Source organism: Comamonas sp. w2-DMI (assembly GCF_040187735.1).
Lineage (GTDB): Bacteria > Pseudomonadota > Gammaproteobacteria > Burkholderiales > Burkholderiaceae_C > Comamonas > Comamonas terrae.
On sequence record NZ_JBANEL010000030.1, the window covers coordinates 1 to 41,499 of the forward strand.

The 41,499-nt window shown below is 66.5% G+C and carries 38 protein-coding genes, 1 tRNA gene and 4 pseudogenes; 24 read left to right on the forward strand and 19 right to left on the reverse strand.

Going from position 1 to position 41,499, the window contains the following annotated elements; all coding sequences use genetic code 11:
• The 5 genes and pseudogenes from V8Z74_RS22415 to V8Z74_RS22435 form a co-directional block, all read left to right on the forward strand.
• Positions 1 to 493: pseudogene (locus V8Z74_RS22415) on the forward strand (P-type conjugative transfer protein TrbL); the annotation flags it as partial.
• An 11-nt stretch (positions 494 to 504) separates the two neighbouring features.
• Complete coding sequence (trbF, locus tag V8Z74_RS22420; RefSeq protein ID WP_019726309.1) at positions 505 to 1,209, forward strand: conjugal transfer protein TrbF; 705 nt, start codon at positions 505 to 507, stop codon at positions 1,207 to 1,209.
• Entirely contained in the window at positions 1,206 to 2,198 is a 993-nt protein-coding gene (trbG, locus tag V8Z74_RS22425) for a P-type conjugative transfer protein TrbG (protein WP_019726310.1), read from the forward strand. Before trbF ends, trbG begins: the two co-directional genes overlap by 4 nt.
• A gap of 2 nt (positions 2,199 to 2,200) precedes the next feature.
• On the forward strand, positions 2,201 to 3,484 hold the full coding sequence (locus V8Z74_RS22430) for a TraB/TrbI/VirB10 family type IV secretion system protein (protein ID WP_019726311.1): 1,284 nt from the start codon (positions 2,201 to 2,203) through the stop codon (positions 3,482 to 3,484).
• Positions 3,481 to 3,726, forward strand: coding sequence for a DUF2274 domain-containing protein (locus V8Z74_RS22435; protein ID WP_019726312.1), 246 nt, complete (start codon positions 3,481 to 3,483; stop codon positions 3,724 to 3,726). Before V8Z74_RS22430 ends, V8Z74_RS22435 begins: the two co-directional genes overlap by 4 nt.
• Before the next feature lie 404 nt (positions 3,727 to 4,130).
• On the opposite strand, the gene V8Z74_RS22440 is transcribed toward V8Z74_RS22435, so the two are convergent.
• Positions 4,131 to 4,934, reverse strand: coding sequence for an exodeoxyribonuclease III (locus V8Z74_RS22440; protein ID WP_066475212.1), 804 nt, complete (start codon positions 4,932 to 4,934; stop codon positions 4,131 to 4,133).
• A 10-nt stretch (positions 4,935 to 4,944) separates the two neighbouring features.
• On the opposite strand from V8Z74_RS22440, the gene pyrE reads away from it, so the two are divergent.
• A complete protein-coding gene (gene pyrE / locus V8Z74_RS22445; RefSeq protein WP_066475426.1) occupies positions 4,945 to 5,643 on the forward strand; it encodes an orotate phosphoribosyltransferase in 699 nt (232 codons plus the stop codon).
• A 63-nt stretch (positions 5,644 to 5,706) separates the two neighbouring features.
• Positions 5,707 to 6,375, forward strand: a complete 669-nt coding sequence (locus tag V8Z74_RS22450) for a DUF4124 domain-containing protein (RefSeq protein WP_349711310.1) — start codon at positions 5,707 to 5,709, stop codon at positions 6,373 to 6,375.
• 42 nt (positions 6,376 to 6,417) lie between these two features.
• On the opposite strand, the gene V8Z74_RS22455 is transcribed toward V8Z74_RS22450, so the two are convergent.
• From V8Z74_RS22455 to V8Z74_RS22470, 4 genes are all read right to left on the reverse strand, one after another.
• Positions 6,418 to 6,753, reverse strand: coding sequence for a hypothetical protein (locus V8Z74_RS22455; protein WP_349711312.1), 336 nt, complete (start codon positions 6,751 to 6,753; stop codon positions 6,418 to 6,420).
• Positions 6,754 to 6,847: 94 nt separating this feature from the next.
• The gene (locus V8Z74_RS22460) at positions 6,848 to 7,066 is read right to left on the reverse strand and encodes a hypothetical protein (RefSeq protein WP_066475225.1); all 219 of its coding nucleotides are present in this window, start codon (positions 7,064 to 7,066) and stop codon (positions 6,848 to 6,850) included.
• 135 nt (positions 7,067 to 7,201) lie between these two features.
• The gene (locus V8Z74_RS22465; protein WP_349711315.1) at positions 7,202 to 8,320 is read right to left on the reverse strand and encodes an HPP family protein; all 1,119 of its coding nucleotides are present in this window, start codon (positions 8,318 to 8,320) and stop codon (positions 7,202 to 7,204) included.
• A complete protein-coding gene (locus V8Z74_RS22470; protein WP_349711317.1) occupies positions 8,317 to 8,739 on the reverse strand; it encodes a MarR family winged helix-turn-helix transcriptional regulator in 423 nt (140 codons plus the stop codon). Before V8Z74_RS22470 ends, V8Z74_RS22465 begins: the two co-directional genes overlap by 4 nt.
• Before the next feature lie 68 nt (positions 8,740 to 8,807).
• On the opposite strand from V8Z74_RS22470, the pseudogene V8Z74_RS22475 reads away from it, so the two are divergent.
• Positions 8,808 to 9,785 (forward strand): annotated as a pseudogene (locus V8Z74_RS22475) (chloride channel protein); the annotation flags it as partial.
• A gap of 47 nt (positions 9,786 to 9,832) precedes the next feature.
• Here V8Z74_RS22475 and V8Z74_RS22480 read toward each other — a convergent pair.
• Together V8Z74_RS22480 and V8Z74_RS22485 are read right to left on the reverse strand one after the other, a co-directional pair.
• Positions 9,833 to 10,402: a nitroreductase family protein gene (locus V8Z74_RS22480; RefSeq protein WP_349711319.1), complete on the reverse strand. Its 570-nt coding sequence runs from the start codon at positions 10,400 to 10,402 to the stop codon at positions 9,833 to 9,835.
• Positions 10,403 to 10,522: 120 nt separating this feature from the next.
• A complete protein-coding gene (locus tag V8Z74_RS22485) occupies positions 10,523 to 11,554 on the reverse strand; it encodes a hypothetical protein (RefSeq protein ID WP_349711322.1) in 1,032 nt (343 codons plus the stop codon).
• Between the two features lie 314 nt (positions 11,555 to 11,868).
• Here V8Z74_RS22485 and serA point away from each other — a divergent pair, with 314 nt between their 5' ends.
• Positions 11,869 to 13,098, forward strand: a complete 1,230-nt coding sequence (gene serA / locus V8Z74_RS22490; protein WP_066475237.1) for a phosphoglycerate dehydrogenase — start codon at positions 11,869 to 11,871, stop codon at positions 13,096 to 13,098.
• A 100-nt stretch (positions 13,099 to 13,198) separates the two neighbouring features.
• On the opposite strand, the gene V8Z74_RS22495 is transcribed toward serA, so the two are convergent.
• Positions 13,199 to 13,696 carry a YcxB family protein gene (locus V8Z74_RS22495; RefSeq protein WP_349711324.1) on the reverse strand — a complete coding sequence of 166 codons (498 nt, stop codon included), beginning with the start codon at positions 13,694 to 13,696 and terminating at the stop codon, positions 13,199 to 13,201.
• Between the two features lie 129 nt (positions 13,697 to 13,825).
• Here V8Z74_RS22495 and V8Z74_RS22500 point away from each other — a divergent pair, with 129 nt between their 5' ends.
• Genes V8Z74_RS22500 through V8Z74_RS22510 form a run of 3 tightly spaced genes read left to right on the forward strand, consistent with a single transcriptional unit; the run spans position 13,826 to position 17,127 of the window.
• On the forward strand, positions 13,826 to 15,829 hold the full coding sequence (locus V8Z74_RS22500; RefSeq protein ID WP_349711326.1) for an OPT family oligopeptide transporter: 2,004 nt from the start codon (positions 13,826 to 13,828) through the stop codon (positions 15,827 to 15,829).
• Positions 15,826 to 16,644, forward strand: a complete 819-nt coding sequence (locus V8Z74_RS22505; RefSeq protein ID WP_349711329.1) for a hypothetical protein — start codon at positions 15,826 to 15,828, stop codon at positions 16,642 to 16,644. Before V8Z74_RS22500 ends, V8Z74_RS22505 begins: the two co-directional genes overlap by 4 nt.
• Positions 16,645 to 16,698: 54 nt before the next feature.
• Positions 16,699 to 17,127, forward strand: coding sequence for an acyl-CoA thioesterase (locus V8Z74_RS22510; protein WP_066475244.1), 429 nt, complete (start codon positions 16,699 to 16,701; stop codon positions 17,125 to 17,127).
• Positions 17,128 to 17,261: 134 nt separating this feature from the next.
• On the opposite strand, the gene sorB is transcribed toward V8Z74_RS22510, so the two are convergent.
• The 7 genes from sorB to gatC form a co-directional block, all read right to left on the reverse strand.
• Entirely contained in the window at positions 17,262 to 17,594 is a 333-nt protein-coding gene (gene sorB, locus V8Z74_RS22515) for a SorB family sulfite dehydrogenase c-type cytochrome subunit (RefSeq protein WP_349711333.1), read from the reverse strand.
• 11 nt (positions 17,595 to 17,605) lie between these two features.
• Positions 17,606 to 18,856, reverse strand: coding sequence for a SorA family sulfite dehydrogenase catalytic subunit (sorA, locus tag V8Z74_RS22520; RefSeq protein WP_349711335.1), 1,251 nt, complete (start codon positions 18,854 to 18,856; stop codon positions 17,606 to 17,608).
• 186 nt (positions 18,857 to 19,042) lie between these two features.
• Entirely contained in the window at positions 19,043 to 19,606 is a 564-nt protein-coding gene (locus tag V8Z74_RS22525; protein ID WP_349711338.1) for a GNAT family N-acetyltransferase, read from the reverse strand.
• Between the two features lie 113 nt (positions 19,607 to 19,719).
• Entirely contained in the window at positions 19,720 to 20,535 is an 816-nt protein-coding gene (locus V8Z74_RS22530; RefSeq protein ID WP_349711341.1) for an alpha/beta hydrolase, read from the reverse strand.
• Between the two features lie 504 nt (positions 20,536 to 21,039).
• Complete coding sequence (gene gatB / locus V8Z74_RS22535) at positions 21,040 to 22,485, reverse strand: Asp-tRNA(Asn)/Glu-tRNA(Gln) amidotransferase subunit GatB (RefSeq protein WP_349711344.1); 1,446 nt, start codon at positions 22,483 to 22,485, stop codon at positions 21,040 to 21,042.
• A 27-nt stretch (positions 22,486 to 22,512) separates the two neighbouring features.
• Positions 22,513 to 24,003, reverse strand: coding sequence for an Asp-tRNA(Asn)/Glu-tRNA(Gln) amidotransferase subunit GatA (gatA, locus tag V8Z74_RS22540; RefSeq protein WP_349711347.1), 1,491 nt, complete (start codon positions 24,001 to 24,003; stop codon positions 22,513 to 22,515).
• A gap of 22 nt (positions 24,004 to 24,025) precedes the next feature.
• Positions 24,026 to 24,325, reverse strand: a complete 300-nt coding sequence (gatC, locus tag V8Z74_RS22545) for an Asp-tRNA(Asn)/Glu-tRNA(Gln) amidotransferase subunit GatC (protein WP_066475263.1) — start codon at positions 24,323 to 24,325, stop codon at positions 24,026 to 24,028.
• Between the two features lie 212 nt (positions 24,326 to 24,537).
• Between gatC and V8Z74_RS22550 the strand changes: the two genes are divergently transcribed.
• From V8Z74_RS22550 to mrdA, 4 genes are read left to right on the forward strand one after another with little or no spacing between them, the layout of a single operon-like run.
• Complete coding sequence (locus V8Z74_RS22550) at positions 24,538 to 25,581, forward strand: rod shape-determining protein (protein ID WP_066475265.1); 1,044 nt, start codon at positions 24,538 to 24,540, stop codon at positions 25,579 to 25,581.
• 37 nt (positions 25,582 to 25,618) lie between these two features.
• The gene (gene mreC, locus V8Z74_RS22555; RefSeq protein WP_349711351.1) at positions 25,619 to 26,638 is read left to right on the forward strand and encodes a rod shape-determining protein MreC; all 1,020 of its coding nucleotides are present in this window, start codon (positions 25,619 to 25,621) and stop codon (positions 26,636 to 26,638) included.
• Positions 26,635 to 27,153 (forward strand): rod shape-determining protein MreD, encoded by a 519-nt coding sequence (gene mreD / locus V8Z74_RS22560; RefSeq protein WP_066475268.1) that lies wholly within the window; start codon positions 26,635 to 26,637, stop codon positions 27,151 to 27,153. The genes mreC and mreD overlap by 4 nt, the downstream gene beginning before the upstream one ends.
• Positions 27,154 to 27,183: 30 nt before the next feature.
• Positions 27,184 to 29,133, forward strand: a complete 1,950-nt coding sequence (mrdA, locus tag V8Z74_RS22565) for a penicillin-binding protein 2 (protein ID WP_066475270.1) — start codon at positions 27,184 to 27,186, stop codon at positions 29,131 to 29,133.
• Between the two features lie 18 nt (positions 29,134 to 29,151).
• Here mrdA and V8Z74_RS22570 read toward each other — a convergent pair whose 3' ends face one another.
• The gene (locus tag V8Z74_RS22570) at positions 29,152 to 29,910 is read right to left on the reverse strand and encodes a sulfite exporter TauE/SafE family protein (protein WP_066475272.1); all 759 of its coding nucleotides are present in this window, start codon (positions 29,908 to 29,910) and stop codon (positions 29,152 to 29,154) included.
• Positions 29,911 to 30,492: 582 nt separating this feature from the next.
• Entirely contained in the window at positions 30,493 to 32,223 is a 1,731-nt protein-coding gene (locus tag V8Z74_RS22575) for a GMC family oxidoreductase (protein WP_349711356.1), read from the reverse strand.
• A 448-nt stretch (positions 32,224 to 32,671) separates the two neighbouring features.
• Here V8Z74_RS22575 and V8Z74_RS22580 point away from each other — a divergent pair, with 448 nt between their 5' ends.
• The 6 genes from V8Z74_RS22580 to V8Z74_RS22605 all read left to right on the forward strand — a co-directional run bounded on the left by V8Z74_RS22580 (position 32,672) and on the right by V8Z74_RS22605 (position 37,376).
• Positions 32,672 to 33,799: an MlaE family ABC transporter permease gene (locus tag V8Z74_RS22580; protein WP_349711359.1), complete on the forward strand. Its 1,128-nt coding sequence runs from the start codon at positions 32,672 to 32,674 to the stop codon at positions 33,797 to 33,799.
• A gap of 135 nt (positions 33,800 to 33,934) precedes the next feature.
• Positions 33,935 to 34,783 carry an ABC transporter ATP-binding protein gene (locus V8Z74_RS22585; protein ID WP_066475427.1) on the forward strand — a complete coding sequence of 283 codons (849 nt, stop codon included), beginning with the start codon at positions 33,935 to 33,937 and terminating at the stop codon, positions 34,781 to 34,783.
• Positions 34,783 to 35,733 carry an MlaD family protein gene (locus V8Z74_RS22590; RefSeq protein ID WP_066475279.1) on the forward strand — a complete coding sequence of 317 codons (951 nt, stop codon included), beginning with the start codon at positions 34,783 to 34,785 and terminating at the stop codon, positions 35,731 to 35,733. The genes V8Z74_RS22585 and V8Z74_RS22590 overlap by 1 nt, the downstream gene beginning before the upstream one ends.
• A 24-nt stretch (positions 35,734 to 35,757) precedes the next feature.
• Positions 35,758 to 36,453, forward strand: a complete 696-nt coding sequence (locus V8Z74_RS22595; protein WP_245633324.1) for an ABC-type transport auxiliary lipoprotein family protein — start codon at positions 35,758 to 35,760, stop codon at positions 36,451 to 36,453.
• Positions 36,454 to 36,558: 105 nt separating this feature from the next.
• Positions 36,559 to 36,635: transfer RNA gene (locus V8Z74_RS22600), tRNA-Pro, on the forward strand.
• 387 nt (positions 36,636 to 37,022) lie between these two features.
• Positions 37,023 to 37,376 carry a DUF2200 domain-containing protein gene (locus V8Z74_RS22605; RefSeq protein ID WP_349711364.1) on the forward strand — a complete coding sequence of 118 codons (354 nt, stop codon included), beginning with the start codon at positions 37,023 to 37,025 and terminating at the stop codon, positions 37,374 to 37,376.
• A gap of 390 nt (positions 37,377 to 37,766) precedes the next feature.
• Here V8Z74_RS22605 and V8Z74_RS22610 read toward each other — a convergent pair whose 3' ends face one another.
• A complete protein-coding gene (locus tag V8Z74_RS22610) occupies positions 37,767 to 39,896 on the reverse strand; it encodes a hypothetical protein (RefSeq protein WP_349711367.1) in 2,130 nt (709 codons plus the stop codon).
• 38 nt (positions 39,897 to 39,934) lie between these two features.
• On the opposite strand from V8Z74_RS22610, the gene V8Z74_RS22615 reads away from it, so the two are divergent.
• On the forward strand, positions 39,935 to 40,228 hold the full coding sequence (locus tag V8Z74_RS22615) for a LysE family translocator (protein ID WP_349711370.1): 294 nt from the start codon (positions 39,935 to 39,937) through the stop codon (positions 40,226 to 40,228).
• Positions 40,229 to 40,265: 37 nt separating this feature from the next.
• Here the strand turns inward: V8Z74_RS22615 and V8Z74_RS22620 are convergent.
• Positions 40,266 to 40,526: pseudogene (locus V8Z74_RS22620) on the reverse strand (IS3 family transposase); the annotation flags it as partial.
• 80 nt (positions 40,527 to 40,606) lie between these two features.
• On the opposite strand from V8Z74_RS22620, the pseudogene V8Z74_RS22625 reads away from it, so the two are divergent.
• Positions 40,607 to 41,256, forward strand: a pseudogene (locus tag V8Z74_RS22625) (integrase core domain-containing protein); the annotation flags it as partial.
• Positions 41,257 to 41,499: the final 243 nt, after the last annotated feature.

Below are 41,499 nucleotides of genomic sequence, written 5' to 3' on the forward strand. Positions count from 1 at the left end.
TGCGGTTGCCGTGGGTGCAGCGGCCACGGGCGTCGGCGGTGCTGTCGCAGCCGGCGCGCGCATGGCTCCGGCTGCGGCCAAGCTGGCCGGCAGCGGTGCACGTGCCGCCGTCGGGGCCGCCAGCAGCGCGAAGTCGGCGTTTCAGGCCGGCTCCGCGTCCGCTGGCGGTGGCTTCAAAGGCGCAGCCGCCGGCGTGGGCAATGTCGCCAAGACCGGCGCGCAGGCCGCCGGGCAGAAGGTGGCCGATGGCGCGCGCTCGATGAAGGAGCGTGTCGCCGCTGCCTTCCGGCCGGATGACGCCCCTGCATCCAGTGGCCCGCAGAGCGCAGCCGATTCGGCAGCGCCTACCGCTGCCGAACAGCCCGCCTGGGCCAAGCGCCTGCATCGCAGGCAGCAACTGACCCATGCCGCGACGACTGCCGCCCACACGCTGCGCGGTGGCGATGGCGGCAGCTCCAGCCAAGGCCCCAGCCTGCGCGATTCCGACTCATAAGGAGATAGACCATGCGATTCAAAAGACCCCAGGTGCGCTACGCCGACACGTCGCAGCCCGCCACGCCGTACCAAGCCGCAGGCCAGGTCTGGGACGAGCGCATCGGCTCGCCGCGCGTGCAGGCGAAGAACTGGCGCCTGATGGCCTTCGGCTGCCTCGCTCTCGCATTGCTGATGGCCGGTGGCCTGGTCTGGCGCTCGGCGCAGTCCATCGTGACGCCCTATGTGATCGAGGTCGATCAGGCTGGGCAGGTGCGTACCGTGGGCGAAGCCGCCACGCCGTACCGGCCCAGCGATGCGCAGGTGGCCTACCACCTGGGCCGCTTCATCGGCCTGGTGCGCTCGCTGTCCATCGACCCCATCGTGGTTCGGCAGAACTGGCTCGATGCCTACAACTACACCACCGACAAGGGCGCCGTGGTGCTAAACGACTACGCCCGCGTGAACGATCCGTTCGCGCGCATCGGCAAGGAGTCGGTGACGGTGCAGATCACCAGCGTGACCCGCGCCAGCGACACGTCTTTCAACGTGCGCTGGACGGAGACGCGCTACGTCAACGGCGCCCTGGATCGCACCGAGCGCTGGAACGCGGTGATTTCCATCGTGCAGCAGACCCCGCGCACCGAGCAGCGCCTGCGTAAGAACCCCTTAGGCATCTACGTCAACGGACTGTCGTGGAGCCGCGAACTGGAAGGAAACGAAGGAGCAAAACCATGAATGCGATTTTCCGTAAATCCGCCTTGCCGCTGATCTTGCTGGCATCCAGCGTCTTGTTCTCGGGCTGCGCCACGCAGGGCAAGCCGCCGCCGGTCATCTCGCTCGACGAGCCGGTGCAAGCCCAGCCGCTGCCCGAGGCGCCGAAGCCGGTGGAGGTCGTGACCGTGCCCGAGGTGTTGCCGATGCCGGCGCAGATGAAGCCCGTACCGGATGCCAAGTCTGCGGTGGAACCCGCCGATGAAACCGTGCGCGTGGCCCGCGCCAATGCCGAGGCGCGCATCGCGCCCACGCGCGAGGGCTACGTCAATGCGATTCAGGTGTGGCCCTTCACTGATGGCGCGCTGTACCAGGTCTATGCGGCCGTGGGCCGTGTGACGGTGATCGCGCTCCAGCCCGGCGAGGAACTGGTGACGGTCGCCGCTGGCGACACGGTGCGCTGGATCGTGGGCGACACATCGAGCGGCAGCGGTGAGGCGTTGCGCGTCAACGTGATGGTCAAGCCGATCCGCTCGGGCCTGAAGACGAATCTCGTCATCACCACAAGCCGACGCACCTACCTGCTGGAGCTGACCTCGACCGAGAAGACGTGGATGGCGTCGGTGTCCTGGGAGTACCCCAAGGACAAGATGCTGGCCCTGCAGCGCCAGGCGCAGGCGGCCAGCGCCGCTGCGCCGGTCGATGCGGGCCTGTCGCTGGAGAAGATCCGTTTCCGCTACGCGGTCAGCGGCAGCAATCCGCCGTGGAAGCCCCTGCGTGCCTTCGATGACGGTGAGAAGGTCTACATCCAGTTTCCGCCGGGCATTGCCCAAGGCGAGCTGCCGCCGCTGTTCGTGATCGGCGCGCAGGGCGACGGCCAGCTCGTCAACTACCGATTCCGCTCACCGTACTACATCGTGGATCGGCTGTTTGGCGCGGCCGAACTGCGCCTGGGCGGGGACAAGGGCGACGTGGTGCGGATCGAGCGCACGGATGGCACGCGGAGGAACTGACCATGAGCCAGGACGACATTCCCGACCATGCCGCGCCGCAGACCGGCAAGGTGGCGCCCGAGGCAATGGCGCTGCGCGCGCAGCCGCGTCCGGTGACTCGGTTGAATCGGCGCACGCTAGCCATCCTCACCGGCGGCCTGTCGGTCGCCGTGCTTGGGGCCACGATCTGGTCGTTGCAGCCGCATCGGCGCGGCGCGGGCGAGCAAACCGAGCTGTACAACGTGGATCGCGTCTCGAAGTCCGAAGGGCTGGACGGCCTGCCTTCCGACTATTCCAAGCTGCCGGCGAAGGTGCCGGAGCTGGGGCCACCGCTGCCGGGCGACCTCGGCCCGGCCATCGTGAAGTCACAGCAGCCGGTGACACCGGCCTATGCGCCGCCAGGCCACGACCCGGAGGATGCTCGGCGCAAGGAAGCCGATGCCGCTGCGGCCTCGACGGTGTTCTTCCGCTCGGGCAATCCAGGCAAGACCGCTGCACCGGCGACTGCGCAAGCCGCTGCGGCGGGCCCGGCATCGGCCTTGGCGGGCTTTGATCCGCTCGCCGCCGGGCCGGCCTCGACGGCGGCACAAACTCAACAATCCGCGTCCGACCCGACCGCCGTGCAGAACCGACAAGACCAGAAAGAGGCTTTCCTGAAAGGCGCTTCTACGGAAACCCGCAATTCCGGCCAACTGACCCTGCCGGCTTCGCCGTACCAGGTCATGGCCGGAACGGTGATCGCTGGCGCGCTGGTGACGGGTATCAAGTCCGACCTGCCGGGCGACGTGATCGGCACGGTGACGGAGCCTGTCTACGACTCGGCCACGGGTAAGTTCCTGCTGATCCCGCAGGGTTCGCGCCTCATGGGCAAGTACAACAGCCAGGTGAGCTACGGGCAGAGCCGCGTGCAGGTGGTGTGGAACCGCATCATCCTGCCGGACACGTCTTCGCTGACGCTCGACAACCTGGCGGGTACCGACCCGGCCGGCTATGCCGGCCTGGAGGATGGGGTCGATTGGCATTGGGATCGCGTTTTTGCCGGCGCGGCTCTGACCACGCTGCTGGGCGTGGGCGCCGAGCTGGCCGCGCCGCAGAACCGGCAGGACGGCAACCGCGTCATCATCGCCGGACAGGGCAGTTTGCAGGACAGCGTGAACCAGGTAGGCCAGGAGATGACCCGGCGCAACATGAACATCCAGCCGACGTTGACCGAGCGGCCGGGCCTGCCGGTTCGCATCATCGTGAACCGCGATCTCGTGCTTCGGCCGTACCAACCGTTGTTCTTCAACCGGGGAGCGATGCGATGAGCACGACCAAGAAGCTGCGGCTGGGGCCGCTGCCGAAGACCGAGAGTGTCAAGCTGACCTTCGCATGTCCCGCTGGCTTGAAGACAGACCTTGACCGCTATGCCGCGCTACATGCGCAGACCTACGGCGAAACGGTCGATGCGGCGACGCTGATCCCGCACATGCTGGAGGCATTCATGGCGGGGGATCGTGGATTCAGGAAAGGAACGACCGCCAAGGTCGTTCCGCAGAAACAGACCTGACGACCTTGCCGCCACTTCAACGACAAAGCGCAGCCTGAGGCTGCGCTTTGTCGTTCCGGGGGCAGTTGGGCTACTATAGAGAAAGGAGAAAGGCAAGTCGGCCTGCTGTTGGGAAACGTCCCCCGATGCAACGCGCTCCGGCTTTCTTCCTCATCGCTCTTATGTGGCACCTAGCCCACAACGCAGCAGTCAATCCAAACTGCCCGAAACAGAGCTAACCTCGCGTCCCATATAGAGTTTCAAGCCCTGGGCGATTTGCGCTCAGGGCTTGACACGAGCAGTTTTTTATTCTGCTCTCCATTGAGGAGCTGTCAGCGCTTGCTGTTCAAGCAATCCTAATGCATAAGCATCTGAAGATGAATGGTGGCTGGCGCTGACAGCTTCTTTTTCAATAGCGCATCAGGCTACAGGCGCATCTCGTAGCCGATGGTGATGGGCGCGTGGTCCGAGAACTTCTCGCCCTTGTAGATGGACTCGGTGCGCGCCAGCGCGGCCGTGGCCGGCGTGGCCAGGTGGTAGTCCAGGCGCCAGCCCACGTTGTTCGCATAGGCCTGGCCGCGGTTGCTCCACCATGTGTAGCAGGCATCGGTGGTCTCGGGCTGCAGCAGCCGGTAGACGTCCACGATGCCGCCCGTGGGCTCGGTCTTGTGCAGCAGCTTCGTCATCCAGGCGCGCTCCTCGGGCGTGAAGCCGCTGTTCTTCTGGTTGCCGCGCCAGTTCTTGAGGTCGATGTTCTGGTGGGCGATGTTGATGTCGCCGCAGAGGATGAACTCGCGCTCGCCCTTCATCTTCATGAGGTGGGCATGCATCTCGGCGAGGAAGCGGAACTTGGCCTCCTGGCGCATCTCGCCCGAGCTGCCGCTGGGGAAGTAGGCGCTGATGATGGACAGCTTGCGCGCGGGCGTGTCGAAGCGCGTCTCCACATAGCGGCCCTCGGCATCGAACTCGTGGGAGCCGAAGCCGATCACCACGTCGCTGGGCTCGTGGCGCGCATACACGCCCACGCCCGAGTAGCCCTTTTTCTCGGCGAAATGGAAATAGCCCTTCATGCCCGCCAACACCTCGAAGCGCCCGGCCATGTCGGGCGCCTGGGCCTTGATTTCCTGTACGCAAATACAATCTGGCGCAGTCGCCGCGATCCAGGCCTCCACGCCCTTGGTCGTGGCGGAGCGGATGCCGTTGAGGTTGAGGCTGGTTAATTTGAACAAGGATGAATCCATGGTGGTGAGTGAGAAACCGGCAGACGGCATGGGCCGTCTGGCGCAGGAATTTGTGCAGTTTGCCGTCGACGCAGGCGTGCTGCGCTTTGGCGAATTCAAGACCAAGGCCGGGCGCATGAGCCCGTATTTCTTCAATGCCGGCCTGTTCGACGACGGCGCCAAGATGGCGCGGCTGGCTGAATTCTATGCAAAAGCCATTCTGGCCAGCGGCATCGAGTTCGACATGGTTTTCGGCCCCGCCTACAAGGGCATCCCGCTGGCGGCCACGGTGGCCGTGGAGCTGGCGCGCCAGGGCAAGAACGTGCCGTTTGCCTACAACCGCAAGGAAGCCAAGGACCACGGCGAAGGCGGCACCCTGGTGGGCGCGCCACTGGCGGGCCGCGTGCTCATCGTCGACGACGTGATGTCGGCCGGCACGGCCGCGCGCGAATCCATCGCCATCATCCAGGCCGCGGGCGCCACGCCGCATGCCGTGGCGATTGCGCTGGACCGCCAGGAAATGGCCACCGAAAACGGCCAGGACGTACCCCACAGCGCCGTGCAATACGTGCGCAACCAGCTGGGCATGCAGGTCTGCACCATCGCCAAGCTGGCGGACTTGCTGCTGTACCTGCAGGCGCAGGGCGGCGACGCCGGCCGCGGCCATCACGAACGCGTGCTGGCCTACCGCCAGCGCTATGGTGTGCAAGACAAATAGGCAAAACCGCCTGTGCAGGTCGGAACCGGAGGACTGCACAGGCCCCAAGGGAGCAAGTCACTCATGAAGCAGGCGCTGCAGGCAGCCATCCTTGTATGTGTTCTGGGAGGACTCTGGGCCGGCGCCGCGCTGGCCCAGCCTGCCCCCGCCACCGGCATCTACGCCTGCACGGACGCCAAGGGCCGGCGCCTCACGGCCGACCGCCCGATTGCCGACTGCGTGGACCGCGACCAGCGCGTGCTGGGCACCACGGGCGTCGAGCTGCGCCGCGTGGGCCCCACGCTGACCGAGAACGAACGCGCCGAGATGGATGCCCGGCGCCGCCAGCAACTGGCCGAGCAGCAGCGGCTGCGCGAGGAGCGTGCGCGCGACAAGGCCCTGCTGTTGCGCTACCCCGAACCGGCCGCCCACGATGCGGCGCGCGCCGAGGCGCTGGCGCAGGTGGACAGCGTGATGGCCGTGGCCCAGCAGCGCCTGCAGGAGCTGGGCGCGCGGCAGAAAAAGCTCGACACCGAGCTGGAGTTCTACCAGAACGACCCGCGCAAGGCGCCGCCCGGCTTGCGCCGCCAGCTGCAGGAGAACACGGACTCCCAGCAGGAGCAGCGGCGCTTCCTGCAGCACCAGGCGCAGGAAAGGCAGCGCATCAACCAGCGCTTCGACGCGCAGCTGGCCGAGCTGCGCCGGCTGTGGGCCGGCGAAGCAGGTGCCGCCGCCGTCACCGCGCGCGAATAGGCAAATAGGCCCATAGGCAAATAGGCCAATAGGCGGCAGGGGCTACGTCGGGTTGCGCAGGCGCAGCACGCGCCCGACCAGCAGCGCCGCCATCCAGGCTATTGCACCGATGAGCAGCGGCAGCTGCACGAAGGCCGGTGCCTGCGCCATGTGCACGAACGCATCGCCGCGCCACAGCGGGCCGTAGCCCTTGGCGAGCCCGTAGGCCAGCCACAGCAGCAGCCCCAGGCTGGCCAGCAGCGCCATGCGGCGCGCGGCCCGGGCATCGGTGTCGGCCCGCAGGGCCTGGCGCCACAGCCAGGCTCCCGCCGCAGCGACCAGCAGCACGCAGGCGCCCAGGGACAGCGGCAGCCACCAGGCAAGAGGAATCGTATTCATGACCGCGCTACTGTAGCGGCAGGTGGCAGGGCGGAACGAAAAAACGCCCGCCGGAGCGGGCGTCTGGGAATATGAAGAACAGTCCGGTGCGGGCTCATGCCAGTTGCCAGACCGAATGCTCGCCGGGCACGGGCTGTATGCCCAGCACCGTGGCATGGCGGGCCAGCAGTTCGTCGAACTGCCTGGCGGTTTCGCTGCTGGCGGGACTGTCGTCGTATTCGCTGGCCACCTGTGCGGTGGTGAACGACGTGGCGCCGAACCTTTGCACGATGTTGCGCAGCTTGTCGAGGTTGGGAGGGGTCTGGACGTTCATGGCAACTCCTTTCTGGAAACCGGGCAGGGCTTGCAGCCAAGTGTAGTCCGTGGCTTGTGCAGGGCAAGAGTGCAATGCTGGATGGCCGTTTCGGCAGCGCAGCCGCCACGCAGGGCTGCGCTGCCGCAGTGCGGCCTACTGCGGCTGGGCGGCCTGGTAGAGCACGCGCACCAGGTCGGACTGGGTGAGTATGCCCACCAGTTGCCCGTTGTCCCGCACGATGGGAATATGGTGGTGGCCGTCCTCGCTGAACAGCGGCACCAGCTCGGCCACGCGCTGGCTGGCACGCGCGGTGCGGACCTCGCGCGTCATGATCTGGCCGATCTGCCGGGGCTGGCCGGCGCCCCCCGTCAGCAGGGTGCGCAGGCGCCTGCCCAGGCCCAGCGGCTGGGCGTCCGGCTCCGCATGGCGCATGAAGTCGGCGCGCGTCACGATGCCCACCACGCGCTGCGCGGCATCCACCACGGGCAGCGCCTTGATGCGGCGCTCGCGCATGGTGGCCCAGGCGTCGGCCAGGGAGGTGTCGGTGCGCGCCGTCACCGGGTCCGCCGACATGGCATCCTCGCAGCGCAGCTCGCCCCACTGGCGCTGCCAGGCGGCGAGTTCGGCCGCCTGCAGCAGGGCTTCCAGGTCGTCGCGCGGCACGTCCAGCACTTGGTTGTAGTGGGCCAGCGCGACGTCGAAGTCCGCCGCGGTGAAGTGCGAGGACCGCGGTGGCGCCGCCTGCTGCGTGTGGGGATAGCGTCGCCCCGTGAGGCGGTTGTAGGCCATGCCGGCCAGCGCCATCAGCACGGCGTTCGCCAGCACGGGAAACAGCACGAAGCGCGGCTCCACGGCATGGCTGAGCACGGCGAACAGCGCCGTGGCGCCGCCCGGCGGGTGCAGGCATCGCAGCGCGAACATGGCGGCAATCGCCAGGCCCACGGCCGCCGCGCCTGCCCAGGCGGTGTCGGGAATCCAGGCCGCGCAGGCCACGCCCACCAGAGCGGCCACGCAGTGGCTGCCGACCACGGACCATGGCTGTGCCAGCGGGCTCGCGGGCAGCGCAAAGATCAGCACGGCCGAGGCGCCCATGGGCGCGATCAGCCACGCCGACAGGCCGTTGTCCTGCGCAAGGGCCCGGCACACGAGCGCCGTCAGCGCGATGCCCAGGGCTCCGCCCAGCGAGGCGCGCAGCCGCTCGCGCCCGTTGACGCGCATGCGCGCCGGCCGCAAAGCCAGCCAGAGGGCCTTCAGATGATGGGGGATGCTCATTGCCATTGTTCGGCGAATGCGGAGATATGGGCGACCTGGAACACCTCCTTGAGCGAGCGCAGCTCGCGCCGGTGCAGCGCTGCCAGCCGAAGCAGCCGCGCCTCGCCCTCGGCGCTCAGATGCACCAGCACCTGGCGCCGGTCGGCCGTGCCGCTTTCGCGGCGCACCAGCCCCAGGGCCTCGCAGCGCGCCACCAGGGTCAGGGCGCCGTGCGGCTGCACCTGCAGGCGCTCGGCCAGCTCGCCCACCGTGGCCCAGTCGCGCCCGGGGTAGCCCTTGACGTGCAGCAGCAGCTGGTATTGCTGCGGTGTCAGGCCTTCGGCCTGGGCGGCCTCTTCGCTGAAACGCAGAAAGCGGCGCAGTTGGTAGCGGAATTCGGATAAGGCCTCGAGGTCGGCTTTGGTGGGTGCTTGTGCCATGGTGAAAAAACATCACATTATGATGTAATTCGGGCATGACCTTCCCCGCTTCACCTGCCGCGCGCGACTATGCGGCCAAAGACGGTTTCCACCGCCTGCCCATCCATTGGATGTGGTGGCCCGCGCTGGGCGCGGTGGCCATCGGCATCGGCGGCTGGCTGCAGCCGCGCGCGCTGGGCGTGGGCTACGACGTGATCGGGGACCTGCTCCACGGCAACCTGCTGGTCGGCGCGGCGCTGGCGCTGCTGGCGGCCAAGGCCGTGATGTGGGTGCTGGCGCTGGGTTCGGGCACCTCGGGCGGCGTGCTCGCGCCGGTGCTGATGATGGGCGCGGGCCTGGGCACGGTGCTGGCGCCCTGGCTGCCCGGCGGCTCGCCCGGGCTGTGGCCGCTGGTATGCATGGCGGCGGTGCTGGCTGGGGTGCTGGGCGCGCCGCTGACGGCCGCGGTGTTCGCCTTCGGCCTCACGGGCGACGGCGATGCGCTGCTGCCGCTGCTGCTGGCCTGCGCGGTGTCGCACGGGGTCACGGTGCTACTGATGGACCGCTCCATCATGACCGAGCGCCTGTCGCGCCGCGGCCGCCATGTGTACCGAGAGTACGGCGTCGATCCGCTGGAGCGCACGCCCGTCGAGGCCGTGATGACGCGCCATGTGCAGACCATTGCGGCCGATGTGCCGCTGGCGCGCGTGGTGCACGAATGGTTCGGCCCCGCGCAGCGGCACCGCGCCTTTGCGGTGGTCGATGCGGCTGGCGTGTGCCTGGGCATGCTGGACCGCGACCGGCTGAATGACATGGGCGGCAACACGCGCACGGCCGGCGATCTGCTGCGCGGCAGCGCCGTGCAGTTTGCGCTGCCGCACCAGACCTGCCGCGCGCTGTCGCAGCAGATGGCGTCCTGGGGCCTGGAGCGCCTGCCCGTGGTGGCGGATGCGCAGACGCGGCGCCTGGTGGGCATCGTCAGCCGAAGCGACCTGGTGAAGGTGGCCCAGGCGGTGCACGAAGAGGAAGCGGTGCGCGTGCGTGTGAGGGGCTGGAATCGCTCCTGATGCAGGAGCGAAAGGCGCTTGCCGTGCAAGGGCGAAAGCCCTTTTTCTCAAACCCTGGACTGGAGGGCTCCGGCGCTGAGCACTTCGGCCAGCGGCTTGCGCGGCGAGGCCGTCTCGCGCTCGCGCAGGTCGTCGGGCAGGGTGCTGGCATCGCCGCGGCGGCCCACGGCGATCACCACTTCGGGCACCAGGTGTTCGGGCAGCCGCAGCACGGCGCGCGCCTCGTCGGCCGAAAAGCCGCCCATGGCATGCGTGGCCAGGCCCATGTCATGGGCCTGCAGGGCCAGGTAGCCCCAGGCGCAGCCGGCATCGAAGCTGTGCTTGCCGGGCGAGGTCTGCCTGTCCGACACCAGCACGATCAGCGCGCCGGCGTTCAGGCACCAGCGGCGGTTGGCTTCGTTCGGGATGGCCGAGAAGGCGTCCCAGTTGGCATCGCCGCGCAGCGCGTAGGCAAAGTGCCAGGGCTGCTTGTTGCTGGCGGACGGCGCCCAGCGGGCGGCATCGACCAGCTGCTCGATCTGGGCCGTGGTCAGCGCCTCGGGCATGAAGGCGCGCGGAGACATGCGCTCCAGGAACTGCGAATGGATGGGCGTGGTGGTGCTGCGGGTGTTGTGCATGGATGGGTCCGGAAACAGCGAGGCCCGGCCGCCGCCGGCGGATGCCGGACGGGAGCCGGGCCTCGAATGAAACCCGAAACAATAGCGCAAACCCGGGCATTGGCCCGGGGCGCAGGGGTTTCAGGACTTTTGCTCGCAGGAGCGTTGGCTCATCAGGCGCATATGGCGCTCCATGCGGATCAGCACCAGCACCATGACGACCATCACCAGGCAGCTGATGAGCATGGTGCCGAAGGCGGTTTCCATGCTGGAGAACTCCCATTTGTCGTTGTCGGAATCCTCGCCCTTGAGGCGCTGGGCCAGGCGGTCGAACGACAGCGTGTAGTTGAGCAGCAGCATGCTGGCGATCTGCTGGGCCGACTGCCCGCGCAGCTTGGCCGTCAGGCCGTCGTTGGCCAGCACCTGCTCCAGCGCGGCCGGCAGGCCCTGGACAAAGGCCGCATAGGCGCCGGCACCGTGCTCGGTTTCGGCCATCTGGGCGCGCTCGTGGATCTGGGCGGCCAGGTCCACGGGCTCGCTGAGCCAGTCGTCGCCTTCGGGCTCCTCCTCGGTGGAGGATGCAGCCGCCGCCACTGCGGCGCGCGAGGCCTCGCGCTCGCCGCGCACGCGGTGCACGGCGGCATCGGCCGTTGCATCGAGGGCCGACGCCGAGGCGTCCTGGGCGGCATCGCCGCAGCAGGCGTTCTCGCGCTGTTCGCGCAGCTTGATCTGGCGCTGCACCTCGGCATCCGAGGGCACGGCGTCGCCCTTGAGCAGCGGGTGGACCGGCGCCAGGCCCTGGCTGTTGTTGTCCTTCTCCACGCGCTTGCGGGCCGCCGGGTCGCTGTAGATGAAGCCGCGCAGCAGGCCGTCGGCCTTCTGGAAGCTGGGGCGCAGCGCGGGGTCGGCCAGGCGCTTTTCCATGGGGGTCTGGTCGGCCATGCCGCTGAGGTCGCGGGCGGTCTCGTCCACCACATACTTCAGGTCGGGCTTGGCGCTGTTCCAGTCCAGGGCGACCTGCGCGGCAGCCGGCGCGGCATCGCCCTGCTTGGGCTTGTAATGGCTCCAGAGCCAGAACGCCATGCCTATCAGCACGAATACGGAAAACGCCAGCAGCACCACTCGCACAATCTGCACGAGCACATCCTCGATGCGACGTAACAGGTTCATCATTTACAGCAAATCCTTGTCTTGAAGCTTACAGGTAAAGGTGCTCCAGCTATCGAATTGAAAGCACCCAAGCGATGCGCGAATTCTAGGGAGGCAAGGCGTCCGTCGTATTCTTTTACATGTCCGACAAGTGCGAAAGAGAGTGCTTGCTCTCGATGTTCAGCCCGCTGCGCCTGCCAGCCTGCATGCCGGCCGCAAGCCAGGAGCTGGACCGCTGCGCTGCACAAATGCAACATTTGTAAGGCGGAGAGCCTACGCGCCGTGGCAGATTAGGCGATCCGTTCAAATGGGGTTTTCACGGATCGCAGGGCCTGCTTATGACCAAGACGTCGCTGGACAAATCGAAGATCAAGTTTCTGCTGCTGGAAGGCATCCATCCCTCCGCGCTCAAGGTGTTGCACGATGCGGGCTACACCAACGTGGAGGCGCTGTCCGGCGCGCTGGAAGGCGAGGAGCTCAAGCGCAAGATCGCCGATGTGCACTTTGTCGGCATCCGCTCGCGCACGCAGCTGACCGAGGAAGTGTTTGCCGCGGCCCAGAAGCTGGTGGCCGTGGGGTGCTTCTGCATAGGCACCAACCAGGTGAACCTGAATGCCGCGCGCGAGCGTGGCGTGGTGGTGTTCAACGCCCCGTATTCCAATACCCGCTCGGTGGCCGAGCTGGTGCTGGCCGAAGCCATTCTGCTGCTGCGCGGCGTGCCGGCCAAGAACGCGGCCGCGCACCGTGGCGGCTGGCTCAAGAGCGCCGAGAACGCCTACGAGATCCGCGGCAAGACGCTGGGCATCGTGGGCTACGGCTCCATCGGCACCCAGCTGTCGGTGCTGGCCGAATCCCTGGGCATGCAGGTGGTGTTCCACGACGTGGCGACCAAGCTGCCGCTGGGCAATGCGCGCCAGGCGGCCTCGCTCGACGACCTGCTGGCCCAGGCCGACATCGTGACCCTGCACGTGCCCGAGCTGCCGTCCACCCACGGCATGATGGGCGCCCGCGAAATCGCGGCCATGAAGCCGGGCAGCATTCTGATCAACGCCTCGCGCGGCACCGTGGTCGACATCGACGCACTGGCCTCGGCCCTGCGGGAGGGCAAGCTGCTGGGCGCGGCCATCGACGTGTTCCCGGTCGAGCCCAAGAGCAACAAGGACGAGTTCAGCTCGCCGCTGCGCGGCCTGGACAATGCCATCCTCACGCCCCACATCGGCGGCTCCACCATGGAGGCCCAGGCCAACATCGGCCTGGAGGTGGCGGAAAAGCTGGTCAAGTACAGCGACAACGGCACCACGACCTCGGCCGTGAACTTCCCCGAGGTGGCGCTGCCCGCCCATCCGGGCAAGAACCGCATCCTGCACGTGCACCACAACGTGCCCGGCGTGCTGTCGGCCATCAACCTGGTGTTCGCCGAAAACGGCATCAACATCGCGGGCCAGTACCTGCGCACCGATGAAAAGGTGGGCTACGTGGTGATCGACCTGGACGTGGAATCCTCGGCCCTGGCCGTGGAAAAGCTCTCGCAGATCCCGGGCACCATCCGCTGCCGCGTGTTGTTCTAGACTGCGCGCCTCGGCAGCACGGCAAAGGGAGCCCAGGCTCCCTTTTTTGATAGCTGCAAGCGCTTGGCGGGAAAGGGTTTGGCGGTGAAAAAGCTTGATATCAATTCCGGGCCAGACCCCCATGGCGTAGTAGCTGCTCGCGCAGAGGCGCCCGTACCGTGGCTTCGGCGCCCGCCTGGCGCGCAATGGCGAGGAACAGGCGCGGCTGCAGGTAGATGAGGAGGAATTCGGCATCCTCGGCCCCCTGGATGATGAGGTTCCAGGGCAGCCTGGTTTCGCCCACGCTCGATTGCATGCGCAGCATGTCCTCCTGCACGGCCATCGTCTGGGATTGCTGCATGGCCGGATAGCGGCGATAGGCGCGCCGAGCCATGGGCCGCGTGATGCAGCGGAAGGTGGCCCACGGCAGCATCGCGTAAGCGAGGCCCGCCGGAGCCAGCCAATAATGGCGGTAGTAAAGTCCCGGGCCCGGCATCAGCACGCCGGCCAGGGATGCCGCCCACAGAAAGGGCCGCAGATAGCAGGGCTTGAAGCGCGCATGCAACCGCTGGGCGCCGACATATGGGTTTTCGGAGATCGTGTAGGCCGGTTCGGCCATGCGGGGGTGATACGGGCCGGCAGCAGCACGGCACCGTCCCCGTGGATGATGGCGCAGGCGGGAAAACCGGGGCCGGGTGCGCGGTAGCAGACGCAGGGAGCGCATCGGCTCGCATCAATGATTGCAGTTATGGAAAAAAACTCTTTATCGCGTGAATTCACGGTGCGCGGCGTTCTTCTGGGCGCGCTCATCACTCTGGCCTTCACGGCGGCCAACGTCTACCTGGGCCTGAAGGTCGGGCTGACCTTCGCCTCGGCCATTCCGGCGGCCGTGATCTCCATGGCGCTGCTGTACCGCTTCAAGGATTCCAGCATCCTGGAGAACAACCTGGTGCAGACCCAGGCCTCGGCCGCGGGCACGCTGTCATCGGTGATCTTCGTGCTGCCGGCCCTGCTGATGCTGGGCCTGTGGTCGGGCTTTCCGTTCTGGCAGACGGCGCTGATCTGCGCGGCCGGCGGCACGCTGGGCGTGCTCTACACCGTGCCGCTGCGCCGCGTGATGGTGGTGCAGTCCGACCTGCCCTATCCCGAAGGCGTGGCCGCGGCCGAGGTGCTGCGCGTGGGCGAGGAGCAGCGCCACCGCAGCGACGCCTCCGGCGCCGGCTCGTCGCGTTCGGGTCTGCGCGACCTGGGTTGGGGCGCGGGCCTGGCTGCGCTGTTCGGTTTTCTGAGCGGCGGTCTGCGCGTGCTCGGCGACGCCATCAACCTCTGGATTCCCGTGGGCGGCGTGGCCCTGCGCGTGGCCGCGGGCTTCTCGCCGGCGCTGCTGGCCGCCGGCTACCTCATGGGCGCGGCCGCGGGCATTGCGGTGCTGGCCGGCCTGGTGCTGTGCTGGGGCGTGGTCGTTCCCTGGCTCACGGCCCATGCCACGCCGGCGGCAGGCCAGGCCGTCAGCGACCTGGCCACCCAGCTGTGGAGCGGCAAGGCGCGCTTCCTGGGCGCTGGGGTGATCGGCATCTCGGCGCTGTGGACCGTGGGCACGCTGGCCCGCCCCATCCTCCAGGCCATCCGCAGCCAGCCCGCGCGCGCCTCGGGCAGTGCTGCAATGGCCGGCGACGAAACCGACAAGGACATGCCGCGCAGCTGGATGCTGCTCATCGGCCTGGCCGCGCTGGCCGTGCTGTTCCTGGTCGTCAACGGCTTTGTGCACGAGCACATGCCCGAGCTGGCCGACGCCGCGCGCTACGGGCTGACGGCACTGTGCGTGCTGTTCGCCGCCGTGTTCGGCTTTCTGGTCGCCGCGGCCTGCGGCTACATGGCCGGCCTCGTGGGTTCGTCGGCCAGCCCCATCTCGGGCATAGGCATCATCGCGACCATTTTGATGGCCCTGTCACTGCTGGCACTGCATGCCGCGGTGCCCGCGTTCGCGGACAGCGTCTCGGGCCAGCTCGGCGTGGCGCTGGTGCTGTTCATGGTGTCGGTCATCCTGGCCATGGCCTCGATTTCCAACGACAACCTGCAGGACCTGAAGACCGGCTACCTGGTCGGTGCCACGCCCTGGCGCCAGCAGGTGGTGCTCATCATCGGCTGCCTGGTCGGCGCGGCCGTGATTCCGCCCGTGCTGGACCTGCTGTACAACGCCTACGGCTTTGCCGGCTCGCTGCCGCGCGAAGGCATGGACCCCGGCCAGGCGCTGGCCGCACCCCAGGCCACGCTGATGAAGCAGATCGCCACCGGCATCTTCAGCGGCTCGCTGGACTGGACCATGCTGGGCCTGGGCGTGGCGGTCGGCGTGGTCGTCATCGTGCTGGACGTGATGCTGCGCAAGGCCGGGCGCGGCGCGCTGCCGCCGCTGGCCGTGGGCCTGGGCATCTACCTGCCGCCCACCATCGGCCTGACGCTGACCATCGGCGCGGTGCTGGGCTTTTTCCTGCAGCGCGCCATCCGGGCCCGCGGCCAGCGCGCCGGCCAGCCCTGGGCGGCCGCGGCCGAGGAGCGCGGCCTGCTGCTGGCCTCGGGCCTGATCGTCGGCGAGAGCCTGATGGGCCTGGTCATTGCCGCGCTGATCGGCTTCAGCGGCAAGGATGCGCCGCTGGCCATCGTGGGCGAGGGCTTTGCGCCCGCCATGTGGCTGGGCCTGCTGTGCTTCGCGGCCCTGTGCGCCTTCTTCTACCGCCGGGTGCTGGGCAAATGAGGACGGGGACTTTCGCGCCCGACGGGCAGCCGACGCAGGAGCAGCCGTTTCGCAAGGGCAACCTGGCCTGCAGCCATGAATGGCTGGAGGATGTCGCAAGCCTGGACGAAGTGCTGGCCCGGCTTGACGCGCTGCGCGCCGCAGACCCCGCGCACTGCTATCTGAGCACGCTGGACGACCTCGACCAGTGCAGCTATACCTGCGGCCACGCGAGCCAGGACGAGCGCCTGTACCTGGAGGTGCCCGAAGGCTTCGACTGGGAAGACCCGGTGCAGCTGACGGCCTGGGAACGCGACAGCCTGCTGCACCGTGCCGGCCAGCTGCGCAATCCCGAGCTGATGCAAAGCTGGGAGCAGGTCTGCGGCACGCTGTGCACCATCGGCCCGGATGTGGATGCGCTGCTGGCCGCGAACCGCGCGCCCGAGCAATTGCTGGATGACGTGCTGTACCTGCAGCGCGTGCCGGTGGCCGCGCAGGACCTGGCGATTGCCGGCCTGCCCAACGGCTACTTCAGCGCCGACTGGGACATGTTCCAGAACCATGCCGTCATCCGCCACCTGGGCCAGGCCCATGGCTATGCCTTCTTCGGCATGGGGGCGAGCTGGCTGGGCTTTGCGCGCGCGCAGCCGCCCGATGCCGCCATGGCGCGGCAACTGGCGGCCGAGCTGCGCCAGCTCTACGGCAAAGGCCGCGAGGAGGTGCTGGAACATGGGGGCTGGGCGCAGCTGGCTGCACTGCTGGCGCAGCGCCGCACGCTGTTGCTGGGCTATACGGAAAGCTTTGCCGAGACCCTGGACCTGGGCGAAGGCGACTAGCCGAGCGCGCGGCCTGTCTTATAGTGGCCGCCTCCACGCTCTGCATCCTTTCCCATGGCCCGCGTCCAATTCGAGCTTCCCGCACAGTTTCTGTTCTCCACCGAGATGCAGATCTACATCAGCCACGTCAACCAGGGCGGCCATCTGGACAATGCCCAGCTGCTGACCCTGGTGTCCGAGGCGCGCGTGCGCTTCTTCAAGCACCTGGGCTACCGCGAGTCGGATGTGCAGGGCCACGGCGTGGTGGTGGGCGACATCGTGGCCCAGTACAAGTCCGAGGGCTTTCACGGCGAGACCATGCGCGTGGAGATGACGCCGGCCGATCCCAACAAATACGGCTTCGACCTGGTCTTTCGCATGACCGAGACGGCCAGCGCCCGCGAAGTGGCGCGCGGCAAGGTCGGCGTGGTCTTTGTGGCCCGGGGCGAACGCAAGGTGGCGCCGATTCCCGAACCGTTGCGGCTGGCGCTTTTTGGCGCATGAAAGAAACCGCAGGGCGCGAGCCGCTGCGGTTTTTTTATCGCCGCCGGGCCGTCCCAAGGCAATGAAGTGCCCTCTCGGGGGGCGCAGCCGCACGGCGTGGGCGTGCGTGGGCGCTTGTTGTCGCGGAGGCTGACTTATTTGCCTGCGGTGCCTTCCGCGCCGTAGGTCTTGCTCAGGTAGTCCACGATGGGCTCGATGTCGGCCTCGGTGAAGGGTGCGCCGAACGGTTTTTTCATCTTCTTGACCGTGGCCTCCCAGTAGCTGCGCGGCGAGGTGTGCGGCTGGGTCTGCACGTACTGGGCCGAGTGGCACATCAGGCAGTGGGCCATGGCCAGCTGGTAGCCGGGCAGGCTGCTTTCCTGGTAGACGGCGGTCTCGGCCGGCAGCGTGATCTCCAGCGCCTGGGCCGGGCCCAGGGCCAAGCCGGAGGCCAGCAGCAGGGCGCTCTTCAGGATGGTGGTTTTCATGGCGCTTCTCCTCAGACCGCGTTGATGCGGACGGTTTCCACCACATTGCGCATATAGCCCGCAGGGTTCCACAGCGCCTCCATGGGCTGGCCCTGGCCCGCGCGGTTGACGGCGCGCACCTTGAGCGCGTACTCGCCCTTCTTCGGCGGCCTGAAGCTCGCCTTCCACTCGCGGAACGAATAGCGGCTGAGCTCCTCGCCGAGCGTGGCGGCCTGCCAGGTCCTGCCGCCGTCGCTGGAGATGCTGACCTCGGCGATGCCCTGGCCGCCGTCGAAGGCGATGCCGCGCAGCACCACCTCCTTGCCGGCCTGGAGGCGTGCGCCGTCCTGGTGGCTGGTGATGAAGGAGCGCGTGTTGAAGCGGCCGATGGGCACGGTCTTGGCCGGGCCCTTGCCCGCCGGTGTGCAGGCGCAGGCGTTGGCCGGGATGCGGTAGGCCGAGGCCATCCAGAAGCCGTCGAACACCTTGTCCAGCACCTGGATCTCGTTCACGTGCTTGATCCAGTAGGTGCCGTAGTAGCCGGGCACGACCAGGCGCAGCGGGTAGCCGTTGAGCATGGGCAGCTCCTGGTCGTTCATGGCCCAGGCCAGCATGACCTCGCCGTCCATGGCGTGGTCGATGTCCAGCGCCTTCACGAAGTCGGGGCCGCCGTCGATGGGCGGCTTGTCCATGCCGTTGAAGCTGACCTGCACCGCACCGGGCTTGAGGCCGGCCTTCTCCAGCACGCGCTTGAGCGGCACGCCGGTCCACTTGGCATTGCCCATGGCGCCGTTGCCCAGTTGCCCGCCGTTGGCGCGCGGCGCGAAGAAGCCCCGGCTGTTGCCCGAGCACTGGTGCACGGCGACCAGGCTGACCGGCTCGCCCAGGGCCTTGAGCTCGGCCAGCGACAGCGTGAGCGGCGTCTCCACCAGGCCGCCGATGCTGACGCGGAACTCGTCGGCCTTGATGTCGGTGGGAATGCCGCTCCAGTGGTAGCGCACGAAGAAGGCGTCGTTGGGCGTGAGCAGGCCCTCGTTGAACACCTCGAACGGCGTCTCCAGCTGGGGCGGGCGGCTGGTCTGCAGGATCAACGGGCGTTTCTGCGGAAAGGCCACCAGCTCGCGCACGCCGTTGGCGAACGGCAGCGTGACCTGCGCGGGGGCGGCGGTGGCGGCCAGCGCCCGCATGGTGGGGCTCAGCAGCGCGGCGCCCGCGCCGGCGGCCTGCAGCCAGTGGCGGCGGCTGCCCTGCAAGGGCTGGGGTGGATGGGCGGGATGCTTCATCGGTGGTCTCCGGGGAATGTTGTTGTGAACCGATAGCGCAGCGGTCCGCAGGCGGCATGGCTGCGCCTGCCCATGGTAAACAGCTTGGGCCGGGCCCGGAAGCCCGGCCATGGAGCCAGCCGGCAACATTCGATGGAGCCAAGGCCATGGCCGCCAATCCGGTCAGTGCGGCCCTGTGGTTCGGCCTCAGGCCACAGCCGGCGCCTGGATGCGGTAGAGGCAGTGCTCGGCCAGCCGGTGGCCGGCGGGCAGCGCGGGGTGCAAAAAAGTGGCTGCGTCCCGGCGCATGCCCAGCCGCTGCATCACGGCCTCGGAGCGTGTGTTGTGGACGGAGGTGAAGGACACCACTTCCTCCAGCCCCAGCACCTCGAATGCAAACCGCAGCGCGGCGGCAGCGCCCTCGGTGGCGTAGCCCTTGCCCCAGTGCGCGCGGGCCAGCCGCCAGCCCACTTCCACGCAGGGCGAAAAGGGCAGGTGGGCGGGCGCATGCAGGCCGATCATGCCGACGAAGGCGCCGCTGCCGCGCTCCTCCACGGCCCAGAAGCCGCCCCAGCCGCGCTCGGCAATCAGCGCCTGGCAGCGCAGCGCGATGGCATCGCTCTCGGCGCGCGACAGCAGGGCGGGAAAGTGGCGCATGACCTCGGGGTCGGCGTTGAGCGCGGCAAACGCCGGCAGATCCTGCGCGCGCCACTGGCGCAGTTGCAGGCGGGCCGTGTGCAGGGTTCGGGGCGGAAGGAGGGCAAGGTCCATAGGCCCGGATATTAGCCGTGGGCGTGCAGGCGGTCTTGAATCGATAGCTGCCTGCGCTTGATGGATAAGGGAATGAGGCTGTTTTGCCGAGGAAAGCCCGGCGGGCCTCTTCGTCAGCGCATGGGTCTAGCGGGTGGGGCCACGAACCGCGCCACGGCATCCCACAGCGCCGGGGCCCGCAGAATGCTGGAGTGTCCGGTGTGCGGCAGGGCCAGCACTTCCACGGCCTTGCCCTGGAGGCTTTGCAGCAAGGCATCGGTGCGCGCCGCACCCACCACCTTGTCGTGGCTGGCGCGCAGCACCAGGATGGGGCCCTGGTAATTCTTCAGGTGCGCGGCGGAGTCGAAAGGATCGCGCAGCAGCAGCTCCACCGGCAGCCAGGCATACATGCCGCGCACGGTGTTCAGAATGCTGTCGAACGGCGTGACCAGCACCAGCCCGTCGGGCCGGCGCGCATCGGCCACGGCCGCGGCCACGCCCGTGCCCAGGCTGCGCCCCATGACCGTGATGGGCTCCTGCGGGTGCAGCCGCCGGACCTCGTCGAACAGGGCCACGGCGTCCAGCTCCATCATCTCCTGCGAAGGCTCGCCCTCGCTGGCGCCGTAGCCGCGGTAGGCCAGCATGTAGATGTCGCTGTGGGGCAGCGCGCGGGCCAGCTGCGGCAGGCGGCGCTCGATGTTCTCGGCATTGCCGCCGAAGTAGATCACCGCGCTGCCGGCCTTGCCGTCCTCGGGATGCCACTGCCAGCCGCGCAGCAGCACATCGGCGCGTTGCAGCGCGAAATTGGTCGTCTCCGCCGCCACCCGCGTGCTCTCGCCCGGAAAGATCATCTGGCGCTGCTGGGCGAACATATAGCTGCAGATGCAGACATAGACCGCCACGCACAGGGCGAGCAGCCACAGCAGTGGCTTGAGCAGCTTGGAGAACATGAACGGATGAGGAAATGATGCGGAGTGCGCCGGATTGTGCGCAGTTTTGTGTGACGACTGTGTAGTCTTTACCGGGGCTTTATGTAAAGGCGGGCCGGGGCGCTTGTGGGTGCCGCATGCCTTGCATGCCGGGGGCAGGCCTCGGCCCGCCCCCGGCCGAAAGAAAGCAGCCCGCGAGAAGGCGGGCCTGCTGCCCGCAGCCCTTTTGCAGCGCTGCGCAGCAACCTGCGGGGCACAAGGCCGATGGGGGTCAGGATGGCTTCTTTATATTTTTGATAGCTGCCGGCGCTTGCTGCATCAGCGCCAGAGGTCAATTTTTTCATGGCTCTTGCAGGCCGCCTGCCGGAGCACGACCTGGCGCGGCCGGCTGGGCTGCAAGGCAGCCGCTGCTTGATGGCGGCGGCGTTGGACCTTCCAGCGCCACATCTCCATTCCATCGTGCCTGGATGGGAAAAAACCTCCCGAAGGAGGTTTTTAACAAGGCACCGAAATGCGGGCAGCAGCTTATGCCAGCTTCGCCTTCAACAGCTCATTCACCTGCCCGGGATTGGCCTTGCCCTTGGAGGCCTTCATCACCTGGCCGACCAGCGCGTTGAATGCCTTGTCCTTGCCGGCCTTGTACTGCTCCACGTTCGCGGGGTTGGCGGCGATCACCTCGTCGATGATCTTTTCCAGCGCGCCGGTGTCGTTCATCTGCTTGAGACCCTTGGCTTCGATGACGGCATCCACGTCGGAGCCTTCGCCGGTCCACAGCGCCTCGAACACCTGCTTGGCGGCGTTGTTGGAGATGGTGCCGTCGCCGATGCGCCGGATCAGCGCGCCCAGCTGCTGGCTGCCGACCTTGACGGCGTCCATGCCGATTTCCTCGTTGTTGAGGCGGCGCGAGATCTCGCCCATCACCCAGTTGGAGGCCAGCTTGGGCGCGCCGCAGGCCTTGGCGGCGTCCTCGAAGTAGGCGGCCATGGCCTGGCTCTGGGTCAGCGTGGTGGCGTCGTACTCGGGCAGGCCGTACTGCTGCACGAAGCGCGCGGCCATGGCGCGGGGCAGCTCGGGCATTTCGGCCTTCACGCGCTCCACCCATTCGGGGGCCACGACCAGCGGCGGCAGGTCGGGGTCGGGGAAATAGCGGTAATCGGCCGCGTCTTCCTTGGTGCGCATGGCGCGGGTCTCGCCCGTGTCGGGGTTGAACAGCACGGTGGCCTGCTGGATCTTGTGGCCGTCCTCGATCTGCTCGATCTGCCAGAGGATTTCGTAGTCGATGGCGATCTGCATGTTCCTGAACGAGTTCAGGTTCTTGATCTCGCGGCGCGTGCCCAGCGGCTGGCCCGGCTTGCGCACGGAGACGTTGGCGTCGCAGCGGAACGATCCTTCCTGCATGTTGCCGTCGCAGATGCCGATCCAGGTGACGATCTTGTGCAGCTCCTTGGCGTAGGCCACGGCTTCTTCGGTAGAGCGGATGTCGGGCTCGGTCACGATTTCCAGCAGCGGCGTGCCGGCGCGGTTCAGGTCGATGCCGGATTCGGCCGGGAACTCGTCGTGCACGGATTTACCGGCGTCTTCTTCCAGGTGGGCGCGCACCAGGCGCACGGTCTTGAGCTGGTCGCCCACGTAGAAGCTGACTTCGCCGCCCTGCACCACGGGGATCTCGAACTGGGAGATCTGGTAGCCCTTGGGCAGGTCGGGGTAGAAGTAGTTCTTGCGCGCGAAGATGCTGCGCGGCGCAATCGTGGAGCCCAGCGACAGGCCGAGCTTGATCGCGCATTCCACGGCCTTCCTGTTCATGACCGGCAGCGTGCCGGGCAGGGCCAGGTCCACGGCGCAGGCCTGGGTGTTGGGCGCGGCGCCGAAGGCGGTGCTGGCGCGGCTGAAGATCTTGCTGTTCGTGGCCAGCTGGGCGTGGGTCTCGAAGCCGATGACGACTTCGTAGCCATTGATCAGTTTCACTGTCATTTGCAGAGAGTCCTTCCTGCGTCTGTCTTAGATACCGGCGGGCGTGCGCAGGTGGAAGTCGGTGGCCTGCTGGAAGCGGTGGGCGGCATTGAGCAGCCGGCTTTCGCCGAAGTAGTTGCCGATCAGCTGCAGGCCCACGGGCATGCCGCCTTCGCCGAAGCCCGCAGGCAGGGAAAGGCCGGGCAGGCCGGCCAGCGATGCGGGCAGCGTGAAGATGTCGGCCAGGTAGTTGGAGACCGGGTCGCTCTTGCCGCCGATGGCCCAGGCCGTGGTGGGCGCCGCGGCGCCGGCGATGACGTCGCATTCCTTGAACGCGGCCTGGAAATCGTCGGCAATCATGCGGCGGATCTTCTGGGCCTGCAGGTAGTAGGCGTCGTAATAGCCTTCGCTCAGCACATAGGCGCCGATCATGATGCGGCGCTTGACCTCGTCGCCAAAGCCTTCGGCGCGGGTTTTCTTGTACATGTCGACCAGATCGGTGTAGTTCTTGGCGCGGTGGCCGAACTTCACGCCGTCGAAGCGCGACAGGTTGGACGAAGCCTCGGCCGGCGCCAGGATGTAGTACACGGGCACGGACAGATCGGTGCGCGGCAGGCTGATGGGCACCAGCTTGGCGCCGAGCTTTTCGTATTCCTTGAGCGCGGCGTCCACGGCGGCGCGCACGTCGGCCGCCAGGCCTTCGCCGAAGAATTCGGCGGGAATGCCGATGCGCAGGCCGGAAATGGAGTCGTTGAGATTCTTGCTGAAATCCTCGGCTGGCACATCCAGGCTGGTGGAGTCGCGGTCCAGGTCGGGGCCGCACATTTCGGACAGCAGCAGGGCGCAATCTTCGGCCGAGCGGCCCATGGGGCCGGCCTGGTCCAGCGACGAGGCAAACGCGATCATGCCGTAGCGGCTGGCGCGGCCGTAGGTGGGCTTGATGCCGGTGATGCCGCAGAAGCTCGCGGGTTGGCGGATCGAGCCGCCGGTATCGGTGCCGGTCACGGCCGGAGCCAGGCGCGCGGCCACGGCGGCGGCCGAGCCGCCCGAGGAGCCGCCGGGCACGCGTTCGGTGTTCCAGGGATTGCGCACGGGCTGGGCGCTGTCGAAGCCCACGGGGGCGACGGCCGAGTTCTCGTTGGCGCCACCCATGGCGAATTCGTCGCAGTTGAGCTTGCCCAGGGTGACCACGCCGGCATCGGCCAGCTTTTTCACCACGGTGGCGTCGAAAGGCGACTTGTAGCCCTCCAGCATCTTGCTGGCGGCGGTGGTGGGGAAGTCCTTGGTGACGAAGATGTCCTTGTGCGCGATGGGCACGCCGGCCAGCTTGCCGCCCCTGCCTTCGGCGATCAGGGCATCGGCCGCCCTGGCCTGGGCCAGCGTGGCTTCCTCGTTGATGGAGACGAAAGCACCCAGGTTCTGGTGCTGCCGGGCGCGGGCCAGGAAATGCTGGGCCGCCTCAAGGGCGGAGACTTGCTTGGCGCGCAGCTGTGCGGCCAGCTCGGCCACGCCGAGGGTATGCAGTTCGGTGTTGCTCATGGGATGGTGTGGCTTGGCGCGTTTATTCGATGACCTTGGGCACGAGGAAATAGCCCTTTTCGGCGGCCGGCGCGTTCTGCATGTTGGCTTCGCGGTTGTCGGGCTCGCTGACCACATCGTCACGCAGCCGCAAGGCGATGTCCTGGATGGCCGCCACGGGATGTGACAGCGGGCTGACGCCCGAGGTATCCACAGCCTGCATTTTTTCGACGATGCCGAAAAAGTCGTTTAGTTGCGCCAGCATGCGCTCACTTTCGCCTTGCGACAGCTCGAGGCGTGCCAAGTTGGCGATGCGCGCAATGTCCTGTTCGTTCAATGCCATAGAAATTTTTTAGCGGGGCAGCCGCACGTAAAGCAGTGTTTCTGACCCTGGTAGTGGAAGTTATTCACAGGGGATACGGTATTATCTCGGCTTTGCCGCAAGACCCTCACTGAGCCGGTCATTGTGCGAAAAGCCAACCCACCCAGACTCCCCAACTTTCATCCCGGCGATGGCAGGCCGACGAGCATGCCGTGCCTGAGAGGACTCTCGTAATGTTCGGAGCTTTCCGTCGGTATTTCTCCACCGACCTTGCCATCGACCTTGGCACAGCCAATACCCTGATTTTCGCCCGAGACAAGGGCATTGTTCTCGACGAGCCCTCGGTCGTCGCGATCCGCCACGAAGGCGGCCCGCACGGCAAGAAGGTGATCCAGGCCGTGGGCCGGGAAGCCAAGGCCATGCTGGGCAAGGTGCCCGGCAACATCGAGGCCATCCGCCCGATGAAGGACGGCGTGATCGCCGACTTCGTGATCACCGAGCAGATGATCAAGCAGTTCATCAAGATGGTGCATCCGCGCTCGGTGCTCACGCCCAGCCCCCGCATCATCATCTGCGTGCCCTGCGGCTCGACCCAGGTCGAGCGCCGCGCCATCAAGGATGCGGCCGAAGCCGCGGGCGCCACCTCGGTCTACCTGATCGAGGAGCCCATGGCCGCCGGCATCGGCGCGGGCCTGCCCGTGTCCGAGGCTTCGGGCTCCATGGTGGTGGACATCGGCGGCGGCACGACCGAAGTGGGCGTGATCTCGCTGGGCGGCATGGTCTACAAGGGTTCGGTGCGCGTGGGCGGCGACAAGTTCGACGAAGCCATCATCAGCTACATCCGTCGCAACTACGGCATGCTGATCGGCGAGCCTACGGCCGAAGCCATCAAGAAGCAGATCGGCTCGGCCTTCCCGGGCTCCGAAGTCAAGGAAATGGAAGTCAAGGGCCGCAACCTCTCCGAAGGCGTGCCGCGCAGCTTCACCATCTCGTCCAACGAAGTGCTGGAAGCCCTGACCGATCCGCTCAACCAGATCGTCTCGGCCGTGAAGAACGCGCTGGAGCAGACGCCTCCCGAGCTGGGCGCCGACATCGCCGAGCGCGGCATGATGCTGACCGGCGGCGGTGCGCTGCTGCGCGACCTGGACCGCCTGCTGGCCGAGGAAACCGGCCTGCCCGTGCTGGTGGCCGAGGAGCCCCTGACCTGCGTGGTGCGCGGCTGCGGCATGGCGCTGGAGACCATGGACCGCCAGGGCAGCATCTTCACCAGCGACTGATCGCTGAGCTGCACGCCACGACGCTACGGGACCGCGCATGCCCCTGGATACACTGGATCACTCTGCGCCCTCTTTGTTCAAGCAGAGGGCGTCACGCCCTTCGCAGCTCGCCCTGTACAGCGCCTTGGCGCTGTTTTTGATGGTGGCCGACGCGCGCTTCAAGATCACCGAGCCGGCGCGCATCGCGGTATCCACTGTGCTCTCGCCCGTGCAATGGCTGGTGGCCCAGCCAGTGCTGGCCTACCAGAATGCCAGCCGCTATGCCGAGGTGCAGCAGCAGGCGGTGCGCAAGGAGGACGAGGCGCGCAAGGAGCTGGTGGCCATGGCCCAGCGCGCCGAGCTGGCCGAGGAGCTGCTTGAGGAAAACGGGCATCTGCGTGCCTTGCTGGGCCTGCGCGAGCGCATGACCCAGCCCGGGCAGGCGGCCGAAGTGATCTACGACAGCCCCGACCCCTACACGCGCCGCGTCGTGATCGACAAGGGCGAGACGGACGGCATTGCGCCGGGCTCGCCCGTGCTCGACGAGAAAGGCGTGGTCGGGCAGGTCACGCGCGTCTATGCGACGCGCTCCGAGGTCTCGCTGCTGATCGACCGCGACCAGGCCATTCCCGTGTTCAATCCGCGCACCGGTGCGCGCAGCGTGGCCTACGGCGATCCCTCGCCGGCGCGCAGCGGCGGCATGGAGCTGCGCTTCATGCCCAGCAATGCCGATGTGCAGGAAGGCGACCTGCTGACCACCAGCGGCGTGGACGGGCTGTACCCGCCGGGCCTGCCCGTGGCCAAGGTGGTCACGGTGGACCGCCGGGCCGACTCGGCCTTCACGCGCATCTACTGCGAGCCCGTGGGCCGTGTACAGGGCGTGCGCCATGTGATGGTGCTGCAGCCGCTCAACCGCGCCGTCCATCCTGAAGCCGAGGCGCAGGCCGCCCAGGCGGCCGCCGACAAGAAGGCCAAGGATGCCGCCAAAGGCAAGAAGGACGGCAAGTCTGACAAGGGCAGGTCCGGCAAGTCCGGCGACGCCGCCGCGCCGGCCCAGCCTGCAAAGGACCCCGCATGATCATGCCGCGCGGCCAGCAGCTGTTGCTGCCGGTCAATCCCCTGTTCATTGTGGTCACGCTGGTGATCGCGCTGGCCTTCAACATGCTGCCGCTGGGCCGCATCGTCTGGCTGCCTGACCTGCTGATGGTGCTGCTGGCGTTCTGGGGGCTGAACCAGCCCCAGCGCGTGGGCATGGGCACGGGCTTCGCCCTGGGCCTGCTCATGGATGTGGACCGTGCCTCGCTGCTGGGCCAGCACGCGCTGGCCTACACGCTGCTGATGTATGTGGCGGGCGCGGCCAGCCGCCGCCTGTCGTGGTTCTCCAGCCCGGTGCAGGCGCTGCACCTGCTGCCGCTGTTCGCGGCCGTGCACGGCATCCAGGTGCTGCTGCGCGTGGTGGCCGGCGGCATCTTCCCCGGCCCCATGCTGCTGGTGGCGCCCGTGATCGAGACCCTGCTGTGGCCTCTGGTCAGCGGCCTGCTGCTGGCGCCGCAGCGCCGTCCGCCCGACAGCGACGAAAACCGTCCGCTGTAAGCCCGGCCCGAGATACTGAGGCTGCCGTCCATGATGGAGATCCGCAACACCGAGGCCGAGCTGCAGCGCTTTCGCCTGCGCGCCATCGTCATGAGCGTGGTGGTGTTCCTCGCGTTCTGTCTGCTGGTTTCGCGCCTGCTGGTGCTGCAGGTGGAGCGCCATGAGGAACTGGCCGAGCGCGCCGAGAGCAACCGCACGGCCGTGGTGCCCATCGTGCCCAACCGCGGCCAGATCCTGGACCGCAACGGCGTGGTGCTGGCCACCAACTATTCGGCCTACACGCTGGAGATCACGCGCTCCAAGGTGGGCAATCTGGACGAGACCATCGACGGCCTGTCCGAGATCGTGGAGATCACTGCGCGCGACCGGCGCAAGTTCAAGCGGCTCATGGACGATTCCAAGAGCTTCGAGTCCATCCCGATCCGCTCGCGTCTGAGCGACGAGGAGGTGGCGCGCTTCGCGGCGCAGCGCTACCGCTTCCCGGGCGTGGACATCAAGGCGCGGCTGTTCCGCACCTATCCGATGAAGGAGACGGCCAGCCACATCATCGGCTACATCGGCCGCATCAACCAGAAGGAAAAGGAAGAGATCGAGGATTCGGACGACGCGGCCAACTACCGCGGCACCGAGGTCATCGGCAAGCTGGGCGCCGAAAAGAGCTACGAGCAGGAGCTGCACGGCCAGACCGGCTGGGAGGAAATGGAAACCTCGGCCGGCGGCCACGCGGTGCGCAAGCTGGGCAGCCGCCCCGCGACGCCGGGCAAGAGCCTGCAGCTGTCCATAGACATCAAGCTGCAGAAGATGGTCGAGGACCTGTACGGCGACCGCCGCGGCGTGGCCATTGCCATGGATCCGCGCAACGGCGAGCTGCTGGCCATGGTCAGCAAGCCCACCTACGACCCCAACCTGTTCGTGGACGGCATCGACCAGGAGAACTGGAAGGCGCTCAACGAATCCATCGACCGCCCCCTGCTCAACCGCGCGCTGCGCGGCACCTATCCCACGGGGTCGACCTACAAGCCCTTCATGGGACTGGCCGGGCTGGAGATGGGCAAGCGCACGCCGCAGACCATCATCCAGGACGGCGGCTCCTGGACCTTCGGCGGCCACACCTTCCGCTCGGGCCATGCGCTGGGGCCCGTGGACCTGAACCGGGCCATCCAGCACTCCAGCAATGTGTACTTCTACACGCTGGCCAACGACCTGGGCGTGGACGGTATCCACGACTTCATGAAGCCGCTGGGCTTCGGCCAGATCACGGGCATCGACCTGCCCGGCGAAGTGCGCGGCGTGCTGCCCAGCCGGGAATGGAAGCGCAACACCTACAAGCGCCCGGCGCAGCAGCAGTGGTATGCGGGCGAGACGATCTCGCTGGGCATCGGCCAGGGCTACAACAACTTCACCATCCTGCAGCTGACCCATGCGCTGTCGGCCCTGGTCAACAACGGCGTGAGCACGACGCCGCACGTGGGCAAGGTGCTGATCGATCCGGTCACGGGCATGCGCTCGGACATCGCCCAGCCCGCGCCGGTCCGGCTGGGCTACAAGCAGTCCAACATCGACGCGGTCAAGCGCGGCATGGTGTCCGTGGTCACGGGCGGCACGGGCCGCGGTTCGTTCGGCAACGCGCGCTACAGCGCCGGCGGCAAGACCGGCACGGCCCAGGCGATCACCGTGGGCCAGAAGGAAAAATACAATGCCGCGCGCCTGGCCGAGCGCCAGCGTGACCATGCGCTGTACATTGCCTTCGCGCCGGCCGACGACCCCAAGATCGCCGTCGGCGTGATCGTGGAGAACGCGGGCTTCGGCGCGGCCACGGCGGCGCCGATCGCGCGCCGCATCATCGACTACTGGCTGCTGGGCGAATATCCCAGCGAGGCCGACATGGCCGCCATGCGCAAGGGGCAGGCCCAGTCGCCGATAGGCACGCCGCGCCGCGTGGAGGACATTCCCGTCGAGCCCGACGACAGCGCGCCCTGAACCGGCGCGGCCGGGGCGTCAGCGCAGGAAGGCGTCGTAACCGGTCTTGAGGATGAGCACGCTGACCACGGCGATGAAGATGCCGCGCACGAAGCCCGTGCCGTGGCGCAGGGCCATGTGCGTGCCCAGCGTGGCGCCCAGCACGTTGGCGACGGCCATGGGCAGGGCCAGGTGCCACCAGATATGGCCCTTCATGGCAAACAGCGACAGGGCCGCGAGATTGGTGGCCAGGTTGAGCAGCTTGGCCGAGGCCGAGGCGTTCAGGAAGTCGTAGCCCATCAGGCGCACGAACAGGAACACGAAGAAGCTGCCCGTGCCGGGGCCGAAGAAACCGTCGTAGAAACCGATGGTCAGGCCGATGGCGCAGGCGATCACGGTCTCGGTGCGGCCGCTGTAGCGCGGCACATGCGTGCGGCCCATGTCCTTGCGCGCCAGCGTATAGGCGAGCACGCCGACCAGCACCAGCGGCAGCAGCTTGCGCAGGAAGTCCGGCGAAATCTGGGTCACGGCCCAGGCGCCGAGGAAGGAACCCAGGGCGCCCACCAGGGCCGCAGGCATCATGGCGCGCCAGGGCAGCTGCACCTTGCGGCCATATTGCCAGGTGGACATGGCCGTGCCCCAGACCGAAGCACTCTTGTTGGTGCCCAGCAGCGTGGCCGGCGGTGCCGCGGGGTAGGTGGCGAAGAGCGCGGGCAGCAGTATCAGGCCGCCGCCGCCCACGATGGCGTCCACAAAGCCGGCCAGCGCGGAGGCCAGCGAAACAACAATCCATTCCATGAGTAGGTGCTTACAGGTGATGCAGGGACTGGCACGGCAAGGCATGGATGAAGGCCATGCACTCTTGCGGTGCAGAGAATGCCTGTCCACGGGGCACCGCCGGCGGGGCGCGCCGTTGGGGCAGACAGGGATGACGGCGGCGATTGTCGCACCTGGCAAGCGACTGTGCCCGCTGATGGAGTGTTCTTCGGTATCCCGCCTGGAGCCAGGGCTGCCGCGCGATGGGATGCTGACGGCGGGGCAATAAAAAAGCGCCACGAGGGCGCTTTGAATGCATCTTTGATGCTTTTATGGAATGTTGATCTGGTTGTGTCGAGTTGTCTCCTCGGCCCCTCCATGCTGCTTCGTGGAGCAGCGAGAGTGACGAGAATGTAAGCCCTGCACCTACATGGTGCATTGGGGAATTCCCTCGGGTTGGACGAAAAACTTTGACGTTTGCGCGCGGATACAGGCCTTTTGCCGCAACGATTCATCAGGTATTCAAAAAGAGGAGCATGCATCGCAATACTGGTAAGCGCTACAGCCCTGTTTCTTTTGAATACCGATGGGCGCGCTCGTCCGGCCTTTTTGTGTCCTTTTGCATCATGCAGGCTCGGCGATTTCCGTGGCCGGAGGATGCAGCGCGGCATGCTGCGCCGGCGCGCTGCGGCTGTCTTCCAGAATCCAGGCCGCGGCCTTTTCGGCCATCATCAGCGTGGGGCTGTTGGTGTTGCCGCTGGTGATGGTGGGCATGGCGCCGGCGTCGACCACGCGCAGGCCCTGCACGCCGCGCACGCGCAGGCGGCTGTCGAGCACGGCCAGGGGGTCGCCGTCTCGGCCCATCCGGGTGGTGCCCACGGGATGGAAGATGGTGGTGGCGATGTCGCCCGCCAGCCGCGCCAGGTCCTCGTCGCTCTGGTATTGCACTCCGGGCTTCCATTCCTCGGGCTGGTAGGGCGCCAGCGCAGGCTGGGCGACGATGCGGCGCGTCACGCGCAGGCTGTCGGCTGCCACCTGCCGGTCCTCGGCGGTGGACAGGTAGTTGGGCGCAATCGCGGGAGCTTGGCGGAAATCCGGGCCCTGGATGTGCACCGTGCCGCGGCTCGTGGGGTTGAGGTTGCAGACGCTGGCCGTGAAGGCCGGAAACGGGTGCAGCGGCTCGCCGAAGGCTTCGAGCGACAGCGGCTGCACGTGGTATTCGAGGTTGGGGTGGGCCAGGCCGGGGCGGCTGCGCGTGAAGGCGCCCAGCTGCGAAGGCGCCATGCTCATGGGCCCGCTGCGGCGCAGCAGGTATTCGAGGCCGATGGCCGCCTTGCCCACCAGGCTGGCGGCCATGGTGTTGAGCGTCTTGGCGCCCTGGACCTTGTAGACCGAGCGGATCTGCAGATGGTCCTGGAGATTGGCGCCCACGCCGGGCAGGTCGCGGCGCACGGCAATGCCGTGGCGCTGCAGCAATTCGCCCGGGCCGATGCCCGACAGCTGCAGGATCTGCGGCGAGTTGACGGCGCCCGCGCACAGCAGCACCTCGCGTTCGGCATGCACGGTCACCATTTCCCGGCCCGTCCAGACCTCGGCGCCGGTGCAGCGCTGGCCGCCGCCCGGCAGGTCTTCCAGCAGCAGCCGGCTGACCTGGGCCGAGGTCCACATCTCGAAGTTGGCCCGCCCGTAGCAGGTGGGGCGCAGAAAGGCCTTGGCCGTGTTCCAGCGCCAGCCGTTCTTCTGGTTGACCTCGAAATAGCCCACGCCTTCGTTGGTGCCGCGGTTGAAGTCGTCGGTGGCCGGAATGCCGGCCTGCTGGGCGGCCTGAGCGAATGCGTCGAGGATGTCCCAGCGCAGGCGCTGCTTTTCCACGCGCCATTCGCCGCTGCCGCCGGTGCTTTTGCTGCCGTGCAGGCGCCTGAACTCCTCGTTGGCGTTGCCGCCGGCATCCAGCCGCCAGTGGTCCTCGTGTTGGCGAAAGGCCGGCAGCACGGCATCCCAGCGCCAGGTGTCGTCGCCCGTGAGGTCGGCCCACTGCTCGTAGTCGCGGGCCTGGCCGCGCATGTAGATCATGCCGTTGATGCTGGAGCAGCCGCCCAGGGTCTTGCCGCGCGGATAGCGCAGGCGCCGGCCGTTGAGGCCGGGGTCGGGCTCGGTCTGGTAGAGCCAGTCGGTGCGCGGATTGCCTATGCAGTAGAGGTAGCCGACGGGAATGTGGATCCAGTGGTAGTCGTCCTTGCGGCCGGCCTCGATGAGCAGCACGCGGTGCTGCGGGTTGCGGGTGAGGCGGTTGCAAAGCAGCGAGCCTGCCGTGCCGGCGCCGATGACGATGTAGTCAAACGTGGTGTCGCTCATGAAACAAAAGCGGGCTTGCGGCAGGCCAAGCCCTGGGTAGTCCTTGCGTGGAGGCTCAACACGGCTTGCGCGGCACAGGTGGTGCACGGCGCAAGTTCCTGCAACGATTGTGCAAAGCACAAAACTTCTGTCGATAGGGAAAGCGCGCGGACTCCTGTTTGCATAGCTGCCAGCGCTTGATGGGCAAGCAATACAGCCGTTTTTGATTGAAAATCCTCATCCACCGGCCCGGCGGCCAAGGCGCAGGCCTACGCCGCCTGCCGCCATGTTCCAGATGCCTGCCGGCGCGGGCGCGTTATCCTGCGCTCTGCCCGGGGGCCTTCCAGGGGGACGCGCGGGCATACTCTGCGGGAGCGTTGCCTGCAGCCGCCGGCCGCAGCCCGGGCCCGCCGCACCTTTTCCCGGTCCTGTATAAGCCGCATGTTTGTTTGTCCAAGGAAGTCACTCTTTGACTAGCTCAGACCAATTACCTCGATGCCCGGTGCAGGCGCGCGACGGCGCGCAGTGGGCGGTGCCGCAAGGCCGCTGGAGCGCCGCCGAGCTGGGGGAGCGCGAGATCTGGCGCAGGCTGCGCGCGCAGCTGGCGGCGGCGCCTGCCGGTGCCGGCTGGGACCTGCAGGGCCTGCAGAGGCTGGACCATGTGGGTGCCCAGCTGCTGTGGGAGCACTGGGGCCGGCGCTGGCCCGCGCAGCTGCAGGCACAGCCGGCCCAGCGCGCCATGCTGGAGCGGGTGGCGCGCTTCAGCGACGTGCCGGCGCCCCGGCCCGAGCCGGCGGGCCTGGCAACGCAGATCGATGCCCTGGGCTGCCTGGTGATCAATGCCTGCAGGCATTTCCGCAGCCTGATCGAGCTCATCGGTCAGCTGCTGCTCGATACCGTCCGGCTGGCGTGCAATCCGCGCCGCGGGCCCTGGCGCGACATCTCGGGCCATCTGTATGCCACGGGGGCGACGGCGCTGCCGATCACGGCACTGGTGGGCTTTCTGATCGGCGTGGTGCTGGCCTACCTGATGGCGCTGCAGCTGCGCCAGTTCGGTGCCGAATCCTTCATCGTCAACATTCTTGGCATCTCGCTGATCCGCGAGCTCGGGCCGCTGCTGGGCGCGATCCTGGTGGCAGGCCGCAGCGGCTCGGCCATCACGGCCCAGATCGGCGTGATGCGCGTGACCGAGGAGCTGGACGCCATGCAGGTCATGGGCATTTCCAAAGGCTTCCGGCTGGTGCTGCCGCGGGCGCTGGCGCTGGCCGTGTCCATGCCGCTGGTGGCGCTGTGGACCACGCTGGCCGCGCTGGCCGGCGGCATGCTGGCCGCCGACCTGACCATGGGCATCACGCCGTCCTATTTCGCCCAGAGCCTGCCGTCCGCCGTCAACGTGGCGAACCTGGGCCTGGCCATGGGCAAGTCCATGGTGTTCGGCGTGATGATCGCGCTGATCGGCTGCCACTGGGGCCTGCAGGTGGAGCCCAATACCCAGAGCCTGGGGCAGGGCACGACGGCATCGGTGGTGTCGTCCATCACCATGGTCATCATCGTGGATGCGATCTTCGCCATCCTGTTCAGGAATGTGGGGTTTTAAAAATGACATACCCCCTGAGCAGCTTCGCTGCTCCCCCCTGGAAGGGGGACGACACCTTCGCTGCGGGGCGGCCCTTGCTCGGTGTCCCTGGCATGGGGCGCGCCAGTTTTGGAGGGCTCGCGAATGGCTGAGGTGATGCAAAACCGCCGGATCGACGGTGCTGTCGGTGGCTACGAGCCGCCGCAGGATGCGCGGCCGCTGGTGCAGGTCACGGACCTGTGGACGGAGTTCGGCTCGGGCGAGTCGCGCTTTGCCGTGCACCAGGATCTGAACCTGGATGTGTACCCGGGCGAGATCCTGACGCTGGTCGGCGGCTCGGGCACGGGCAAGACCGTGCTGCTGCGCCAGATCCTCGGGCTGCTGACGCCTTCCCGCGGCACGGTCACCATCGGCGGCCGTCCCTCGCACGAGGTCATCAACGGCGAGCGGGCGGCAAGCCAGGTGGGCATGCTGTTCCAGCAGGGGGCGCTGTATTCGGCCTTCAACGTGCTGGACAACATCGCGTTCGCGCTGCGCGAGCAAGGGACGCTGCCCGATTCCGTGGTGCGTGACGCGGCCATGGTCAAGCTGCAGATGGTGGGCCTCAAGCCCGAGCATGCGATGCGCATGCCGGCCGATCTGTCGGGCGGCATGATCAAGCGCGTGGCGCTGGCGCGCGCCCTCATCATGGATCCGCCGCTGCTGCTGCTGGACGAGCCCACGGCCGGGCTGGATCCCAAGGGCTCGGACGAGTTCTGCGATCTGCTGCGCGAAGTCCATGGCGAACTCGGCCTGACCGTCATCATGGTCACCCACGATCTGGACACCCTGTTCGCCCTGTCCACGCGCGTGGCCGTGCTGGCCGAGAAGAAGGTGCTGGTGACCGGCGCGCCGCGCGATGTCGCCGGGGTCCAGCACCCGTTCATCGAACACTTTTTCCAGGGAGAGCGTGGCCGCAGAGCCATGACCCCGGTGCAAGGCGGCGCGGCCGCGGAGGAAAGCTGATGGAAAACAAGTCCCATGCCATGGCGGCCGGCATTTTCGTGCTGGTGGTGGCAGCGCTGCTGGCCGGCCTGGCGGTCTGGCTGACGCGCGACAACCGCCAGTACCAACTCTATGAAATGTCCACCAAGGACGGCGTCAGCGGCCTGCAGCCCCAGGCCACCGTGCGCTACAAGGGCGTTCCCGTGGGCAAGGTGGTGCGCATCGGCTTCGATCCGCAGCTGCCGGGCAATGTGCTGATCCGCATCGCCGTGGGCGAGGACACGCCCGTCACGCCCGCCACCTATGCCATGCTCGGTTACCAGGGCGTGACGGGCCTGGCGCATATCCAGCTCGACGACGACAGCAAGCCCCAGGAAGTGCCCAAGCCCGGCCCCAGCGGCCTGCCGCGCCTGCCGATGAAGTCCTCGCCGCTCAACATCCTGGCCGACCAGGGGCCGGTGCTGCTCGAGCGCGTGGACGAGATTTCGCGCCGCATCGTGACCATGCTCGACGACGACAACCAGCGCCGGGTGAGTCAGGCGCTGGACAACATCGGCGCCGCCGCCGCCGGCGTGCAGCAGCTGTCGGCCTCGCTGGACAAGACGGCCAGGCAGCTGCCCCAGCTGGCCACGGACGCGCAGCAGACGATGCAGGCGCTGACCAAGGCCGGCAACGCCGCCAGCGGGGCCGCCAGCGAGCTGCAGACGACCGTGCGCCAGGTCAATGCGCCCGGCGGTCCGCTGGCCAGCATCTCGCAAGGCACCCAGGCGCTGGCCGCGGCGGCCGAATCGCTGGGCCGCAGCACCGTGCCGCGCGCGAACCGCGCGGCCGACGATGTTTCGCGCGCAGCCCGCCAGATGGGCAGCGCCGCCAGCCGCTTCAGCGACAACCCGCAGGCCGTGATCTACGGCCCGGGCGCCGGCATGCCCGGCCCCGGGGAGCCCGGCTTTGTGGCACCCGGCGCCCGCTAACCCATACCGACAAGAGGAATACGCATGGTGATGCAACGCACACGCTTGAACGCCGGGGCGGCGTCCCGGAATGCCGGCGTCCGGGGGGCGGCCCGTCCCCTGGCGCTGGCGGCCCTGCTGCTGGCGCTGGCCGGATGCTCGGCCTTGCCGAGCCCGCCGGCCCAGTCCACGCGCTACGACCTGGGCCTGGTGGAGGCCGCGCCGGTTTCCCAGGCCGCGGTGCAGCTGCCCCCGCTGGTGCTAGCCGATGTGCAGTCGCCGGGCCTGCCCGAAGGGCTGTCGTCCATGTACTACCGGCTGGCCTATGCCAACGGCCAGGAGCTGCGCCCGTACCAGCATGCACGCTGGAGCCAGCCTCCGGCCCAGCTGGTGCAGCAGCGGCTGCGCGCGCGCCTGGGGGGGCAGCGGGCCCTGCTGGGCAGCCAGGACAGCGTCAGCCTGCCCAGCCAGAACCTGCCCGTGGCCACGTTGCGGGTCGATGTGGAGGAGTTCAGCCAGGTTTTCGACTCGGCCACTTCCAGCAGGGGCGTGGTGCAGCTGCGGGCCAGCCTCATCGGCGCGCAGACGCGGATCGGCAACATCCTGCTGGGGCAGCAGGTCTTCACGGCCCAGGTGCCGGCCGGCACGGCCGACGCTGCGGGCGGCGCCCGGGCCCTGGCAGCCGCCACTGACGATGCGCTGGCGCAGATGAACCGCTGGCTGCAGGGGCTGGGCCATTGATGGGCTGCCTGCGGCGGGCCGGGCGTGAGCCGTTTGGCAGGAATTTTTGCGGCACGCGGCAGTTTTTCCAAAACCGGGCGCAGATGGCGCTATAATCGATGGCTTCGGCGTGTAGCGCAGCCTGGTAGCGCACTTGCATGGGGTGCAAGGGGTCGCGAGTTCGAATCCCGCCACGCCGACCATTTTTTCTCAATGAAATCAACGGGTTACAGCAGAAATGCCGTAACCCGTTTTTCTTTGTCCGAGGGCGATTTGGGCTGAGGGGTAAACCCAGGGGTAAACCGGATTGGGCTCCTGCGGATTGTCAAGGCTTGTGGGGTGCGTGAGACACCCTGGGGCTTGCCCGGACTCGCTGCAGTTGTTTGCACATGTTGACGGCGGCACGGCCCTGTGCCGATGTATCTTCAAGGCAAGGCCGGGTACCTCAGGGTGCAATGGGGTGCCTGGAGGTCTAGCAGATTGTCGTATCGCTGATACGAAAATTGAGTCCATTCGCCAGACGGCGTCTGGCGAATCCTCCTCCATACCGTGGCCTGGCTGTTCGCCGTCCCCTTCGATTCGCAGGAGCAATGAAGATGGCCGAGCATCGAATTTTCACGACAGCGTTTTCGTCCGTGTATCCGCTCTACGTTCAGAAGGCGGAGCGCAAGGGGCGCACCAAGGATGAGGTGGACCAGATCATCCGCTGGCTGACGGGCTACGACCAAGCCGGGCTGGACGCGCGTATCGACCAGCACAGCGACTTCAAAACCTTCTTCGCTCAGGCGCCGGCCATCCATCCGAATGCGGCACTCATCGAGGGCGTGGTGTGCGGCGCGCGCGTGGAAGATGTGCCCGACCCGCTGATGCGGAAGATCCGTTATCTGGACAAGCTGGTCGACGAGTTGGCCAAGGGCAAGGCCATGGAGAAGATTCTGCGCTGATGCCGGGTGGAGGCGTCCCGGCGTGCCGCCGCCGGGCTGTCGTGCTGGGCATCGGACCCCTGCGGGGTTTCGCCCCCATTCGGGCTTCCCTCCCTGACGCCTGCGGCCTGGCTCATTGATCCAGGCCTGCACGCTGTGCTTGCCAATACCAGGCCGTTTTCCATCCCACGAATGACGTGGAACTTGCGGAACGCCAGTTAACTTTAGAAACCAAGAAGGCGTAAGTCGTTGATTTACTTCAGTTTCCCCCAAACTGCGCCATTGGTGTTTAGAGGCCGGCGCCACTCTACATTCGTCGGTGCGGTTTTTGCGCCACTACAGTTTAGTGAGTGCGGAACTCGCTTTCGGGAGTAAAAAATGGGTCCTTGTCTCCGACAGGCTTGGCAACGTTCAAAGGATGCCCGCCCATACAGCAGCCGTCTCAATCACCTCAACAAACCGCCCGGCAGAGAACCCATCCGGATACATGGTGTCGTCTTTGCCTGATTCCGCATATTCCTCCGCCCCCTGATCAAGGCCCGCATTTCCAGCAAACAGCCTATGCGGGTCATTTAGAAGCTGCCTGTCGTCTCGCAGCGCAATCAGCACCTCTTCTAGAGAGACCTTGAGGAAACCTCGGAACTGTTGGTGATCCCATTCGATCGAGGTATCAACGATCCAAGCCGTGACCGTGGACTGGCTGTTCACGAGACCGAGCGCAGCCGTCAATTCCATGTCCCGCCCAAGCGCACGCTGGACAGCGGGGACCTTCCTGCTCAACTGCAAACCTGCCTTTCGCAGCGTAGAAGTTCGATGTGCCCACGCCTCCTTCACTGAGCGGCGTTGGTAGGTTGATTTGAGCTCCAAGACAAATACATGCCCGTCTCGGGCACAAATCAAATCGATTTCCCCTGCGTTGGTATCCTCTGTATCCAGTGCGGGGATCTCGTAACCGACAAGCACGTCGAATCCACGCTCTCTGAAAAGCGCTCCGAGCCGTTCTTCAATTCGACGGGTCTCTTCCTTGGCTTCATTTCTTCGGGCACCCAACCGTCGAAGGTTATTGATGACTGCCGCAGAGTTGTTCTGTACAGCCATCATCCAGGGCAGCTGGAGCGAGAGTCGCCCCATTTTGAACAAGGGACGCTCTTGCCAGCGGGGACGCAACGTTGCATCACCGTCGCGCAACTGCTTTGCCATCGCAGCCCAGTCACATGTCATGAAGTCCAGGATTGCCTCTGCAGATCGTGCGGAGCCACTTGGATGCTCTGCCGTAGCCGTCCAAGGCTTAATGCGATCAACTTTGGCCGCTCGATCCGACCAGGTGAGCGGGAAGCGGTTTTGCATGTCGGGCTGAAGCAAGCCGCCAAATGCCAACCGACCCAAGGCGAGAAAAGAATTTCCTGTCTCGGAAAGGTACTGCTGATAGGGCCTGAGGTAGTCTTCAATGAAAAAGGCCGTCATCAGCTCGGTCGCCATCAGCACATGAAAGAGCGCTGCAGATGAGTCCGCGTCTGTTCGCACCTGCTCGGCCATGCCATAGACCTCTTGCAAACGAAGCCATGTGCCTTTCGCCTTGGCCAGGGCCTGAAGATTGACCTCAAGGTGCGCAGGACTTACGCGGCCTAGCAGGTCAGGATCGGCCATGACGGCATCCATTCCCCGATACAACCAGTACTGGTGCAAAAGGTCGAACTTCTTGCCATCTCGACGCCATGCAGTTCTGGCATCGGCATCCGCCTCGACGATCTCAAGGCGATCTCCATTTCGCTCAAATCGAATGGAGTCGTCGTAACTGAAGGCGTCTGCGGATCTACCTACGAATGCGTTCAGCTCGACCTGCGCGCCCAGCAATTCAAGAAACGCCTGATAGCAATCGTGTCGCGGCCTCTCCTCAGACCGGAATAGAAATGGAATCAGATGCTGCCTCAATGACGAGGCGATAGACATTTCAGTCAACTGCACATCGGACGGATCGCAGTTGGAGAGTTTCCAGGCCAATATGTCGTCGATGGCATCCCACGCTTCCTGAGCATCGGGCACCTCCGGTTGGGACCGACCATAGACCAAGTCTGGTATCTGGTGCTCAAAGGCGAAAAGGCTGGCATAAACCAGCAAATCCAGAGGAGCGAGCTCGGACAATGGCTTGCGAAGACGCCCCACTTCCTCTTGCCGCACTTGATGAGCTTCCCGGAATATGTGAAACACGCGCTTCAGTTCAGCGAGCGCTTCATGCTGAGTTGTATCCAGTCCGCAGATCTCCAACCAACGTGGAGAATCCTGTCGCATCACAAGGCCAGAGTGGCGGGCAGCCCACACAAGCACGTCGGGAGCGATTGTGGCTGCCTGCGCCACGATCTCAGGGAATGCCAACCGGTCTTGGCCAAGGTAACGCGTTAAGGCCAAGCCAAGTGTCTCTTGGCGCCACACATCTGCGGGTAGGTCCTTCAGAAACTCCGAGTTCCAGAAGGCTGTTTGTCGATCTCCGCCACTCCACTTGCGCTTACCTTGACCCGCCGGTTTTCCGTCTAGAAATGCCATCGCCGCTTCGTCCGCTGCGGCTGTCGGAGCCATTTTTTTTGACCCTGCCCACTTTGCGAGTCGTAGTGCAGTGCGCGGGTGGCCTGTATCTGTTCTATGTGGCCGTGCGCCTATGGCGTAGCCAGCAGATTGATGCGACGGGTGCGGCTGATGGCGTGAGCCCGTTAGCTGCCTTTCGCATGGGGTTCCTGACGAACATCCTCAATCCGAAGTCGGCCCTGTTCTTTGGCAGCGTGTTCGCCACGGCACTACCGTCCAATCCGTCCGCCGAGTTGCTGGCAGCATCCGTGGCCCTGGTGTTGGTCAATGCTCTGGTGTGGCACCTCATTTAGCCTTCGCTTTCTCGGCCATGCCTGTCCAGAACGCCTAACCCAGAGCCCTCATCGTGGCCGCGATGCATCGATCATGGGTTAGGTAGTGCTCAAGGGCGGCAGCCTTCTGCGCCTGAGAGAACTTGGGCTCACGCCCCGCATAGCCTTTAGGCAAGTCCTGGCGCTGCTGATATTCCCGATACCAACCTTTCAATGAATTCTTGGTCGGGTACCCCAACTGTCTGATGGTCGGGCTGGTGCGTTTGCCCAGCTTGATGTGCAGCTCAACGGCTCGGATTCGGTCTTCGTAGGAATACATGAACTACCTTCTAGTAGTCCAAGTTTTCGTCCGCACCCCCTCCCGGGGGTTAGTGGGTCACTTCTGCGTGGAAATCAACAGTCAACGCCAAGCGTGCCTATCGAGTCATGGCACAGGCTCACCTGTTGCTGCCCAAAGCACCCCGTCTGAAGCAGTCGAATCGGCCGCATAAAGGCAAGGTGACGGTACCGAGAAGCGATCAGCGTTGGTGCTCTGATGGCTTTGAGATCAGGTGTGACTCCGGTGAGATCGTGACAGCGACCTTTGCCAAGCATTGCTGTGATCGAGAGATCATGGCCTGGCGCGCCTGGTCAGGCAGGGGGCTGCTCGGAGAGCCTGTTCGAGAGATGCTCATCAGCCGTGGAGAAGCGCTTTGGCACGGTAGAGGTCATTCCCGAGGACCACCAACTGGAGTTTTTAACGGACAACGGTGTCCCACGACACCCGTTGAATTGCTCGCTCCTTGGGTTTGAAGCCCGTCAACACACCGGTATGTAGCCCACAAAGTAACGGCATGGCTGAGAGTTTCGTGAAGACCTTCCGGCGTGATTAAGTGAGCAGAACGGACCTCGGCGATGCCACACGGGTTCTGGCCCAGTTGCTAGCGGCGTTCGAGCACTTCAATGAGGTGCACCCCCATTCGGGCCTGAAAATGCGCTCACCGCGTGAATTCAGGCAACATCGTCAGTGCCAGGACCAGTCAAACGGCCACGCGCTCAATTGCGAATAGACCGTGTCCGATCATACGGGGGGCAATTCCACTACATGCTTGCCCGTGGCTGAGGGATACTTTGAGGCTGAATCGTGCAAATTTAGGACAGACCAGTCATGCGCATTTGACAAGGCTGTCCTGGAGGTGAGAAATGTCTGCTAAGAAACCTCTGCATAAATCCCCAACGCATGTGCTTGCACATGCGTGCCGGGTGCGGCAGCATCCCGGCCTATGCAGCAATTTGATCTTGGCCTGAACCTT

What these genes read in the sequence shown, in the direction of transcription:
- V8Z74_RS22465 (WP_349711315.1), bottom strand. Translation starts at nt 8,320, where the DNA reads ATGAGCATCCCCCATCATCTGAAGGCCCTCTGGCTGGCTTTGCGGCCG.
- gatB (WP_349711344.1), bottom strand. Translation starts at nt 22,485, where the DNA reads ATGACAGTGAAACTGATCAATGGCTACGAAGTCGTCATCGGCTTCGAG.
- trbG (WP_019726310.1), top strand. Translation starts at nt 1,206, where the DNA reads ATGAATGCGATTTTCCGTAAATCCGCCTTGCCGCTGATCTTGCTGGCA.
- serA (WP_066475237.1), top strand. Translation starts at nt 11,869, where the DNA reads ATGACCAAGACGTCGCTGGACAAATCGAAGATCAAGTTTCTGCTGCTG.
- V8Z74_RS22550 (WP_066475265.1), top strand. Translation starts at nt 24,538, where the DNA reads ATGTTCGGAGCTTTCCGTCGGTATTTCTCCACCGACCTTGCCATCGAC.
- pyrE (WP_066475426.1), top strand. Translation starts at nt 4,945, where the DNA reads ATGGTGGTGAGTGAGAAACCGGCAGACGGCATGGGCCGTCTGGCGCAG.
- V8Z74_RS22470 (WP_349711317.1), bottom strand. Translation starts at nt 8,739, where the DNA reads ATGGCACAAGCACCCACCAAAGCCGACCTCGAGGCCTTATCCGAATTC.
- gatC (WP_066475263.1), bottom strand. Translation starts at nt 24,325, where the DNA reads ATGGCATTGAACGAACAGGACATTGCGCGCATCGCCAACTTGGCACGC.
- V8Z74_RS22460 (WP_066475225.1), bottom strand. Translation starts at nt 7,066, where the DNA reads ATGAACGTCCAGACCCCTCCCAACCTCGACAAGCTGCGCAACATCGTG.
- V8Z74_RS22575 (WP_349711356.1), bottom strand. Translation starts at nt 32,223, where the DNA reads ATGAGCGACACCACGTTTGACTACATCGTCATCGGCGCCGGCACGGCA.
- V8Z74_RS22590 (WP_066475279.1), top strand. Translation starts at nt 34,783, where the DNA reads ATGGAAAACAAGTCCCATGCCATGGCGGCCGGCATTTTCGTGCTGGTG.
- sorA (WP_349711335.1), bottom strand. Translation starts at nt 18,856, where the DNA reads ATGAAGCATCCCGCCCATCCACCCCAGCCCTTGCAGGGCAGCCGCCGC.
- V8Z74_RS22435 (WP_019726312.1), top strand. Translation starts at nt 3,481, where the DNA reads ATGAGCACGACCAAGAAGCTGCGGCTGGGGCCGCTGCCGAAGACCGAG.
- V8Z74_RS22525 (WP_349711338.1), bottom strand. Translation starts at nt 19,606, where the DNA reads ATGGACCTTGCCCTCCTTCCGCCCCGAACCCTGCACACGGCCCGCCTG.
- trbF (WP_019726309.1), top strand. Translation starts at nt 505, where the DNA reads ATGCGATTCAAAAGACCCCAGGTGCGCTACGCCGACACGTCGCAGCCC.
- V8Z74_RS22500 (WP_349711326.1), top strand. Translation starts at nt 13,826, where the DNA reads ATGGAAAAAAACTCTTTATCGCGTGAATTCACGGTGCGCGGCGTTCTT.
- mreC (WP_349711351.1), top strand. Translation starts at nt 25,619, where the DNA reads ATGCCCCTGGATACACTGGATCACTCTGCGCCCTCTTTGTTCAAGCAG.
- mrdA (WP_066475270.1), top strand. Translation starts at nt 27,184, where the DNA reads ATGATGGAGATCCGCAACACCGAGGCCGAGCTGCAGCGCTTTCGCCTG.
- V8Z74_RS22455 (WP_349711312.1), bottom strand. Translation starts at nt 6,753, where the DNA reads ATGAATACGATTCCTCTTGCCTGGTGGCTGCCGCTGTCCCTGGGCGCC.
- V8Z74_RS22430 (WP_019726311.1), top strand. Translation starts at nt 2,201, where the DNA reads ATGAGCCAGGACGACATTCCCGACCATGCCGCGCCGCAGACCGGCAAG.
- V8Z74_RS22570 (WP_066475272.1), bottom strand. Translation starts at nt 29,910, where the DNA reads ATGGAATGGATTGTTGTTTCGCTGGCCTCCGCGCTGGCCGGCTTTGTG.
- V8Z74_RS22450 (WP_349711310.1), top strand. Translation starts at nt 5,707, where the DNA reads ATGAAGCAGGCGCTGCAGGCAGCCATCCTTGTATGTGTTCTGGGAGGA.
- sorB (WP_349711333.1), bottom strand. Translation starts at nt 17,594, where the DNA reads ATGAAAACCACCATCCTGAAGAGCGCCCTGCTGCTGGCCTCCGGCTTG.
- V8Z74_RS22610 (WP_349711367.1), bottom strand. Translation starts at nt 39,896, where the DNA reads ATGGCATTTCTAGACGGAAAACCGGCGGGTCAAGGTAAGCGCAAGTGG.
- mreD (WP_066475268.1), top strand. Translation starts at nt 26,635, where the DNA reads ATGATCATGCCGCGCGGCCAGCAGCTGTTGCTGCCGGTCAATCCCCTG.
- V8Z74_RS22485 (WP_349711322.1), bottom strand. Translation starts at nt 11,554, where the DNA reads ATGATGAACCTGTTACGTCGCATCGAGGATGTGCTCGTGCAGATTGTG.
- V8Z74_RS22505 (WP_349711329.1), top strand. Translation starts at nt 15,826, where the DNA reads ATGAGGACGGGGACTTTCGCGCCCGACGGGCAGCCGACGCAGGAGCAG.
- gatA (WP_349711347.1), bottom strand. Translation starts at nt 24,003, where the DNA reads ATGAGCAACACCGAACTGCATACCCTCGGCGTGGCCGAGCTGGCCGCA.
- V8Z74_RS22605 (WP_349711364.1), top strand. Translation starts at nt 37,023, where the DNA reads ATGAAGATGGCCGAGCATCGAATTTTCACGACAGCGTTTTCGTCCGTG.
- V8Z74_RS22480 (WP_349711319.1), bottom strand. Translation starts at nt 10,402, where the DNA reads ATGCACAACACCCGCAGCACCACCACGCCCATCCATTCGCAGTTCCTG.
- V8Z74_RS22585 (WP_066475427.1), top strand. Translation starts at nt 33,935, where the DNA reads ATGCAAAACCGCCGGATCGACGGTGCTGTCGGTGGCTACGAGCCGCCG.
- V8Z74_RS22595 (WP_245633324.1), top strand. Translation starts at nt 35,758, where the DNA reads ATGGTGATGCAACGCACACGCTTGAACGCCGGGGCGGCGTCCCGGAAT.
- V8Z74_RS22495 (WP_349711324.1), bottom strand. Translation starts at nt 13,696, where the DNA reads ATGGCCGAACCGGCCTACACGATCTCCGAAAACCCATATGTCGGCGCC.
- V8Z74_RS22530 (WP_349711341.1), bottom strand. Translation starts at nt 20,535, where the DNA reads ATGTTCTCCAAGCTGCTCAAGCCACTGCTGTGGCTGCTCGCCCTGTGC.
- V8Z74_RS22510 (WP_066475244.1), top strand. Translation starts at nt 16,699, where the DNA reads ATGGCCCGCGTCCAATTCGAGCTTCCCGCACAGTTTCTGTTCTCCACC.